Origin of the sequence: Flavobacterium sp. RSP15 (assembly GCF_003968755.1) — a bacterium.
Classification (GTDB): domain Bacteria; phylum Bacteroidota; class Bacteroidia; order Flavobacteriales; family Flavobacteriaceae; genus Flavobacterium.
Window position 1 is genome coordinate 16,949 of sequence record NZ_RYDL01000011.1, and the last position, 57,671, is coordinate 74,619.

The window sequence follows — 57,671 nt, forward strand, 5'->3', positions numbered from 1 at the left end:
AAAAAACAATAAAAAAGAGGAATGACTTGAGTGCGCGACAGCATGACTCCATTAAAAAACAATAAAAAAGAGGAATGACTTGAGTGCGCGACAGCATGACTCCATTAAAAAACAATAAAAAAGAGGAATGAAATACAATCCGAACGAAATAGAAGCCAAATGGCAGAAATATTGGTTAGAAAACCAAACATTTAAAGCCGAAAATAATGCAACAAAACCTAAATATTACGTACTGGATATGTTTCCTTATCCATCTGGAGCAGGATTGCACGTAGGACATCCGCTGGGATACATTGCCTCTGACGTGTATTCCAGATACAAAAGACACCAAGGTTTTAACGTGTTGCACCCTATGGGCTATGACAGTTTTGGTTTGCCTGCTGAGCAATATGCGATTCAAACTGGGCAGCGTCCTGAAGATACTACTTCGGTAAATATTGACGGCGGAACGGATAAAGAAGGAAATAAAATTGCAGGATACAGAAAGCAATTGGACAAAATTGGATTCTCTTTCGATTGGAGTCGAGAAGTGCGTACTTCAAATCCCGATTATTACAAACACACACAATGGATTTTCATTCAATTATTCAATTCATGGTACAATAAAAACAGCGATAAAGCCGAAGATATTTCGACTTTGGTTTCGATTTTCCAAAAAGAAGGAAATGCAAATGTCAATGCGGTTTGCGATGAAAATATTAAAATTTTTTCAGCAAATGAATGGAACGCTTTCGCAAAAGAACAGCAGGAGAAATTGTTGTTGCAATACAGATTGACCTATTTGGCCGAGACTGAAGTAAACTGGTGTCCGGGATTGGGAACGGTTTTAGCAAATGACGAAATCGTAAATGGTGTTTCAGAGCGTGGTGGTTTTACAGTGGTGCGCAAGAAAATGACGCAGTGGAGCATGCGAATTTCGGCTTATGCAGAACGTTTACTGCAAGGATTAAACGATATTGATTGGAGCGAAAGCATTAAGGAAAGTCAGAGAAACTGGATTGGGAAAAGTGTTGGGGCGACAGTTTCTTTTAAAGTCGAAAGTCAAAAGTCAAACGTTGAAAGCGAGCAGCAATTTATCGATGTGTTCACAACGCGTCCTGATACCATTTTTGGAGTAACGTTTATGACCTTGGCGCCAGAACATGAATTGGTAGCTCAAATCACAACGGCAGAACAAAAAGCGGCAGTAAATGCATACATCGAAAAAACATCAAAACGTTCCGAAAGAGAACGTATGGCCGATGTTAAAACTATTTCGGGAGTATTCACCGGAGCGTATGCCGAACATCCGTTCACGAAAGAACCAATTCCGGTTTGGATTGGGGATTATGTTTTGGCAGGTTACGGGACAGGCGCGGTTATGGCGGTTCCTTGTGGCGACGAAAGAGATTATGCTTTTGCTAATTTCTTCAAAGGGCAACAAGGCATGCAAGAAATCAAAAATATTTTTGCCAATGTAGATATTTCTGAAGCTGCATACGTTTCGAAAGACAATGTGATTATCGCCAATTCTGATTTCCTAAACGGACTGACATACAAAGAAGCAACTAAAAAAGCGATAGAAGAATTAGAAAAACTAAACCAAGGAAAAGGAAAAATCAATTACCGTTTGCGTGATGCTGTTTTCTCTCGCCAGCGGTATTGGGGAGAGCCATTTCCAGTATATTATGTGAATGGCTTGCCGCAAATGATTGATGCGCAACATTTGCCAATCATCTTGCCGGAAGTAGAAAAATATTTGCCAACCGAAGACGGTTTGCCACCATTAGGAAACGCTGCGGTTTGGGCCTGGGATAGTGTTCAGTGTTCAGTGGTTAGTACTCAGTTAATAGATAATGTGACTATATTCCCATTAGAATTGAACACCATGCCAGGTTGGGCGGGAAGTTCTTGGTATTGGATGCGGTATATGGATGCGCGCAATGAGAATGAATTTGCAAGCAAAGACGCTTTGGCGTATTGGGAAAGCGTTGATTTATACATTGGCGGAAGCGAACACGCCACCGGACATTTATTGTATTCCCGTTTTTGGAACAAATTCCTAAAAGACAAAGGTTTTGCACCCACCGAAGAACCATTCAAAAAACTGATTAATCAGGGAATGATTTTGGGAATGAGTGCGTTTGTTTATAGATTAGACGGAACAAATACGTATGTTTCTAAAAATAAAATCGGTGGACAAAACGTGCAGCCAATTCATGTTGATGTTTCAATGGTTAATTCTTCTGATGAATTAGATATTGACAGCTTTAAAAGCTGGAGAGAAGATTATGCAGATGCAGAATTTATCACCGAAGAAAACGGTAAATACATTGTTGGTCGCGAAATCGAAAAAATGTCGAAATCCAAATACAATGTGGTAACGCCGGATGATATTTGTAACGAATATGGAGCCGATACATTGCGTTTGTATGAAATGTTCTTAGGACCATTAGAACAAGCAAAACCTTGGAACACCGCAGGGATTTCGGGAGTTTTTGGGTTCTTGAAAAAACTGTGTCGTTTGTATTTTGATGATAATGGTTTGATTGTTACTAATGAAAAACCAACTAAAGACAACTTAAAATCATTGCACAAAACCATCAAGAAAGTGGCAGAAGATATTGAAGGGTTCTCCTTTAATACATCGGTTTCACAATTTATGATTTGTGTGAATGAATTGTCCACGCAGAATTGCCATTCTCGTGCAATTTTAGAACCATTGGCGATTGTGATTTCGCCTTATGCGCCACACATTGCCGAGGAATTATGGTCGTTGCTAGGAAATAAAGGTTCGATTGCAACAGTTGCTTTTCCTGTTTTTGAAGCGAAATATTTAGTAGAAAGTGAAAAGGAATATCCAGTTTCTTTCAATGGAAAAATGCGTTTCACGATGGTGTTGCCTTTGGATTTAACCAAGGAGCAAATCGAGGAAATCGTGATGAAAGATGACAGAACCATCAAACAATTAAAAGGAAGAACGCCAAATAAGGTGATAATTGTTCCGGGAAAAATTATTAATTTAGTGGGGTAAATTTTTAACAAACATACTAATCCGTATAAATCTGCGCATATCCTTTTCATCCACGTAATCTGCGTTCCATTTTTAGGAATGCCAAATTGACGCAATAAAAAAATGGTTCAGATTTTGATAATTCTTTTGTAACTTTAAATAATAAATTAAAAAACAAAATATGGGAATGGGTTATTTGATTCTTGCCGGAGCAATCATGCTTTTCAGCTGGTTAGTTAGTTCAAGACTAAAAAGCAAATTTGAACATTATTCTAAATTGCAATTGCAAAACGGAATGTCCGGTGCTGAAATCGCCGAGAAAATGCTTGCCGATAACGGGATTCGTGATGTACGAGTAATCTCTACACCGGGACGTTTGACGGATCATTATAATCCATCTGACAAAACTGTGAATTTAAGCGAGGCCGTTTACAACCAAAGAAATGCGGCTGCGGCAGCTGTTGCGGCTCACGAATGTGGACATGCGGTGCAACACGCTGTAGGGTATCAGTGGCTGACAATGCGATCTAAATTAGTGCCGGTGGTAAATGTAGCCTCTACGTATATGCAGTGGATCTTGCTAGGAGGAATCTTGATGATGAAGACTTTTCCGCAATTACTACTGGTGGGAATTATCATTTTTGCAGCAACTACTTTATTCTCTATAGTTACTTTGCCGGTCGAATATGATGCGAGTAATCGGGCGTTGGCTTGGTTAGAAAACAAAAGAATGCTGACACAGCAAGAACAAGCGGGAGCCAAAGATTCGCTTAAATGGGCTGCTAGAACGTATGTTGTGGCTGCTTTAGGATCCATCGCGACACTCTTGTATTATGTTTCGATTTATATGGGCGGAAGAAGGAATTAGATGTTTGCTTAAAAAATACAAATCCGTCTTGTGTAAGAACAAGACGGATTTTTTTGCCTCTATTTCATCTTTACGGAGAAGAAATCTCATCAAGTTATTCGGAGTATGTGATTTCTCCTACGCAGAAATAACAAAGTTCATGGAGTCACAAAGGGATAAAAGTGGTGCTACAATTGAATTTGTCTTTCAATTTGTTGGTCCAAAGAAATAAAGGTTTCTGTCCTGGAAACGCCTTCTATCGCTTGGATTTTGGTATTGAGTAATTGCATTAAATGTTCGTTATCCCGACAAATTATTTTAATAAGAATAGACCAGTTTCCTGTCGTATAATGGCATTCTAGTACTTCAGGAATTTTTTTTAGATCACGTACTGCCTCTGGATTTCTAGCCGCTTTGTCCAGATAAATTCCAACAAAAGCCATCGTGTTATAACCCAAAATTTTATTGTTTACCGTAAATTTTGATCCCGAAATAACGCCGGATTGTTCCAGTTTTCGCAAACGTTGATGAATTGCTGCTCCTGAAATTCCAATTTTATTGGCGATTTGAAGAATTGGTTTTCGGGCATCTTCCATCAAGTCACGCAAAATTTCTTTGTCGATACCGTCAATTTCTACTATTTGGGAATTGATTTTCATGAGTTGTTATTTTAAACTAAACTATTAAATTTAGTTTGAATTGAAAATCAAATTTAAAAAAAAAACGATTAAATTCAGTATTTAAGGTGTTTTAGTTGACTGTTTTTTGTCATATCAAGTGCAGTCTGGAAGCTAAAATGATTCTCTATTGCGTTCGATGTGGTAATAGGACTAATTTTTACGTAGTAATACTGCACGATAAAGAACCTAACGTAATTTTAGATTTTGTATCATCAAAAAAGCCATTCGGATCGCGAATGGCTTTTTTGATTTTATTACGAAAAGTAATTTTTTATTTTCCTTTGTTGGCTTCCGTGATATATTTCTCTAAAGCCATTGTCATCGAAGGCGTTTCTGGTGTTGGTGCAAGAATATCGATTCTTAAGCCATGATCTAAAGCTTCTTTTTGGGTGGTACTGCCAAAAACAGCAATTCGAGTATTGTTTTGCTCAAATTCTGGAAAATTCATGAACAATGATTTTATTCCAGTTGGACTAAAGAAGGCCAAAACATCATAATACACATCAGCTAAATCAGACAAATCGCTCATCACTGTTTTGTAAAAAATAGCGGGAGTCCAGTCTACTTTTAAGGCGTCCAACGTTATTGGAGCATCGGCATTGAGTTGATCTGAAGCAGGTAATAAGAATTTTTCGTCTTTGTATTTTTTAATCAGTGGGGATAAATCGGCAAAGTCTTTTGGCCCTACGTAAATTTTCCGTTTTCGATATACCACATATTTCTGCAGATAAAAAGCGACCGCTTCTGATTGACAGAAATATTTTAATCCCTCAGGTACTTTAAATCGCATTTCTTCGGCCACTCTGAAAAAGTGGTCTACTGCATTTCTACTGGTTAAAATAATTGCGGTGTAATGATTAAGATCAATTTTTTGAAGTCGGATCTCTTTTGCATTAACTCCTTCTACATGAATAAAAGGCCTGAAATCAATTTTTACTTTATGCTTTTGTTGAAGTTCAAAGTATGGGGAATTTTCCACTTTAGGCTCTGGCTGTGACACCAAAATTGTTTTCACTTTCATATTTTAACGTTTTCTAAGCACTCCCTTTTGTGAACCAATAATACATGAAATAATAGGGAGCTATTTCGAGAGCGCAAAGATATAAAATAAAATAAAACAACTTACCGATTATTAAATTTTGATAATTTTTTATTGAAATAAAATAAGTTATAATATTGGTTACCAATATAATGCCTATAATTAATAATGGAATATTTCTTGAGATTGTGTCGTTATAAAACAAAATAATATTGAATGGCAGTATGATTAATCCAATATAGGTTCTGTAAGTTACCTTTTGTAGGTTGAACTGCTCCATAAATTCTTCAATATTGAATGAGGTTGCAATTATTTTTTCGATTAAATACTTTGCTAAAACGAAGAAGATCAAGAACGTAAATATTTGAATATAAAGCAACCAGTCCGTTTTTGAAACGGGGCCAAAATAGCTCAATGCAATTTGGATAAAGAACGCAAGGGAGATGATTTGGACCAAAAATAAAGCAACAGTGAATCCGCTTTTGAGATGACTGCTGTCACGGTATACTTTTGTGTATTTATTGGAGAAAATAAGGTTCGCAAAATCACCAAAACGATTTTCGAAAATGGATCTAGTAATAGCAATAATAGCAAATGACAGCACAAAAAGTACGGTCGCCCAGTCTTTGTTCTCTGTTATTCTTGGATGAAGTATGGTTTCTATCATAACGGGGTAAAATTACTAATTTTTATACCATTCTTTTTATTATAATTTTATTAAGGATCAAATGGCATAAAAAGTTTACTTTTGCGGTGAAATTAGCCTAAATATGAATGATTGTATTGTTATAATTCCTACCTATAACGAAATTGAAAATATTGAAAGTATTATCCGATCGGTGCTTTCGCAACACAAACCCTTTCATGTGCTTATTATTGATGATAATTCACCAGATCACACTGCTGATAAGGTTGTTTTGCTTCAGAGAGAATTTGGAGGCAGGTTGTTTTTAGAAAAAAGAAATAAGAAATCAGGTTTAGGTACAGCTTATGTGCATGGATTCAGATGGGCATTGGAGCACCGATATGAATATGTTTTTGAAATGGATGCTGACTTTTCTCACAATCCCAATGATTTAGAAAAATTGTACAGCGCCTGTCATTTTGGTAATGCTGATTTAGCAATTGGATCTAGATATGTAACCGGTGTCAATGTAGTGAACTGGCCTTTAAGCCGGGTGCTAATGTCATATTTTGCCTCTGTTTATGTGCGCATGATTACCGGAATGAAAATTCATGATGCTACCGCTGGGTTTGTCTGTTACAAAAGAAAAGTTTTAGAAGAAATCCAGTTAAATTCTATTAAATTCGTTGGGTATGCCTTTCAAATTGAAATGAAATACAGGGCATATTGTAAGAATTTTCAAATTGTAGAGGTTCCGATTATTTTCACTGATAGAACCAAGGGGCAGTCCAAAATGAGTAATTCAATAATTATTGAAGCCGTTTTTGGAGTTATTTCGCTTAGATTAAAAAGACTTTTCAATACATTATAAGAAAAAAATACGATGAACAGGGTTTTAATAAAGAATGCCAAAATAGTAAATGAAGGAGTCATTTTTGAAGGTGATTTGTTAATTGAGAATGACCTAATTGTTGAAATTGCAGAAAGCATCAGCGCTAAATTCTCTGAATGTAAAATCATTGATGCCGAGGGAAATTATTTGATTCCCGGAGCCATTGATGATCAGGTGCATTTTAGAGAGCCAGGACTCACGCTTAAAGGCGATATCGAATCCGAATCTAAAGCCGCAATTGCGGGGGGAATTACGTCTTTTATTGAACAGCCGAACACGGTTCCAAATGCGGTTACCCAAGAAATATTAGAACAAAAATACGAGTTGGCTGCCCAAAAATCGTACGCAAATTATTCGTTTATGATGGGTGCAACCAATGATAATTTAGAAGAGGTTCTAAAAACAAATCCAAAGAATGTTGCCGGAATCAAAATATTTTTAGGATCCTCAACCGGAAATATGCTGGTAGATAATGAAGCCACATTAGAAAAAATATTTTCCAGTACACCACTGCTTATCGCGGTACATTGCGAGGATGAGACAACTATCCAAAATAATTTAGCAAAATACAAAGCAGAGTATGGAGAAGATGTCCCCATAACCGCACATCACCTGATCCGCAGTGAGGAAGCGTGTTATATTTCGTCTTCCAAAGCGGTTGCGCTGGCGAAGAAAACTGGAGCGCGTTTGCATGTTTTTCACCTTTCAACTGCTAAAGAAATGGATTTGTTTAGCAATAAAATCCCATTGGAAGACAAGAAAATCACAGCTGAGGTTTGTATCCATCATTTGTGGTTTACCAATGATGATTATGCAACCAAGGGCAATCTGATCAAGTGGAATCCCGCGGTAAAAACAGCTAATGACCGGAATGTGCTTTGGGAAGCCTTGCTGGATGGTAGAATTGATGTGATTGCCACAGATCATGCGCCACACACATTAGAAGAAAAAAAACAATCGTATTTGAATGCGCCCTCCGGTGGGCCTCTGGTTCAACACGCTGTTGTGGCTATGTTTGAAGCCTTTCATCAAGGTAAAATTAGCGTGGAGAAAATTGTGGAAAAAATGTGTCATAATCCGGCAAAGATTTTCAAAATAGAAAAACGTGGTTTCATTAAAGAAGGCTATTATGCGGATTTAGTGATCGTAAATTCAGGCTTGCCGTGGAGTGTTAAGAAAGAAAATATTATGGCTAAATGTGGGTGGTCACCATTTGAGGGTTTTACTTTTAAGTCCAGAATTACTCATACTTTTGTAAATGGACAATTAGTATATAACGCATTTAAGGTAAAAGACATTCGTGTGGGCAAACGGTTGTTGTTTGAAAGATAAATTTTTGATAAATGAAAAAAATTATAACATTTTTAGCGATCGGGACTCTCTTATTAGGTTGTAAAGAGGAATTAGTCGAAAAACCTGAACGGCTTATTGATAAAGACGTTATGATAAATGTGATGTATGATTTGTCCGTTTTAGAAGCGATAAAATACCAAAATCCAGCCTCCCTGGATACGTTCAAAATAAATCCGACACAATATATCTATAAAAAATATAAAATTGACAGCCTGCAGTTTGCTAAAAGTAATATTTATTATGCGTCCGATTATGAGGGTTACAAAGTGATGTTTGAGCAAATGACCCAACAATTGGAGGATAACAAAAAACAAGTCGATTCTTTAATTACCATAGATAAAAAGAAAAAGAAACCCCTTCTTTTGAAAAAGAAAAAAACGCCCGAAATTGGTAAGGATACTTCGCAATTAAAACAGATTGAAGCACCCTTTTAATGCGCTGAAATGTATTTTATGTAATCGGTAATATTTGTAAAATCAGTTTTTAATCTGTTTTTAATCTTCTCATTGGAATACCTGTTTTTTGAGTAGGAAGCCTTTGCGGTAGCGTGCGATAATTTTCTCTTTTGTTGAAAAATAGTCGAAACACACCAATCCAATCTCCAGAGAATTTTCATAAAAAGCGGTTTTGCATGAATGGTAGGTCGCCTCACGCCCAATGTATCAGCCATAGTATTCAGGATGTCTCGGAAAATATTATTTTCTGCAATCAATGTAAAGCGTTCATTCTTGATTTCGCTTTGCATCAATTGATGTGCAATTCGGACCACATCAGTAACGGCAACAAATCCTGTTGAGCCCAGCGTGTAAAATTTTAATCCGTTTTTTACTTTCGTAAAAAGTTGTCCGCTTCCTTGCGCTCTAAATCCTGGCCCAAGAATGACACCCGGATTTACAATAATCACATCTAAACCTTCTTGTTGTCCGCGCCAGATTTCCATTTCGGCACCATATTTAGAAATCGCATAATCAGTATGGTACTTTTCCGGATTCCATTCGGTTTCCTCAGTAATGAATTTTTCATGAGGTAGTAAGTCGCCCAGAGTGGCAATGGAACTTATAAAACAAAGTTTTTTTATTTGATAAGCGATACAAAAACTCACAATATTTGCGGTGCCTTCAATATTTGTTTTTCGCAATAGATTTTCATCTTTTGGATCAAAAGAAATCAAAGCGGCACAATGGTAGACGGTATCAATATTCTGGAAGGCGATTTCTAAAGAAGGAATTTCGGTGATATCTGCTTGAATCCATTCGATTTGGTCGTATAATAATTCCTTTTTGTAGAGGGAGAATAGCGATTTGGTTTTATCTATCGAAGCAATACTTCGATAAATAGCGCGCACTTTTTCGCCATGATCAATTAAATGAAGCAATAAATGTGCGCCTACTAAACCAGTTCCTCCTGTGACTAAAATCATTTTGTAAAGATAATTAGATTGTTCGATTTTTAGACCGATAGATTTTCAAATTATGCAATTAAAGCTATCTTTGTGAAAATTGATTTTTATACAATGAAAAATATTATTTCCGAATTACAATGGCGCGGCTTAGTTCACGACATCATGCCTGGAACTGAAGAGCAACTTTTAAAAGAAATGACAACTACATATATAGGATTTGATCCAACATCGGATTCCTTACATATTGGGAGTTTAGTACCTATAATTCTTTTGGTTCACTTGAAAAATTTTGGTCATAAACCGATTGCATTAGTGGGTGGAGCAACAGGAATGATAGGGGACCCATCTGGGAAATCTGATGAAAGAAATCTCCTAGATGAAGCGACTTTGAATCATAATGTAGAAGGAATAAAAAGTGTTTTATCTCGTTTTTTAGATTTTAATTCAAGCGAAATAAATGCGCCAGTTCTGGTAAATAATTACGATTGGATGAAGAATTTGTCGTTCATTAATTTCGCTCGTGACGTAGGCAAACGAATCACTGTGAATTACATGATGGCCAAAGATTCTGTAAAGAAAAGATTGTCAGGTGAGGGCGAAGGAATGTCTTTTACCGAGTTTACCTATCAATTAATTCAAGGATACGATTTTTATCATTTGCATAAAGAATACAATTGTTTGTTGCAAATGGGAGGTTCTGACCAATGGGGAAATATTACAACCGGAACTGAATTAGTGCGTCGTATGAATGTAGGTGAAGAGGCCAAAGCATACGCGATGACTTGTCCGTTAATCACAAAAGCGGACGGTTCTAAATTTGGAAAATCCGAAGGAGGAAATGTTTGGTTGACGGCTGATAAAACGTCTGTTTATAAATTTTACCAGTTTTGGTTGAATACCACAGATTTGGACGCTGAAAAATATATTAAGATTTTTACTTTTTTAGATGCAGCAACAATAGACGCATTAATAGTAGCGCATAAAACGGCACCGCATTTAAGAGTGTTACAGCGAAAATTGGCCGAAGAGCTTACTGTTTTTGTGCATTCCCAAGAAGACTTAGAAAACGCCATAAAAGCGTCGAATATTTTGTTCGGGAATTCTACTTCAGATGATTTGAAACAATTGGACGAAGCTACTTTCTTAGATGTTTTTGATGGTGTTCCTCAAGCAGAAATCAGCAGAGCCGAGATTGAGACTGGAATTAATATTGTTGACGTTCTAAACGAAAAAACAGGATTTCTAAAATCAAATGGCGAAGCAAGACGTGCTTTGACAGCTAATTCTATTTCGGTAAATAAAGAAAAAGTAACGGAAGATTTTGTGCTTTCGACCAAAGATTTAATCAACAATCAATTTATATTATTGCAAAGCGGTAAGAAAAATTATTTTGTGGTGAGAGTGGTTTAACTGTTTATTCAAAACATCGGTTAACCGATGAAATAAATTAACGATTAACCTTTTTACAAGACCATCAAATTACAGCCTCGAATATCAGAATTATCAAAACGTCCCAACACCTCGAAAGAGTTGTTGGGATTTTTTTTGCCCAAATCCTGCGTGGCAATAAAGGAACAGGAATTAATGTTGGCCAAATCAATCACGTTGATTCCGCCTGTTTTTCCGTCTGGAATGTAAGTTAACGCATCTTCAGTATCACGAACTAGGATTTGTATCCAAGAAGGGCATTCAAATACGCCGTTTCCTAACGAATAGGCTTGCGAAAGCAATTCGGTCATGCCGTATTCAGAATGTATGGCTGAAACTCCAAAACCTTGACACAATTGTTCGTGTAATTCTTCCCGAATCATTTCTTTGCGCCTGCCTTTCATGCCGCCGGTTTCCATGATGATGGTATGCTGCAATTGAAACTGATGCCGCTCTATTAAGTCCAATAAAGCAAAAGTAACCCCAATTAGGATTACATTTTGACCGGCTAGATCTAAAGCGATAAGCTTGGCAATCAGTTCGTCGTGATTGTGCAGGTAAAAACCACTCATAGGATGATTGGAAAGTTCAATTAAATCCTTGACCATGTAAATTAAGGAAGATCCTTCCCGTTCCAGATAGGAAGGAAGCAAGGCCAAAATAACATAATCTTCGATATTGCCATAAAACTGGGAAAACCCTTTACGGTAACTTTCTTCATACAAAGTGACGTCCGTAACTAAATGTTTGCTGGTTATGGGAATTACTTTTTTATCCAAATTCCCCCCTTTAGGGGCTACGGGGCTTGTGGTTCCGCTGCTAGTAAAGGTTTCCTGAATGGGATTAGTATTTGAAACTACTTCATGACTCTTAAAAAACTGAATCGGTAAAAAAGGAATCTGATGTAAGGATTTTACTTTATGAGGATCTGTTTTTAAAAAATTACAAAATTCCTGATAGACTAAGTTGTTTTCGTATTGAAAACGAAATACTTTTAAGGCAGTTTTCTCAAACTGTTTTTGACTGGAAATGGCAAATATATCGGAAGATGTGATCAAGAATTTTTTTGCAAAAGTAATCAAAAATTTAAAGGCAAACCAATAACGGAATGGTATAAACAGGAATTTAGGGCTTGATTTGGTTTGATTATTATACAAAAAAAGCCCCAATAGGAATTGGAGCTTTTGTGTTTTGTTTTTGAAGTATTATCGTATAATTAGTTTTCGGGTAGCTGAAGCTTCTCTTTCATTGATCTTGATGATGTAAACACCGGAGGTTAGATTAGAGACATTTAGTTCTTTTGAGCTCAATATGGTTTGAAGCACTTTTTTTCCTAAAACATCAAAGATGATAATTTCTTTATCAAAATCGTTTTTTGTCGAAATGTACACTCTACCATTACTCACAGGGTTTGGATACAGGCTTAATCCTTCAATTGAGGCGTTTTCTTGTGTCTTTGCTTGTTGCTTAGTTTCCTGAGCACTAATGCCAAGAGAAAATAAAAAAACCAATAAAGTAATAGTATAAAAGTAGTTTTTTGCCATTAGATTAATTTGAATAGTAAATATACAAAATATATTTCAAAAAGCATACCAAAAAAAACCTATCCAAATGATTGAATAGGTTTTTAAATAAAAGTCCATAATCGGACCTATATTGGATAACGGAATTTTATTTTTTTAGTAAATCCAATCCGTCAATAATTGACCATGATCCAGAAGTAAGTACAGCACCAGTTGTCGTTGTGCTTAAAGAATAATTTCCGGTTGGAAATGTAACGGAGAATCCCGTTCCTACTCCAGCAAACTGAGAAGTACCATCATTAATTTTTACATTTGATAATTTTATCTTTCCACCTGAAACCTGATTGGTATTTGTAGCTGCATCTTGAATTCTAACAGCAGTTGAACCTGACGTTGTGTAACCAGAAATTAAAACATTAGAAAATTCTCCATTTCCTTCTTTTTTGAATTGAATAGCATCATATTCAGCAGCTGAGGATCCTCCTTCGGTAACAGTTCCAGCAGCTCTTGTTAAAGTAATATTAGTAACTTTAGGTCCAAATGAATTATTTACTGATTTAGCTTCAATCTCCATACCATAATTCCCTGTTCCAACTTGGTAAGCGTACCAATTTGTGTTTTCTTGACCTCTCCAGCCATCTTGCCAGTCAAACGAGTCATCAAAATTACCATAAGAGACAAGGTTTTTGGCACTTACTGTACCTCCGTAAAATTCAAATCCATCGTCAGCACCTTTGTAAGCAACTAAGTTTTCTAAAACAGTTGCAGATCCTACTGAGTAAAATGAAAATCCATTTAATTCACTAGTATTATCAGTAAGCTTTTTTCCAGCATATTCTACACGTACGTATTTTAATGAACCACCATTGTGTGTAGCATTTGTACCACCGTATGGCAAGTTGTTTCCATCTTCAGATGTTGCTGTAGTAACACCATTAGCACCTACTATAGGAGCATCTCCAAACATAATAATTCCACCCCATGAACCTGCAGTTTTAGAAGCTTCTGTAAATACAATTGGTAATGCAGCAGTACCATTTAAGAAAAGTTTCCCTCCGTTTTCCACTAATAAAGCATCAGCTGTTCCATCAGCAAGAGTTGCTGTAATAGTCGAGCCAGCATCTATGGTTAAAGAACCTCCGCTTTTAATTTTTACTGTTCCTTGTATGGTGTAATTTCCTAATGGATACGTTTTTGCTGTTGTTATATCACCTGAAATAGTTCCTGTAGGTGTTGGTTGCGTTGCGATTTCCTCGTTGTCAGAAGAACAACTTCCTAAAGATAAAGCAACCATTGATAAGCTTAAGACTAATTTTTTCATTTTGTTACTGTTTGTTTGTTGTTATTATTTTTGACAAATTTACATTCATAGCTCGTAAAGGATGTTAAGTCAATATTATAAAACCATTGCTAAAATTTGAACTTAAAGTAAATTTTATGTAAAGAGTCTTAGGTTGTTGTGATTAATAAAAAAGGCTGTCATTTTTTGACAGCCTCGTTTATTAAAAAGTATATGATAAATTAAGTGAGAATCCTCGCCCTCTTTTGAAACTCTCCAGTAATAAGGAACTTTCATTTATGATAAATTTATTATCGTTGCCCAATTCCATTTTATATAATGGATTTAAAAGATTATCAACGACAAATTTAATATCAATATTTTTGCTGATTTTACTAGACCATACAAAGTCTAACTTGTGAAATGGTTTTTCATAAATATTGTCCATACCCGCTGATCCTACAGCAAATATTCTAGGACCATATACCCCATATACTAATGAAATGGAGTTTTTCATAATTTCATTAAATTCAAAATCATATTTCAAATCTGAATTGATGATCCATTCAGAAGCTCCTTGTAATTTTCTAGTTGAGTTGTTCTCTAATGAACTACCTCCAAAATTTACTTTCACATCGGTTTTCATTAATGAAGTGTTCATTCCGAAAGAGAAATCTGATAAGACTGGAGATAAACGTTCTAATTGCAATAGCAATTCAATTTCTGCGCCATATAAAAAAGCTTCTTTAGAATTTTGATACGTCATCAATTGACCACTTCCACCTGCACCTGCAATAAAAACTCTTTCAATAGGATTTTGGATTTGTTTTGCAAATAATCCAGCCGCAATAATTTCATTGTTTTTTGGAAACAATTCATACTTCATATCGAAGTTAAAATTATCACTATTTTTTAAGTTTGGATTACCCAATATTGATTTTCCATCTGGACTTACATATTGAATAGGTAATAATTCCATTGTAACAGGTCTGGTAATTGTTTTAGAACCATTAAAACGCAAATTGCTGCTTTCTGTTAAAGCATATTTTGCATTAATCGAGGGTAATACATCTAATTTTTGGTCTTTAATCTTTAGGTATGGTCCATTGATAATTTGACCAATATTTCTGTAATGAATTAATCGGTCTGAATTTTCGACTCTAAGTCCTCCATTGATTTCAAATTTGTCACCAATGTTGTAAAGTAAGCTAACGTAGCCTGCGTTAACTAATTGATTCAATTTTACTTTATAATCAGCATTTGATTCTTCACGAACAGCTATGATTCCATTATTGATATCATCAACAATAAATTGATCAATGGTATTCAAGGGAGCTGTATAGTTTTTGTTGACAGAACGTAATCCCGAGAAAATACGGTAAGTAGATCTTAAGTCATTCTCGAAAACATTATATCCTACAGTTATGCGATTGGATTTTCCGTTTTCTTTCTCATTAAACTTAAAGTTATACTCTAATAAACCTGAGAAGTAGTAATTTCCTTTGATGTCTAAATACTGTCTGTTCAGATGATTTCCTCCATAAGAAGTATTAATTTCAGTTTCAGAAATTTTTTCGCCTATAATAAATTTACGATCCGGTTGCTCATAAGCAGTTTTTACAAAAGAACCACCTACTCTAAGCGAATGTTTTTCGTCCGCAGTTAATTTTACATTTCCTAAAAGTTGGGTGTTCAAATAATCAGATTGATCAAATTGGTTTGTTCTGATTAAAATGTTAGGATTAATAGATTGATTGTTGGTATACCCTAATTGATCCTGAATCTTGCTATCAGTGGAGCGTAGGTAAAAAGAGTTGAACCCAATGTCAAAACGTTTAGCTTTATAATTTATTCCAATTAAAGCGGAAGCTGTCGTTTGGTAACTATAGCTTTCTTTGTTCAAGTTGTTGTCATAATCTCCAGCTCCTAAAATAAAAGTACGGTCTACACCCTTACGGATTATGTATTTATTATCTGCATTCAACGAAAGTGTGTAATTTAACTTTGCATCATTGTTTAAAGTAAATTTTTCGGCATGTATAAAACCAATACTTGTATTTAATGGGCTTGAAGTTTTATCAACATTCCAAGTATTGTTCTTGTAAGCATCATTATATCCAGTAGGAGATAATTTTTTTCCGGTTGGAACATTTCCAAATTCAGGACTTAACTGACGGTCTTGACCATTCAGTCCCAAAGCGCCTCTACTATTGTTTGCATCGCTATGAATTAAAAAATCAGAACCGTTATTTGCAGTAGTAAAACCAGTACCAATGTTGATTTTAGTAATGCTTTTTGATTGTACAGTTTCAATGTTTACAGTAGCTCCGGCAAAATCTCCAGAAATATTAGGATTAAAAGTTTTGTAAACATTTAAAACTCCTACGATATCTGTTGGGAAAAGATCTAGTGGAATTATTTTGGTGAACGGACTATTTGAAGGTGCTTGCAGGTCATTTATTAAAAGATTATTGTACCTGTCCTCAAGTCCCCTTACGAATAAACCCCTAGATTCTACTTTAGAGATTCCGGTAATTTTCGTCAAACCTTCTTCAACATCACTTACTCCTTTACGAGCCATTTCTTGTGCTCCAATACTTTGTTTAAAAACAACTGCGTTTTTTTGGTCTAATAAAAGAGCGGTTTCCTTTTCTCTATTTACAGTAGATCGCACCACTACATCTTCTAGTTTGTAGCTTCCGGAACCTAAAGTTTTGTTTAATGTTACAGTTTGATTAGCAACTACTGTTACAGGAACTTCTACAGATTCATACCCTACAAAACTAAACTGTAAAGTATATTTTCCGGGAAGTATTGTTATGGCATATTTACCATCAATATCAGTATTTGTTCCTATATTAGTTCCTTTAATGAGAACGTTAGCAAATGGTAATGATTGGTTGTTAGTATCCTTATCTGTCAAGACACCTGCTATAGTTCCTTTGCTCTGTGAAAAAGAAACAGCGGTTATAAATAACGTTAAAAATAATAATTTGAATTTCATCTGGTTTAAATTTTTTGCAAAGTAACAGTCGAAATGTAAAATGTAAGTTACTGGTTTGTTATGATTATGTTTTATTTTACATCATAAAGTGGCCTCAATATTAAATTACCGTTAACAGCTTTTCAATAGCTCATTTATGATTACATTTACAATTCAAAATAATTTTTGGTGCTTTATGAAGAAAAAAAATACTAAAATTCTACTAGTAGACGATGAACCGGATATCTTAGAAATTGTAGGGTATAATCTCGCTCAAGAGGGATATCAAATCAGTACTGCCACAAATGGGAAAGAGGCTATAGCAATCGCTAAAAAAGAATTGCCGGACCTAATTATAATGGATGTAATGATGCCGGAAATGGATGGCATGGAAGCTTGCGAGAACATCAGAAAAATACCGGAACTCAGTAATGTAATCATAACTTTTTTAACCGCCAGAAGCGAAGATTACTCTCAAGTTGCGGGCTTTGATGCCGGAGCTGATGATTACATCACTAAACCAATAAAGCCTAAATTATTAGTCAGTAAAGTAAAAGCCTTACTGCGCCGATTAAAAGAAAAAGAACAAAATAGCGAAACTCTGAATGTTGGTGGAATAGAAATCAACAGGGAGGAATACAAAATTGTAAAAGATAATATCGAAATTGCCTTACCCAGAAAAGAATTTGAATTGTTTTATTTATTGGCTTCAAAACCGGGAAAAGTCTTCAAAAGAGATGAAATTTTGGATAAAGTGTGGGGCAATGAAGTAGTTGTTGGTGGTAGAACTATAGATGTTCACATCAGAAAATTACGCGAAAAAATTGGCGAAGAGTTGTTCAAAACAATAAAAGGAGTGGGGTATAAGTTTGAAGTATAAATGACAATAAATTTTAAAAAAACATATCGTTTTGCCGTAAAGTCGGCCTTGTATATTACCCTTTTTTCTACTGCATTGGTAAATTTACTGATTTACCTTTTTTTTACTTTTTCCTACCAGTTTATCCTGATTTTTGCCATTTCAATTGCTACTTTTTCATTTATAGTGATTCAATATCGGGTGGAGCGTTTTATTTATAAAAAGGTAAAAAAAATATACGATGACGTTTCTTTATTAGAATCTAGCACCTTCAGAAACCAGCCCATAACAACGGACATGGCGACTCTTACAAGGGAAGTCAAGAAGTTTGCTACGGACAAAAAGCTGGAAATTGAAACCTTAAAAGTTCGGGAGGAATACCGGAGAGAATTTCTAGGAAACGTCTCTCACGAACTAAAAACACCTCTTTTTACGGTCCAAGGCTATCTGTCAACCTTACTAGATGGAGCCATGAATGACAAAACAATCCGAAAAAAATACCTAGAACGCGCCGAAAAAGGAGTCGAAAGACTGATCTACATTGTACAGGATTTGGACATGATTACCAAACTCGAAATAGGGGATTTGCATCTGGAAATTGTCGAGTTTGACATCGTCAAACTCGTTCAGAATGTATTTGATTTGCTCGAAATGAAAGCATCTAAAAAAGATATTTTGTTGATGTTTGATATGAAATACAACAAACCCGTCATGGTCATTGGAGATCAGGAAAAAATACAACAAGTGGTGATGAACCTAATTGTAAACTCAATTAAATACGGAAAATTAAAGGGTTCTACCGAAGTAAGTATTGAGGATTTGACAGCAGAAAAAGTCATCGTTCGTGTGACCGATAACGGAGAAGGAATTGAGAAAAAAAATATCCCAAGACTTTTTGAACGTTTTTATAGAGTAGATAAAAGTGGAGCAAGAACAGAGGGAGGCTCTGGGCTGGGATTGTCGATAGTAAAACATATTATCGAAGCACATGACGAGAAAATTTATGTAGACAGCACGTATCATGTTGGATCTGAGTTTTCATTTACCCTGGAAAAATCCAAGTCAAGGGAATAAGTACGGCCATCTAAGTTCCTTCAGGTCAAATAGAATTAATAATATCCTATACCTTATAAGCATAATTATTTTAGGATCAGTCACTTGTGTTGTTAGTGCTATTAAGTTGATGTCAAAATAATAATTTAGTAACGACAGTCTTACTTTTGAGGGTCATATTTGCAGTAGACTCCAGAAGTTTGTTGGGGTAAATTTATAATGACGTCCAATTGTAACCGCACCATCACGACGCTTTTTTGAACTGTAAAGCAACACTCAGGCATAAATCATCATGAGGTTGTCGTGCAATGAGACAGTTGTTTCGAAGGCCAACTAATTCCATCAGAGCAAACAAAATTTCACCTTTCACTTTAATACAGATATGGAACAAATATATATAGTAATGCTTGTGGTTTTAGGCATTTTGGCGATAATTGATCTAGTTGTCGGGGTTAGTAATGACGCAGTAAATTTCTTGAATTCGGCAATTGGTTCTAAAGCAGTGTCGTTTCGTACTATTATGATTGTGGCCAGTTTGGGTATTTTAGTAGGAGCGCTATTTTCCAGTGGTATGATGGAAATTGCCCGAAGTGGTATTTTTGTTCCCGCCATGTTTAGTTTTAATGATGTAATGATTATTTTCTTGGCCGTAATGATCTCAGATATTATATTATTAGATGTTTTTAACTCAATAGGATTACCAACTTCGACAACAGTATCCATTATTTTTGAACTTTTAGGGGCAGCGCTCTGCTTGGCAGTCTATAAAATTTATGTTTTGGACGATAGTTTTGATACTTTAAGTGATTATATCAACACTGAAAAAGCATCACAAATTGTTTTCAGTATTCTACTGTCTGTCATTCTTTCTTTCACTCTTGGAAGTTTTGTGCAATATGTTTCTCGATTAATTTTTACTTTTCAATATGAAAAAAGAGTCAAATATATAGGTGCAATTTTTGGAGGATTAGCCATTACTGCGATTACTTTTTTTATCCTGATAAAAGGATTGAAAGGAGTTTCTTTTATCGATCAAGCTACTCATGTCTGGATAAAAAGTAATCAATTACTGATAATAGGAGTAAATTTTGTTTTTTTCACACTGCTTTCTCAAGTGTTGATGACTTTCTTCAAAATAAATATTCTCCGCGTAATCATCATAGTGGGGACTTTTGCTTTGGCTTTAGCTTTTGCCGGGAATGATTTGGTTAACTTTATCGGGGTTCCCATTGCAGCCTATAACTCCTATGAAATTTTCAATGGTAGTGGAATTTCTGGAGATCAATTTATGATGGGTGCTTTGGCTAATGATACTATTGTGGCGCCATTTTATTTTTTAGTTTTTGCAGGAGTGGTTATGGTTATAACACTTTGGACTTCAAAAAAAGCCAAAACTGTCATCGAGACCGGACTTAATTTATCCAGACAAGGTGACGGTGTAGAGCGTTTTTCACCCAATATGTTATCCAGATACATTGTGCGATTTGGCGTTTTTATCGGACTGGGTATTAATTATTTTTTGCCAAAATCAATTCAAATTAAAATTGATAAGCAATTTGAGAAACCGGAAGTCAAAGGAAAAAAACGAAAAGACGAACCTGCTTTTGATATGGTTCGTGCTGCTGTAAATTTAATGGTAGCCAGTATTTTGATATCGATAGGGACTTCTTTAAAGTTGCCACTTTCTACAACTTATGTTACTTTTATGGTGGCCATGGGTACTTCATTTGCAGATCGCGCTTGGGATCGCGAAAGCGCAGTGTATCGTATTGCAGGGGTTTTTAATGTGATTGGAGGATGGTTTGTAACAGCAATTGTCGCATTTGTTTCGGCCTTTATCTTTGCGTATTTCCTCAAAGTAGGTCAAGTATATGCTTTCATCGGATTGCTGGTTGGATTAGGAATTCTTTTGTATCGAAGTTCAAGAAAGCATACTAAAACCATTAAAGCCCAGCAAGAATTATTGCTCTTGAAAAGAGAAGATATTGTTACCATAAATGAAGTTATTAGGGAGTGTACCATTCAGATTTCCAGAGTAATCAGTGGTTCAAACACGATTTATCGAGAGGTTATCGAAAATCTTAGCCTTCAGGATCTAGGGAAGTTAAAGGAGAATAAAAAAGACCTCAAAAAACTCGAAAAAGAAGTCGATGAATTAAAGAGTAATGTATATTATTTTATAAAGAATCTGGATGAAACTTCGGCCGAGGGCAGTATGTTTTATGTCATGATTTTGGGTTATCTCCAAGACATGATTCAGTCTCTTGGATTCATCTCACAAAACAGCTATGCACATATCAATAACAATCACAAACAATTGAAATTCAATCAAATTAGGGATTTGAAAAGCTTAGACAATAAGCTTGAAAAATTATTTGAAGATATTATTGTTATTTTTCAAGAAGGTTCGTTTGACAAAATTGATGTTATTTTAGAAACCAAAATTGAGATTTACGATCAAGTATCTAAATTAATTAAAAAACAAATTGAAAGAATTAGAACGGTAGAAACTAGTCCTAAAAACAGCAAGTTGTATTTCGCGTTACTTTTAGAAACTAATGATTTGATAAAAGCAACGATGCACTTACTCGAATTATTTAAAGAATTCAATAGCCAGGCTAATTTAAAAGGTACAAATCTGTAATTCAGTAGTGCTTCTTTTTTTTATAACCATTCAAAACTAATCTTAAGAAATCCATTTGAGAGAATGGGTTTTTAGGGGTTAAGGATACTTATTTTTGTGTTTTGGAAAATATCAAAAAGCGATTTCCAGTCGATATTGCAATGCAAGGTTTGTAAACCACGGTAGGATGCGACTTCACTAAGATTTTCAATTTTGAAATCGTCTTGATTTGCATAGGGAACTAATCCTTCTTTTTTTAGCTTTCGGGCTAAATATTCCTGTTCGTATTGGCCCGGAGTTGGAATAAAAAAAGCCTTTTTACGGAGTTGGGCTAGATCCATAATTGTGGTGTATCCGGAACGGCACAGCACCATTTCACTTTCGTTAAAAGCCTGCTCTAATTGGGAAGAATTCATGTAATTATAATAGGTAACAGGATTGATTTGAGTTACTATTTGTTCGGTTTCAATCTTTCCTTCAATAAACACGACATTCCCGCGGTACCTTGCGATTTCTTTTTTCAGGTAATCCTCCAGCAAGCCGCGCTGAGGTTCTGGTCCGGAAAGAATAATCATTAAATCATATTTTTTTGGGACCAATTTTTTTTGCAATCGACTCAAAGGACCAATGTATCTAATTTTAAGATTTGGATCGTCAACATGTCCCATTTTTCCGGTTAGATTAATTGATCCGGCAAGATCTGGAACCCAACATTCCGTATATTTTTTTATAATATGTTGGTGGATCTTACTGGTAATCCAAGTGGTATTGCCAGTCATTACATTCAATTGATGGGTAATAAACACCGAAGGAATTTTTTTGCTGAACACACCCAGTCTGTTGTCGGATATAATCCCGTCTATCCTATATTTTGAGATCCATTTTTTAATTATTTTTTTTTCTTCCCAGATTGCTTCAAGCATTTTTGGGCTATTTTTTAATAATTTCCATTTAAAGTGAGCTCCATTTTTTGCATATTCTATCTGGTAGGATGGCAGTTCCAGCGTTTGTAAAGTAGGGAATTCCTTTTTTAGCAAAGCCAATGCAATTCCATCAGAAGCAATTATAGGAATGTAGTTGTTCTCTAATAAGGCCTTAATGATTGGAATACAACGTGTAGCATGGCCTAAGCCCCAGTTTAATGGCGCAATCAAAATAGTTTGTTGGTTGGCATTCAAATCCATGTGGCTCTGTAGTTTAGTGGTTTAAATTTGAAAGATAGACAATGAACGTGTATTTAATATTGCGAGGGCATTACCAAACTATTAAATTGTGGTATTAAAAATAGGCTCTCAATTGAATATTTCCAGTATGTATGGCCTGGGTTGTTTCACTTTTCCGACCCTGATAATTAAAATTAACATCTAAAAACTGGGTGATATTTTTTTGTAAAAGAAGCCTCCAAGTGATGTTTTGTCCGGTTTGTAGCCCTTCCAGCATTTGAAATCCAACCGAAGAGAATTCATTTCCTTCGAATTTATTTTGGTAAAAAGAGACTTCGCCGTTCATCGTGAATTTTTTTGTGCCTGCATACGAAAAGGCAGTTCCAAAACGGTTTTGCAGCAGCGTTTCTGAAACCCCAATTTGGTTTTTTTTATTCTGTAATTCATAAAAGAGGTCCCAGCTCGTGCTTTTAGAAAACAGATAACTGATTTTAGGAGCTAATTGATAACCGTTTATAGCATAGTTTTTCTCCGGGAAATTTTCTGATTCAATGGTTGTTTGTATCGTTTTGGCAAAAAAACCAAGTAGCCAGCTTTTCTGGTACAAATGATTGTACTGCAATTGATGCGAATTGTTGGTAGCCTCTTGAGAGCCTATAGACAACAAGTTTTTAGTTTTATTTTGCAGATATGAATACGTGGCGGAGTGGTTTTGTTTTCCTCTATTGTAAAACAAACTGTTCCTTAAACTCGAGTTTAATCCCAACACATTTTCAGTAGAACTGCTGAACGGATTTAATTCGAAATTATCACCCTCACTTCTAGTTTTTCGGTCGATGATGAAAGCAGTTTGATTGTAGAAATACGAAAGTATTTTCTTAAAACCTTTTTCGTTCTGCCATTGATTGGGATTCAGGGTCACAGATTGCGAGAATTTGTTTTGATGTGTTTTTATGTAAACCCTGTTGGGAAGAAAGATGCGGATGAATTTTGCCTGGTCAATAAACGTGGCGACTTCAAACTCCTGTAATTCCTGAATTCCATTGCCGTTATAGTCGTTCCAGGTGTAAATTCCCTGGCCCGCAGGAACTTCCAGATACGTGAATTCCTGTTGGGGAATGGTCCCGGAATTCGTTTCATAAACCGTTGTGCTTTGTATCAATTGATTGAAAAAACGATCCGTATAAATTATTCTGGAATTTAACGTAGGTTCTCTTTTTCTTGTTGCATCCACAAAATCCAAGATTCTGTAATTAGCATATAGGGATAAATCGCTTTTATTAGTTTGAATCAATTTTGATTTCAAAAGGAAAGTCTGAGACGAATTGACCCTTTGGATCAGTCCATTTTGTAAACTGTCATTGGATCTTCTTAGGTATCCCAATTCTACAAAAACTTTGGTGCTGTCTCCGCGACCGGTAAAAAATCCGTACTCTGTAAATTTTTGACTCAAAGCCGAAAATTCATTTGAAATTTTATTTTTCTCCTGATTGTCCTCTAAGCGCAAGCGAGAGCCAATCCAGTTTTTGTCAAAATGAAAACGGATTTGGGATTGGTTTCTTAAAAATTCAGAGGATGAAATCGTTCCGTCACTTTTTAGGGAACTGCCTTGATTTTGAAAAGTCCAGTTTTTTATTTGAAACAAGCCATTTAAAACATGTCGATTTCCCGAAAAATTTCCCGAAAAATCCAGTTTTTCAAACTGATACATCAATAGTCCTTTGTTTGTTGAGTTGGGTTTAGGGTTTAAATCCAATTGCAGTCCGGAAATTAACAAGCTTTGATTTCCTATAGCCGCAGTTCCTAAGTTCCAATCCCGGTCAAATTCGATGTTGTACAGCCGTTCTACAGCCCTGAAATTTCGCTGAATAAATTGATAATTCGCAAAAGCATCTACGTGCCATTTTTTTGAAAAAAGCCGTTGCTTGGCATTGATTTTTGCAGCCAGGCCCTGATTGTTTGCATCGTCAACGGGCGAAAATAAATTGCTGTCGTTATTGCTGAGACCAATTTCAAAATCGAGAACTGTTTTCTCAGTGGGATTGTATTTTCCTAAAAAGGTAGTCACTTGGATTTTTGTAGGAGCAATCAATTGTATGATGGGTGCATAATTTCCTTGCGGAACGCCGTTAATGGGAGCTATATACTCATAAACCCGGGTGATCGTGGCTGAATTTGTCAAAATATAATTTCCATTATTCAGTCCTACTAAAGTAAATCGTACATTGAATAATTCCTGCTGTGCTTCATTTGAGTACTCAAAAATTTCCACAGCATTGAGGATTGTTTTTCGGTACAGCACCTTGTTTTCAGAATAGGAATCTGCAAATGCTGACGGGGCAACCATTAAATCAGGATTATCTCCCGCATTAACTAATATCTGGGCTTGTTCTTGGGATAAATTTTGTTGTAAAGGTTGGTTTTTGAGGTCGTTTTCCGAATATAAATAGCCTCCAAAACTCCAGTTTTTATTCTCGTGTGTGGCGCCTGCATAGGTTATAAATCGAGTGTAATTTCGATCTGAATATTGGTATTCTATGGCAATTCGCATTTCGGAGGTAATCGTGAAAAGCGGGGTAAACACGATTTCACCCGCATTATAATCAATCGTGTAATCATTGTTTTCGCCTCGTTTTAATAAAACACCATTTACATACACCCGCTCTGAACCTGAAATAACGAGTACATACAACTCTCCATTTTGCCCTTTTAATTTATAGGGACCCTGATTGCCTTCTTGGCCCACGATATCGCTTTTTGCATATTGTCCTCGGACCAGCGCTGCTGAGGCAAATACATTTGTTTTGTTTTCTTCGGTTCCAAAGGTGAAGGTGGTGGCGAGTCCCTGCACTTTTTTATTGAAATTCAGGAATTGGGATTTCTTGTTCTCCAGAAAAATATCACCCGCTCGAATATTCCAATCGGCACTGAATAATTCCATGAATACATTATCGAACTGGTCTAATTTTTGGGAATAACCGCCATCCTGCAGCGGAATGTTACTGTCTTGAATGGAGGCTCTTAAGCTTACTTTTTCAGAGATTTTTCCTGTGATTTGTAAGTCTAAATTGGAATTCAAAACGGCATTTTGATTGTTTCCTATGGTAATGCCACGGGTAATACTTCCGGATGTGTTCAAGCCGTCAAAAGGTACATTTTTATTTGGTTTTTTATTTTTTAGGGTATATAAATCACCTGATCCGGCTTCGTTGCTTACTACTTTGGCAGAATCATAAATGCGGTATTCTTTAGTAAGGATCTCCGGAAATTTCAAATAGTGTACCGTTATTGAATCGTTGTATTGGGCGCTGTTTTCTTTTAAAAGTAAAGTCCCTTCGCTGAAATTTACCGTATAAAAAGTGATTTCGATGGGTTTGCCATTGGCGTCAAGCAATTTGAAAAAACTGGAATTAATGCTTTCTTTTTCAAGATGAATGGTGTCGCGGGAAAAAGGGATTTTTTTGGTTTTGTACAACGAATTTATTTCCTGTGCGTGGAGCCCAGAAATACAGCTTATTACAGTCCAAAAAAGTAATTTTTTCAACATAAATACTATAACTCGAAAGTGTCAAAAGTAGTATTTATAATTTGATAATTATAAAAGGTTTCGAATTTAGCGTTTGGGTTTTAAAGTATTAAAGGAATGGAGATCAGAATTTGATTCTGATCTCCATTTATACTTTGGGTTGCGCATGTTTTTTAGGGTTACACTTCCTTTGTGATCACTTGTATGGTTTCCCGACTGACTTGTTTCAACAATACAACTTTGTTTTTTTCAACGGTTTCGGCTGCTGTTTCGTTAAAATGTCGGATGGTGTATAAGGTGACATTTTCATTAAACTCTACTTTAAACTTTTTAGACAAGATAGCATTCAGGGCTTTGAAATTTTCAAATTTATCTTCTACACATACGGAGAAACTAATTGCTGAATTCTGAATCAAGTTCACTTTTATTTTGAATTGATGGAATAATGCAAAAATTTCGCTGATGTTTTCTTCCATGATAAAAGAGAAATCGATAGAGGAAAGCGAAATCAAAAGCTGGTTTCTTTTGACGATGAAACACGGTAAATAAGGTTCTAAGTCGACTCCTTTGGAAACGCTCGTTCCTTTTAGTAACGGATTTATAAAGGATTTTACATACAACGGAATTTCCTTTTTTTGCAAGGGTTGTAGTGTTTTTGGGTGAATAACCGTTGCTCCATAAAAAGCGAGTTCTATGGCTTCACGGTACGAAATCTGATTCAATAAACTCGCGTTTTCAAAATATCGTGGATCGGCATTCATTACTCCGGGAACATCTTTCCAGATGGTCACGCTTTCGGCATTTAAGCAATACGCAAAAATTGCAGCCGTATAATCAGATCCTTCTCGGCCTAAAGTGGTGGTAAAGTTATTTTCGTCAGAACCTAAGAATCCTTGTGTAATGTTTAGTGTTTTACGTTTTACGTTTTTGGCAATGTTCTTCTGTGTCAATTCCCAATCTACTTCCGCATCCCTGTATGTAGCATCAGTTTTTATGAAATTCCGAACATCCAGCCATTGTGTTTTTATGCCCATGAAATTCATGAAATGACTTAGGATTGTGGTCGAAATTAATTCGCCATAACTGACAATTTGATCATAGACAAAATTATAGTTGGGCGATTTATTGTGAGTCAGGAAATATTCTAAATCTGAAAATTGAGTGTTGACAGCTTTGAAAACTTCGTTTTTCTCGTCCTCAAATAAATCTATCAAAATTTGATTGTGGTATTTTTTTACTTCTTGAACAGATGAATTTAATTCAGCGGATTTATCGAAATAATTTTTTATGACAACCTCGAGCGCGTTTGTGGTTTTTCCCATTGCAGAAACAACCAACAATACGTCTTCATAACCCACTTTTTGTAAAACGTCGTACACGTTTTTAATTCCTGCAGCATCTTTTACAGAAGCTCCTCCAAATTTGAATACTCTCATATTTTAAACAAAAATTGTTCTTTATTTTATTTCAATTTATTCTCCACAAAATTGGTGATTCCCAATTCGTCCATTTGTACTACATACCAGTCACGAAGCACTTTTGCGCCTGATTTTTCATAAAATTCTATTGCCGGAGTATTCCAGTCCAATACATTCCATTCTACTCTTCGAACCTGATCTTTTTTACCCTGTTTTATAATTTCAGAATATAAAGCATATCCTAATCCGGTTCCACGCATTGTCTCTTTTACCACTAAATCTTCTAGGTGAATTGTTTTTCCTTTCCAAGTAGAAAATCGGTAGTAGTACAAGGCGATACCTACAATTTGCTTTGCCTGTTCACTATTGCTCGGGTCCGCTTGAACCTCGGCAACAAAAACATGAAATAGTGGCACTGGGCCAAAACCATCTCGAATTAAATCGGCGACAGTTACAAGGACGGCATCGGGTTCTTTCTCAAATGTTGCTAATTCTTTGATGAGCCCTAAAACAGCTTCCATATCTTCAGGATTTCCTTTTCTGATCGTCATGTGCGGGATGTATTTGTGTTTTTTTGTTTGAATAAGAAATGTACATTTTTCATTGGCGATTGGATCAATCTCCAAATTGGCTCATTTCATAATTTTTTATTTTAATGCTTCAAAATCGCAATAAAATTAGATTTTTACGTATTAATTTTATGTTTTAATCAGCAAATATACAATACGGTTAAACTAAGTAACTATTTTTCAAATCAATTTCACAAAAAAAACGATATTTGTGACTTCAAAACAACTACAACGATTTCTTAATGGAAGCACGCAACAAAACACTTGGAGAATTTATCATTGAAAACCAGAATGCTTTTCAATATTCGTCCGGCGAATTATCTCGAATTATCAATTCTATCCGATTGGCTGCCAAGGTAGTCAATTATAAAGTAAACAAAGCTGGACTGGTGGATATTGTGGGTGCTGCCGGAGAGCAAAACATACAGGGGGAAGACCAGCAAAAATTGGATGTATATGCAAATGAAGTTTTTATTCAAACATTAATTAATCGCGAGATCGTATGCGGAATCGCTTCTGAAGAAAATGATGATTTCATTACTGTGGAAGGAAGTGACAACAGCCACAATAATAAATATGTAGTATTGATGGATCCCCTTGACGGCTCGTCTAATATTGATGTTAATGTTTCTGTAGGGACAATATTTTCGGTTTACAGGAGAATTACCCCGATAGGGACTCCAGTTACGTTGGAAGATTTTTTACAGCCGGGAATCAATCAGGTTGCTGCAGGCTATGTAATTTACGGGACTTCGACAATGTTAGTTTATACAACTGGACATGGTGTGAATGGATTTACGTTGAATCCTGCTATAGGTACTTTTTACTTGTCTCATCCAAAAATGAAATTCCCAACCGATGGTCATATTTATTCCATCAATGAAGGTAATTATGTCCATTTTCCGCAAGGAGTAAAGGATTATATCAAATATTGTCAGCTGGAAGAAGGAGACAGGCCTTACACTTCTCGATACATCGGAAGTTTAGTTTCTGATTTTCATCGCAATATGATTAAAGGAGGGATTTATTTATATCCTACAAGTTCAAAAGCATCCAAAGGGAAATTACGATTGTTGTATGAATGCAACCCATTAGCTTTTATCGCAGAACAGGCGGGAGGAAAAGCATCGGATGGATTTGATCGTGTGATGGAAATTGAACCAACTGAACTGCATCAGCGCGTTCCTTTTTTCTGTGGAAGTTACAATATGGTTGAAAAATCGGAAGAATTTATGCTTAAAGCAAAACTAAGCAAGTACTAAAAACAAAAAAGCTTCCGTCTTGGCGGAAGCTTTTTTATAGGTATAATCTACGTATTGATGTTTTGTATTTCAGTAATAAACGCATCCAAATCTACTTCTCTCTCTACAAGCAGAAGAGCATTTTCTACAATTTGATTTATTTTTTCAGGGTCAAATCCTAATCCAATGCCAATTTTTCGTAACATCAGCTCTTGTTTGTCTCCTAAATGGTGGTCAACATGAACGATTCTAGCTAGATCATATAGTCGCTCTATCCTTTGTTCATATAAATAAGGAGGATTGATAGGGTATTTTAGCGGATCCTGTAAAATTTCTTCATATTCTGCTGGAGAAATTTCTAATCGAACGGCTAATTTATCGACAAATGCTTTTTCTTCTGGAGAAATCTTCTCGTCAGTTAGTGCTACACGGACAATAGATGAAAAATGACCTCTATTTCTTTGTTTGAATTCGCTATCAAATAAATCTGAAAATGACATAATTATGGTTTTTGTATCGTACAAAGATATATCTATTTTTAAATTATTAATTTTTATTTTTTCTATATTTTTTCTTTGAACATACCCGCTTTTGATTTGTATTTATTTGAATATTCAATTGGATCATTTTCAAAATTAATCGTAAGTTTACAGCCCCTTTATCAACTTAATACTTTGCTGATGTCAGAATTTTGGGTTTACTTTCAAATAGGATTAAAACACGTTTTAGATATCCATGCGTATGATCATGTTTTATTTTTAATCACCTTAGCTGTACCATTCTCTTTTAAGGATTGGAAACGAGTTGTGCTTCTGGCGACCCTTTTTACCATAGGGCACACCATGGCTTTACTGCTTTCCGTTTTTGGAATAGTTGCGATTAAAGTGAATGTGGTCGAATTATTAATTCCAATAACAATTTTGGTAACCGCATTGTTTAATCTTTTTGCAGCAGGAAAATCGAGCAAGAAAGAAAGCCTCAATTCGGTGTTTTTTATCACGCTTTTCTTTGGGATAATTCATGGGTTGGGTTTTTCAAATTATTTCAAATCGATTCTTGGAGGAAATGCTATGTCTAAAGTCTTGCCACTGTCAGAATTTGCACTAGGTATAGAAGCCGCCCAGATTGTAGTGGTTTTTATGGTTTTGATTTTAGCCTACATTGTTCAGACTGTTTTTAGATTTTCAAAACGCGACTGGACATTAGTAATGTCAGCGTTTATAATAGGAGTAGTGATACCAATGATTGTGGAAAGTGAAATCTGGATAAGATAAAATGAACGAAAAAAAATTAAATAAATACGACAAAGCATACCTCAGAATTGCCAAAGAATGGAGCTTGCTGTCCTATTGTAAACGAAAACAAGTTGGTGCAATTATTGTGCGTGACAGAATGATAATCTCAGATGGGTATAACGGAACGCCCTCGGGTTTTGAAAACTGTTGTGAAGATGAGCAAGGATTAACCCGCTGGGATGTTTTACATGCTGAGGCAAATGCGATCCTCAAGGTAGCACGATCAACACAATCCTGCGAAGGAGCCACCCTGTATATCACACTTTCACCTTGTAAAGAGTGCAGTAAATTGATTCACCAGTCGGGAATAAAAAGAGTGGTCTATCACAATGGCTATCGGGATGATTCCGGCATTCAGTTTTTGATAAAAGCCGGAGTAGAGGTGGAGCATATTCCAGTTTTGGAGGAATAAAAGAACGCGCAATAAATTCAAAACGATGATGCACGTCAGGTTATATTAATTTTTTAATGATAACTTTATATGAAATTTAATACAAAATATTTACCACTACTCCTTTTCTCAACACTTGTTTTTGGAGTTGTGTTGGGGGGAATGTTGCATTTTCCCGGTAGAGCTGATTTCACAGCTAAAAATAATTCTAAAACCAAGCTGAATACACTCATTGATTTTATTGATGCTGAATACGTTGATGCGGTTGATACGGATTCTATTGTAAATCTCACCGTTGATAATATTCTTGCGCAACTTGATCCGCATTCCGTATATATTCCCGCTAGTGAGCAGCAACAAGTAATGGAAAGCATGAAGGGTAATTTTGTGGGAATAGGAGTGAGTTTTTATATGTATAAAGATTCTGTAGCGGTCATAAAACCTGTAGAGAACGGCCCTTCGGCAAAGGCAGGAATAAAAGCAGGCGACCGGATCCTATATGCTGATAAAACTAAATTGTTTGGGCGTAAGTTGCCCACAGACAGTTTGTTTTCTAAATTAAAAGGGGCAGTAGGTTCTAATATTGAGCTTACAATATACAGAAAATCAGAACGTAAAAAACTCAAGCTAAAACTAAAACGCGATGTTATTCCCTTAAAAAGTGTTGATGCCGCTTTGCTCCTGAGTAATACGACAGGATACATAAAAATAAATCGTTTTGCCGAAACTACTTACAAGGAGTTTATGCAAAATTTGTCTGCACTTAAGCAACGAGGTGCAAAGTCACTTATTATTGATGTTCGAGATAACGGTGGCGGTTATATGGAAGAAGCAATTGCTATCGCGGATGAATTGTTGCCAAACAAACAACTGATTGTTTTTACCAAAAACAAAAAAGGTACTATAGACAAGACATTTGCAACCCAAAAAGGCAGTTTTGAAAAAGGAAATGTTTTTATTCTAATTAATGAAAACAGCGCTTCAGCAAGTGAAATTCTTGCAGGAGCCGTTCAGGATAATGATAGGGGGACTATTGTAGGCCGCCGTTCTTTTGGAAAGGGATTGGTGCAACGAGAAATGGATTTTGCTGACGGTTCAGCAGTTCGCTTGACTGTTGCCAGATATTATACGCCAACAGGCCGGTCGATTCAAAAACCCTATTCAAAAGGGAATGAAGCGTATTTTAAAGAATCAGAAACGCGTTTTGAAAATGGGGAACTATATCAAAAAGACAGTATAAAAGTTTCAGACACCTTGCAATTCAAAACTAAAAAAGGTAAAATTGTATATGGCGGTGGCGGTATTGTTCCTGATGTTTTTGTACCGCTTGAGGTGGAACATGGAAATGAAAGTACCGCTTATTTATTGCAATCGGGAATCGTAGGGAATTTTGTTTTCGAACAATTGGATAAAAATCGGAGCGCCTTTAAAGGACTCACTTTTGCTCAGTTCCAATCTAAAATGAATCAAACAGAGGCATATTTCAATTCATTTCAGAAATTTATTTTTGGCAACAGATTGGATTTGAAATTTGGAAAAAGCAAATCATTGGTAAAACGATACCTGGCTGCTGAATTTGCTCGGCAATTGTATGGGGAACGGTCTTATTATGAGATTATATTGAAAGAGGATGCCATGATTAAGGCAATTTTGAAAAAATAATAATCACTATATTTCACAGTATGGAAAGTAAGTTTTCTGGAATGACAGTTAATGAGCGTTTGTATGTTGGAGGTCTTATAAATGACTTTGATAATGCTCTGGAACAAAAAAATGTAGAAGGAATTAAAACTGTTTTAAAGAAAGTGGCACTAAATGAAGCTATTGTTGAGATGCTTATCAGCTTAGGAATTGATGCTTAATTAGAAAATTTCACTCTTGATTTTGTTTGTCCTTAAAAGGAAAATTAATTTTGATTGTCCCAATCTTTTCTATATCGAATGAGTTCGTTATCTATCATTTTCTTTGACGTACTTAATAAACAGGCTGCATCTTCAGAATAAATAGGCGGAAAATAAGTTATTTTAATTTCAGTGGTCCGTTTTCCAAAGCATTTTAAAAAATGAGGAATGAAAGTGTCGTCACCAATAAAAGCGTCTGTTTTTTCTTTATAATCTATTGCAATAGGAATTACGGCGGCTTTAATCTTAGTAGCCATTACAAAAGAGCCGTAATTGAAATCAAGAGTTGTTGGCAAATCCGCTGTTGTTCCCTCTGGAAAATTAATGATCGAATATCCTTTGGCAAGAACTTCTCGGATATTTTCGGCGGTTTCTTGTCGGCTTTTTGGACACTTTCTATCTACAAATAAAACGCCGGATATTTTGCAGATGTAGCCAATCATAGGCCATGAGGCAACTTCTTTTTTCCCTACCGGAAAAGCATGTATTTGATTTACGATAACAATTGGGTCAAAATAAGAACGGTGATTGGCTACGATTAGTCCTTGAACTTTCGGCTTGTCGCCATAGATGATAGTGCGTATGCCTAAAAGAGTGTTTGAGGTGCGAATTATAAAATCCCGCAGTACAAGAGCTTTTTTGGCGTTAATTTCGTTGCTTCTAAAAAAAGACGAAAGATAAAACACAATCGAAAAAAAAGAAACAAATCCGATAAAAATCAGGAGTCTTGCTAGTCCCAAAAAAAATGATCCCATAAAACAGTGAATTGAAGGTGTAAACCTAACACTATTTTTTGAGAGATTTTCCAGAATGAAATTCTATTTATCTAATGCTATCGTGAGCATGAGTCTGAATTCCGCCATTCCATAAAGTTAGAATATCTGTTGCTACAGAGGCGCCGCTGCCTGCAGCAATAGCCAGTTGGCTTCTCCATCCGGCTAAAGTGCCAATCACGTAAATGCCTTCCTTCACTTTGTGATCACTGCTTTTGAGTTGGATTCGTTGTTTTTCGGGAAGGGATTTTTGATGTGGTTCGACAAATTGCATTAAACCTTCAATAGCAAAAGTATTTGCAGATCCGACACCTACAACAACTATGCGGGCCTTGTACGTTTTTTTATTTGTAGTGACAGCAAACTCAGGAGCGGCGTCCTCAATTTTTAGTACTTTTTCGTTGGGAATTTGTGTAATGTGCGGATATTTTTCTAAAAGATGTCCTGTACTTTCTTTCAATAAATCAGTGCCTAATGTGCCTGCAGGGATTCCGTAGACATTATTGAATAGCGCTTCCTTAAGGGCTGAGGTTTTTTGATGGGTAAATACCCCGATTTTTTTATTAGACACAAAGGGTTTATTGTTTGCAGAACCCAAAATTAGAGCGCATGACATGCTAGATACGCCACCGCCAAGGATAAGTACATCAAAGATCAAGGCTATTTTTCGTTTGTTTTTTCTTCTATTTTCTTTGACATTCTGAATATTAGAAGAATCAATACAGCACAAAAAGAGGCTGCCATTCCGATAAATGCAACTACGCTATCTCCTTGAAATGGATTTTTGAAATCCAGTAAAGTAACATTAAATAGGATTAGCGCTATTGCTAAAAATACCAAGATGTTAGTGAAAATTTTCATAAAATGTTTTTGTTTTTGGTAAAAAATGCAGATGTTAGGGGGTGTTTTTTATTTAGAATAAAATGTTCCAAAAAAATCAAATTTTTTATTTTACTATAAATTTATAGCAAATTTAAGAAATTATATTTTAGAGAAACAAACCTTTAACATTCGCAGCGAATAATTTAACAGCAATAGCCAAAAGTACTACGCCAAAAGTCTTTCTGATTACACCAAGTCCGTTTTCGCCTAATAATTTTTCTATTTTTGAGGATGATTTTAAAACGATATAGACCAAAATAATATTTAATAAAATGGCAATTACAATATTTATGGTATAAAATTGGGAGCGTAAAGAAAGTAAGGTGGTCATTGTTCCGGCGCCGGCAATCAAAGGGAAGGCAAGGGGAACAATAGAGGCAGAACTGGCTTCTTCGTCTCGGTAAATCCGAATTCCTAAAATCATCTCTAATGCCAAGAAAAACAATACAAAAGATCCTGCAACAGCAAAAGAATTGACATCAATTCCAATTAGTTTTAAGAGTTCTTCTCCGGCAAAAAGAAAAACAATCATGATGACGGCCGCTACAATGGATGCTTTTTCGGATTCAATATGTCCGTGTTTTGCTCTTAAATCAATGATAATCGGGATGGATCCCACGATGTCAATTACGGCAAAAAGTACCATTCCTACGGTGATTATTTCTCGAATATCGAATTCCATAACAGACTTTTTTTATTTATGGTAAAAGTAGATAATTTCCTTGATTATTTCAGGAATAGCTTTTTAATTTTATTTGGTTTTGTTTTCGAATTTATGAGTTGCTGAGGTGCTTTTTTCAAATTTCTTGAATATCTTTGCGAAATGTTTCAACTAGGAAAAACCATAGTCTCAGAAGACTTGCTCGAAAAAGATTTTGTTTGTAATTTGACTGCTTGTAAAGGCGCTTGTTGCGTTGATGGTGATGCTGGCGCACCATTGAGTTTTGAGGAGACTCAAATCCTCGAATCTATTTATCCAAAGATCAAGCCTTTTTTACGCAAACAAGGAATTGCTGCAATTGAAGCGCAAGGAACTTGGGTAAAAGGTACCGATGGTGATCTTGAAACGCCATTGATTGACGACAAAGATTGTGCCTACACAATCTTTGATGGTAAGACCGCTCTATGTGGTATTGAGCAAGCCTATAATCAAGGAGCAATTAGTTGGAAAAAACCAGTTTCTTGTCATCTGTATCCAGTTCGGGTGAAAGATTTTACGGAGTTTGCCGCTGTTAATTATGACAAATGGGATATTTGTGATCCGGCCTGCTCTTTAGGTCAGGAACTTGAAGTTCCGGTATACAAATTTGTCAAAGAAGCCCTGATTCGTAAATTTGGCGAAGACTGGTATGCTGAACTTGAAAAGGTGGCGCAAGACATGAAAAAATAAGTAAATAAGAATTCTGTTTTTCTTGTTTAATTATTTAAAAAAACTATATTTTACGGTGCACCATCCCTTTAATTATTGTTTAAAATACTGAATTTAAGTGTTTTAAAATTTGTATGAAAAATGTCTTAATTTTTCTATTTGTTAAAAACTATAGGCGATTGTGAATAAGTTTGGCTTTTATTAACCGCAATATTTTACAACCTTTGTATCTCTCAAAAAGCTTAAAAATTTGTTAAAACCTCAAAAAAACAAACAATTATAATGACGCAAATTGAACCAATTTTACAAGAAAATAAAAATCGTTTCGTAATTTTTCCGATAAAACACCATGATATTTGGGAATGGTATAAGAAAATGGAAGCCAGTTTCTGGACGGCTGAAGAAATCGATTTGTCACAAGATTTAAATGACTGGAATAATAAACTTTCTGATGATGAACGTTATTTTGTCAAGCATATTTTAGCATTTTTTGCAGCTTCAGATGGTATTGTAAATGAAAATCTGGCTGAAAATTTTGTAAACGAAGTGCAATATGCGGAAGCGAAATTCTTTTATGGGTTTCAAATCATGATGGAAAACATTCACAGCGAAACCTATTCGTTATTGATTGATACCTATGTAAAAGATGAAGTGGAGAAAGATGAATTATTCAATGCTTTAGAAGTTTTTCCTGCAATTAAGAAAAAAGCGGACTGGGCTTTAAAATGGATTGAATCGGATTCATTTGCTGAAAGGTTAATCGCTTTTGCAGCAGTGGAAGGAATTTTCTTTTCGGGAGCATTTTGTTCTATTTATTGGTTGAAAAAACGTGGATTAATGCCAGGATTGACGTTTTCTAACGAATTGATTTCTCGTGACGAAGGAGTTCACTGTGATTTTGCCGTGCATTTGCACAACCATCACTTGGTGAATAAAGTGCCAAAAGAAAGAATCAGAAGCATTATTGTAGATGCTTTAAATATAGAGAGAGAATTTATCACGGAATCACTTCCGGTGAGTTTAATAGGAATGAATGCAGTGTTAATGACACAGTATTTAGAATTTGTTGCCGACAGATTGTTAGTCGAATTAGGTTGCGACAGAGAATATAACACTACAAACCCATTTGATTTTATGGATATGATTTCGCTTCAAGGAAAAACAAATTTCTTTGAAAAGAAAGTGGCTGAATATCAAAAAGCAGGTGTAATGAACACAGATGGTGATGCTCAAAAAATATCTTTTGACGCCGATTTTTAGATTTTTATCAAACCATGAAGGAATTAAGATCGATTAAGTTTTGTCTTAATTTTTCTAAATATTTTAATGTTAAAGAAATATTTTGATTTTTTAAATCTTAAATGATTTACTGATTTCTTTTTGTTTCTAATACTGATTAGCCCAGATAGTAATGGAAATCCTTTCTAGTCCTGAACTTTTTTCAGGACTAGAAAGATTGCAATGGATAGCTGGATATGGCTCCAAAAAAAATTGAGCAAATGAAACAATAATTGAGATTGTTTCGTTCCTCGCAATGACTAACAAATAACGAAAAACAGCAAAGGGATTTTCTGTTTTAAAAACCAACAAAAGTATGTACGTAGTAAAAAGAGACGGGCACAAAGAGCCTGTAATGTTCGACAAAATCACAGATAGAATTAAAAAACTATGTTATGGTTTGAATGATTTGGTTGATGCCGTAAAAGTCGCAATGCGAGTAATTGAAGGGCTTTATGATGGAGTTTCTACGTCAGAGTTAGATAATTTAGCAGCCGAAACTGCGGCGTCAATGACTATTGCGCATCCTGATTATGCACAGTTGGCAGCGAGAATTGCAATTTCGAATTTGCATTCCAATACAAAAAAATCATTTTCGGAAACAATGAACGATATGTTTCATTATGTAAACCCTAGAAATGGACAAAATGCACCTTTGTTATCAGAGGAAGTGCATCAAGTGATTATGAAAAATGCGGAGTTTTTAGATTCCCATATTATATACAATAGAGATTTTAACTACGATTATTTTGGTTTTAAAACCTTGGAAAGATCATATTTGCTTAAAATAAATGGCAAAATAGTGGAGCGTCCGCAACACATGTTAATGCGTGTTTCGGTTGGGATCCACTTAGATGATTTAGATTCGGTGATTGAGACATACGACTTAATGTCGAAAAAATTCTTTACGCATGCAACGCCTACATTATTCAATGCGGGTACTCCAAAACCTCAGATGTCTTCTTGTTTCCTTCTGGCGATGCAAGACGATAGTATTGACGGGATCTACGATACGTTGAAACAAACGGCAAAAATCTCGCAATCAGCTGGCGGTGTTGGACTTTCTATTCACAATGTAAGAGCAACAGGTTCTTACATTCGAGGCACAAACGGTACGTCAAACGGAATTGTTCCGATGTTGCGTGTTTTTAATGATACGGCACGTTATGTAGATCAAGGTGGTGGAAAACGTAAAGGAAGTTTTGCAATATACATCGAAACGTGGCATGCAGATATTTTCGATTTCCTAGACTTAAAAAAGAATACCGGAAAAGAAGAAATGCGCGCCAGAGATTTGTTCTTTGCCATGTGGACGTCTGATTTATTTATGAAACGAGTTCAAGAAGATAGTTACTGGACGTTGATGTGTCCTAATGAATGTCCGGGATTGTATGATGTGTATGGTGAAGAATTTGAAGCCATGTACATTGATTACGAGAAACGTGGAAAAGGTAGAAAAACCATTAAAGCGCATGAACTTTGGGAGAAAATTCTAGAATCGCAAATCGAAACCGGAACGCCTTACATGTTGTATAAAGATGCCGTCAATAGAAAATCAAACCAGAAAAATTTGGGGACGATTCGTTCTTCGAATTTGTGTACCGAGATTATGGAATTTACATCCAAAGATGAAATTGCAGTTTGTAATCTAGCTTCTCTTTCCTTGCCGATGTTTGTTTCTAATGGAAAGTTTGACCATGAATTGATGTATACCGTTACAAAACGGGTAACTAGAAACTTAAATAAAGTAATCGATAGGAATTATTATCCGGTAATAGAAGGGGAAAATTCTAATAAACGCCACAGGCCAATTGGTCTTGGAGTGCAAGGATTAGCCGATGCTTTCATTATGTTGCGTATGCCGTTTACGAGCGATGAGGCTAAAAAACTGAATCAGGAAATTTTTGAAACATTATACTTTGCTGCGGTAACCGCATCGATGGAAATGGCCAAAGAAGAAGGGCCTTATTCGACATTTAAAGGCTCTCCAATTTCTCAAGGAGAATTCCAATACAATTTGTGGGGAATGAAAGATGAGGAATTATCTGGTCGTTGGGACTGGGCTTCCTTGCGAAAAGAAGTGATGGAACACGGAGTGAGAAACTCGTTGTTAGTGGCGCCAATGCCAACGGCTTCTACATCACAAATTTTGGGTAACAACGAAGCATTCGAACCCTATACTTCTAATATTTACACCAGAAGAGTCCTTTCGGGAGAATTTATTGTGGTAAACAAACACTTGTTGCACGATTTAGTGGAGCGTGGTTTGTGGAACGAAACATTGAAACAAGAATTAATGCGAAATAACGGTTCGGTTCAAGACCTGAATATTCCGCAAGACTTGAAAGAATTGTACAAAACAGTTTGGGAAATGTCGATGAAAGACATTATCGATATGTCCCGTCAGCGTGGATATTTTGTGGATCAATCCCAATCATTGAACTTGTTTATGCAAAATGCCAATTATTCTAAATTGACATCAATGCATTTCTATGCATGGCAATCCGGATTGAAAACGGGAATGTACTATTTAAGAACAAAAGCTGCGGTGGATGCGATTAAATTTACATTAAACAATGATAAAAAAGCAGAGCCAATCGAAATCAAAGAGCAATCAATCGCTGTTCCTGCAGTCGCTGAAGCAGTAGAAATGACTTCGGATGAATACAGAGCCATGCTCGAATTGTCTAAAAATGCAGGTCCGGATGAGTGTGAAATGTGTGGTTCTTAAGTCATTGCGAGGAACGAAGCAATCTCCTAATCAGACCATATTGTTGATGTCAACAAAGAAGTTTTAAAACAAAAAGGCAGTTATTGTAATGATAACTGCTTTTTTTGGAGCTATCTACTTCGTCAGTTCGCTTCGCTCGTGTCCCGCTTTCCGTTGCAATCTTTTTATTCACCAAAAAAAGGTGAATAAAAAGGATTTTCACTTTAATCGGGGCTAAAACACCAAGATTTAACAGTAATATTTGTAAATAATTCACTATATTTGAGATAGTTATTAGCCTTGAAGACTTTTTTATAATAATCAAAACGATAAAAAATGGAAAATAAAAAATTTACTGTTACAGATGATTTATTAGCTTCCAAAAGCCAGCGTCTCCTGAATCTACTTATCGATATATTGATTATTTATATTATAGCAATAAGTATTGTCGCTACCATTAATATAATTGGAGATACAACAAACAGTTATGGGGCATCGAATTGGGTTTCATCATTAAGTTTGATTGAAAATTTATTCTTTGGACTTATTATTTTGTTTTTTTACTATGTATTTACGGAGATGTACTTTTTCAGAACCTTCGCTAAGTATTTTACCAAAACGATTGTAGTACGAGTTGATGGTTCCAAACCTAATACCAAAAACTTTATGATACGAGCAGTATCCCGTCTAAATCCGATGGACCCTTTTTCATTTCTTGGTAAGACAGAAAGGGGTTTGCACGATACTTTATCAGCAACTTATGTGGTAAAAAAACACGAGTTTGCCGCGAAAATTAAAATGTTTGTTCCATCGGATCAAATTGGAGTATAATTCTAGTTCTGAAAGTAATGATTCATTAGTTTTGTAGAATCTGGACGAGACAGTATGAGTAAAAAATTAAATATCCATTGCTTACAGCACGTTCCTTTTGAAGGTCTGGGTTGTATAGAGAATTGGATTCATGAGCACGGGCATTCCCTTTCATATTCCACATTATACCATAATCCGAAATTTCCAAATCTTGATACGATAGACGCCTTGATTATCTTAGGCGGACCCATGAGTATTCATGACGAAGCCAAATTCCCTTGGCTAAAAGACGAAAAAGTATTCATCAAATCCGCAATTGACCGGCGAAAAAAAATAATTGGAATCTGTTTGGGAGCACAATTAATTTCAAATGTGTTGGGAGGAAATATTACGGACAATGAGCAAAAAGAAATTGGCTGGTTTCCGGTTTCAATTTTAGATTCAAATGTTGCAATACTTAATGGTTATCCAAAATCATTTTCTGTTTTTCACTGGCATGGAGAAACGTTTTCAATTCCTGAAAATGCTATTCGCTTAATGGAATCAGAAGCCTGCGCAAATCAAGCTTTTTTATATAATGATCAAGTAGTGGGACTTCAATTCCATTTAGAAGTAACGGATGCCGCTATGAAAAAAATGGCTTTTCATGAGCAATCAGAATTAGTAAAAGACACTTATGTTCAAACCTATGATGAGATCGTAAGTAATACTACATTTATAAAAGAAAATAATCAACTTATGTTTTCGCTTTTAGATAATTTGTTTAAATAGAAGCAGATTCTTTTTTAAAACAAAACCTAGTAAATTGCGGATCTACTAGGTTTTTATTTTAGTGCTAACCTGAATTCAGGTTGTTAAACGATTGCAATGTTTGCTACAGCAATTCTCATCTTTTGAGCTGCGGCTACCATTTCGATTAAAGCCTTTTTAGTTTCGTCCCAATGACGGGTTTTTAAACCACAATCTGGATTGACCCAAAGTTGGTCAACAGGAATCACTGCTGAAGCTTTTTCTAATAGCTTCACCATTTCGGAACTGGCAGGAACACGAGGCGAGTGAATGTCATACACGCCAGGTCCTATTTCGTTTGGATAATTGAAATCGGCGAAAGCATCCAGTAATTCCATTTGCGAACGCGAGCATTCTATAGTGATCACATCGGCATCCATATCGGCAATATTCTGTATGATGTCATTGAATTCGCTGTAGCACATGTGGGTATGGATTTGGGTATCATCTTGTACACCACTTGCGGCAATTCTAAACGCTTTTACAGCCCAATCCAAATAGGTTGCCCATTCTTCTTTACGTAAAGGCAATCCTTCTCGAATGGCCGGTTCGTCAATTTGAATAATCTTTATTCCTGCCTTTTCTAAGTCGACTACTTCATCTCTAATCGCCAATGCAATTTGGGTACAGGTTTCCGCGCGCGACTGATCGTTACGGACAAAGGACCACTGCAAAATAGTCACGGGACCGGTTAGCATTCCTTTTACCCATTTTGGCGTAAGCGATTGTGCAAAGGCTGACCATTTCACAGTCATTGGGTTTGGACGTGAGACATCGCCATAAATAACTGGAGGTTTCACACAACGGCTGCCGTAACTTTGTACCCAGCCGTTTTTGGTAAACGTAAATCCGTCTAATTGCTCTCCAAAATATTCCACCATGTCATTGCGTTCAAATTCTCCGTGAACCAATACGTCAATGCCAGTTTCTTCTTGAAAGCGAATCGTTTCTTCGGTTTCTTTTTGGAGTAAATCATCATATTGTTGTGGGCTTAATTCGCCTTTTTTGAACTTTGCTCTCCAGCTGCGGACTTCGGTAGTTTGTGGAAAAGAACCAATAGTAGTAGTTGGGAATAACGGAAGATTCAACACGTCTATTTGTTTTTTTCTTCTAATTTGAAACGGATTTTCTCTTTGATCATCACCAATTGCAATGCTGGCAACCCGATTTTTCACCGCATTATTATGGATTAATTTTGATGTTTTTCTGTTTTCGTTGGCAATAGTATTTTCTTCAAAACGGATAGAATTATTGATGTCTATTTCATTCAAAGCAAAATATTTTAGTAAAACGATCTCTTCTGTTTTTTGTTTGGCAAAAGCCAGCCATTGCTTGACCTCAGGAGTTAGTGTTGCGTTGTTCGTTTCTAAATCTAAATCACATGGCGAGTGAATCAGGGAGCACGATGGTGCAATTAAGATTCTGTTTTCGCCAAGTGCGTCAGTTGCTTTCTGAATAAGGGCTAACGATTTTTTGAAATCATTTTTCCAAATATTTCTACCATCTACAACACCAAGGGAAAGACTGACAGTATTAGACAATTGTCCCGATTCTAAGATGTCATCCAATTGCGAGTGACAACGGACTAAATCCAAATGTAAAGTATGAACAGGTAGCGCAAGAACGGTTTCAAGATTTTCGCCAAAGCAATCGAAATAGTTTGCCAGAATTAATTTGATTTTAGGGAAACGTTTGTTTATTTCGGAGTAAACATAAGTTATAGCATTTCTTTCTTTGTCAGTTAGATTCAAAGCCAAAAACGGTTCGTCAAATTGGATCCATTCCACATTTTCATTTTCCAGTTTTTGAAGGATTTCAAAATATACCGGTAGCAATTTATCGATAAGTTCTATTCTATGAAAACCTTCTTCTTTTTCTTTTCCAAGAAGTAAATAAGTAACAGGCCCTATAAGTACCGGTTTTGTTGTAATTCCTAAAGCATTAGCTTCTTTGAATTCATCTATTATTTTTTCGGAGAATAATTTGAATTCTTGATCTTTTGTGAATTCTGGTACGATGTAATGGTAGTTGGTGTCAAACCATTTTGTCATTTCCATGGCGACCACATCTTGTCCTTCTTTCTGCGAACCTCTAGCCATGGCAAAATACAAATCGATATTGGAGTTTGTTTTGGCTAATTCTTGATAGCGCTTAGGAATAACACCCAAGGTAAGTGATAAGTCCAGTACTTGATCGTAAAACGAAAAGTCATTTGAAGGGATTAAATCGATTCCGAACTCCGCTTGTAATTGCCAGTTTTCTTTTCGGATAGTAGTACCTACAGCCAAAAGTTCGTCTACTGAAATTTTTCCTGCCCAATACGATTCACAGGCTTTTTTTAATTCTCTGTTGCTACCAATTCGCGGGTAGCCAAGATTGTTTGTTAGCATTTTGTTGCTTTTTAAATGATGAATAAATCAATTAAAAGCTCTTGATGCATTTCAGAATGCTTGTTAGAGATGAAAAGTAGAAAGGAAAATACGTTGCAAAAGAGAAATGCACAATAAAGCATAAAGAGTCATGCTTATTGTGTTCAGAACGCACCATACCTGACTGTTGCTTCAAATCGCGAAAGCATTGTCAATTCGATAAAAGGCAGGTCTCCTGACTTGTAACATTTTTATCATCCTTCCCATTTGCCATTGGCATACAGTGGATCGTATTTCAGATAAAAACTTTTTGTGTTACTTACAGTTGCGCGACAGTTCGTGATTTACACACGATTCCCTATTAATCTACAGTTAAGTAAAACCCTTATCGGTTGATGAAGAAATAAATTAAGAACTTAAATTAGATGCAAAAGTAACACTAATCCTTTAAATATTTTTTCGATAGGTTTATTAATTTGTTATATTTAGGATATTGCACTAATAGGATCCGACACTTTAGATTTTTTATATAAACTAAATCATACCTGACTTTATTTCACTTGTTAATAATTCTATTTCTGCTATCTTTGGAAATAAATTTTAAAAAGGAATGATGCACTGGGAACAACTTTTATCACTAAAACGACAAGGAGACAAAGGCAAAAGATTACGGATAGAACAAGATGACACCCGATTGGGTTTTGAGGTGGATTACGACCGTATTATCTTCTCGGCTGCTTTCAGGAGTTTACAAGATAAAACACAAGTTATTCCGTTGTCAAAAACTGATTTTGTACACACCAGATTGACGCACAGTTTAGAAGTTTCTGTAGTGGGACGTTCATTAGGGCGATTGGTGGGTAAGAAAATCATCGAGAAATATCCGCATTTACAAGAAGTGCATGGCTATCACATGAATGATTTTGGGGCTATAGTTGCCGCTGCATCATTGGCTCATGATATTGGGAATCCGCCTTTTGGGCATTCCGGTGAGAAAGCAATTGGAGAATATTTTTCCATTGGAAAAGGACAACAATACAAAGACCAGCTCACTGCAAAAGAATGGCAGGATTTAATTGATTTTGAAGGGAATGCGAATGGTTTTTCGGTGCTGACGGCTAGTCGTCCTGGTATTGAAGGCGGACTTCGAATATCCTACGCAACTCTTGGGGCTTTTATGAAGTATCCTAAAGAAAGTTTACCCAAAAAACCAACCAAAGACATTGCCGACAAAAAATATGGTTTCTTTCAAACGGATAAAGCTTTTTTTCAAGATGTGGCTTTAGATATGGGATTGATTCCAAATAAAATAGGAAGCGATATTGGTTTTGAAAGACATCCCTTGGCGTATTTAGTCGAAGCGGCAGATGACATTTGTTATACCATTATTGATTTTGAAGACGGAATCAATTTAGGATTAGTTTCCGAAGATTTTGCCTTGGAATATTTAATAAAATTGGTGAAAGACAGCATTGATACTTCAAAATACAAGACTTTAGAAACCAAAGAAGATAGAATAAGTTATTTGCGCGCTCTGGCAATTGGAAGTTTAATCAATGATGCCGTAAAAGTATTTGTCGAAAATGAAGTGCTGATCCTGAATGGCAAATTCCCGTATGCCATAATGGATAAAAGCAAATACAAAGCGCAGATGGGCGATATTATCAAAATAAGTGTGGATAATATTTACCAAAGTCGGGAAGTCATTGAGAAAGAAATCGTAGGCTACCAGATTATTCAAACCTTGTTGGATAAATTTATAACGGCTTTCAATAATAAATTTGATGGAAATGCATCTAATTACGACTCTTTAATTCTGAAAATGTTGCCTGAAAAGCATCATTTGGAAAAAGAAAATTTATACGGAAGATTATTACATATTTGTCATTTTATTTCTTTACTGACAGATGGAAATGCGTTATTGTTTTATAAAACAATTACTGCTGTTAAAGATTAACAATTGTCTACTAATCATTAATTTGTTATTGTAGATTAAAAAAATTAGATTTGTTTTCAGATTTTATCATTGATGAATTAATAGATTTTTATGAAAAAAATTATATTTTTTTTAGTTTTTTTAACGAATTTTTTTGCTTTAGCGCAATCGAATCCTTTAATTATTCAACGTTATTTAAATACTCCGAATGCTAAAATTAATGTTTCGAAAAGCGATTTTCAGGATTGGGTAATACAAAGCGATGGTGGAGCGACCAGCTCCGGAATACAAAATTGTTATGTAGTGCAACGTTATAAAGGTATTGAAATCTTTAGGGCAGTTTCTAATTTTTCAATACAGAATAGTGAAGTTATTGATGTTCAAAAACGAATAGTTGATGGTGTTTCTAAAAAAGTAAATACAACCAAGCCTTCATTATCGGCAGTAAATGCTCTGACTAAAGCGTATTCGCTCTTAGGCATGAAAGCCGATGAAATTTTCACTGTTATAGAAAATAAAGAAGCTCATAAATTTAAAATAAGCAATGGGTTAGGCATTCATGAGCCAGTCACTGCTAATTTAGTTTTTCATCAATCCAGTAATGGTAAGTTAATTTTGGCGTGGGATTTTACCATTTATACACGCACTCATGACCATATTTGGAGCGTGAGAATTGACGCCACCGATGGGGGACTGTTAGAAAAAAATGATTTTGTTATTTCTTGCAGCTTTGATCATAATAAAGCAATCACTCATTCCCATGAGTCTTGGGCAAATTCATTTGACTCCAGTTACAAACAAATTTTTTCGGCCTCTCCAATGCAGACAGCAAGTGGTTCCTACCGAGTGATACCATTCAATTTTGAAAGTCCCAGCCATTCTGCTTTTCAACTTGTTTCGAATCCAGCGAACAGCAATGCATCTCCATTTGGCTGGCATGATGTTGATGGTGTGGCGGGACATGAATTTACGATAACCAGAGGAAATAATGTATGGGCTAAAGAGGATTTTGGCAGCACTAATTCAACTTCAGGTTATAGCCCTTCAGGTGGAGCATCGCTACTTTTTGATTTTCCCTATGGCGGTACAAATGTACAGGCATCAACCTATATAGACGCGGCAATTACGAACCTTTTTTATATGAATAATGTCATGCATGATGTTTGGTATCAATATGGTTTTGATGAAGCAAATGGAAATTTTCAAGCGAATAATTACAGTCGTGGCGGAAAAGAGACGGATCAAGTTAATGCTGATGCACAAGATGGCTCATTAGTGGTACCCATGAGTTTAAATAATGCTAATTTTTCAACTCCGGTGGATGGGAATAGCGGAAGAATGCAGATGTTTCTATGGGACCGAGGTCCAGAAATTAAGCCAATTATTGTAAATTCACCATCAAGTATTGCTGGAAGTTATGTAGCAAGACAAAACTCCTTTAACCCAGGACGTGTTGATTTGCCTGTCGCTCCCAATTTCCTGCAATCTGATGTAGTGCTCTACTTAGATAGTACGGGCGGCACCTCCCAAGGGTGTGTAGCACCTTCTAATGCTGCGGCAATGAGTGGGAAAATTGTCATTTTAAGAAGAGGAAATTGTACGTTTGCAGTAAAAGTAAAAGCGGCCCAAAATGCAGGGGCTGTTGCTGTAATTGTTGTTAATAATGTTACTGGAGATTTAATTATGTCAGGAGCTGATGAATCAATTACCATACCTGCCATAAGTGTTACTCAGTTCATTGGGGAGAATATTATAACCCAGATGCAGACTCAAACCGTGAATATAAAAATTCAATTAGAGGCTTCTTCTTTCATAAATTCAGATGGTGATTTCGATAATGGGATTATTGCACACGAATATGGTCATGGAATTTCTACTCGTCTGGCCGGTGGGAGCAATAACTCCAGTTGTTTGAATAATACGGATCAAATGGGAGAAGGCTGGTCTGATTGGTTTGCATTAATGATGCAAATTAAACCGGGTGATGTTAGTGGAGCAAGAAGAGGAATAGGGACTTTTGTTTCTTCACAAGCCACAGACGGCAGGGGAATACGAGATTTTCAGTATTCTACGGACAGAACGATTAATCCAATGACATACGCCAGTACCAATAATTATCAGTTTATTGACGCAGATAATGTATCAAAAACCTCCGTACACGGGGTAGGTTCCGTTTGGGCTACGATGCTGTGGGATTTAACGTGGGCTTATGTCAGTAAATATGGTTTTGATAATAATAAATATACAGGATCAGGCGGGAATAATAGAATTATGCGAATTGTATTAGATGGAATCAAATTACAAGCTTGCAGTCCTACTTTTGTGGATGCAAGAAATGCTATTATAGCCGCAGATCAGGCAATAACAGGCGGTAAGGATTACTGCTTAATTTGGGAAGTTTTTGCTGCCAGAGGTCTTGGGGTTAATGCATCTGCCGGAGATAGAAATATAGGCAATGATCAATCGGAGGATTTTACAAGACCCGCATCAGGACCAAATTGCGCCTTAGCGGTAGACAACTTTGAGAGTGATGTGATGCGTGTATTTCCAAACCCATCCAAAGGGCCAATAACAATTAAAATTGATCAATACTCAGGGAGGGTAAATATCCAAGTAATAGATCTTAACGGACGAGTGGTTTATGATGTTAAAAACCAAGAATTCAGTAGAGCAAAATCAATTGATTTAAGTGCATTGGCAACCGGGATTTATATATTGGATATAAAAGGGGAAAATTTACATTACGTTGAAAAAATAATTAAAAAATGATCGTACAAATTTTAAAGCCCTGAAAAAATTTTTCAGAATTTTTTTAGAACAAATATTGTATTCCAACACCTATAGCTTGCCGTACTTGTACTTTTGGGCCTTCAGTGACTTGAATTCCCGCTATTTCTCTTTTTGATTTAATGTCATCATCATAAATAATATGTGCGCCAATATTCGCTTTTACGTACTGGTTTACCACTAATTCAAATTGGAGGTCGTAATCGATATCTATGTTGCCAAAATGATTCACATAATCAGAATATAAACTGAGGCGATTTTCTAAATGAATATTTTTAAAAATTTCTTTTTTCAGATGCCCCGTAAATAAAAATCCGAGCTCTGTTCTGGATTTTTCTCCTTTTTCGATCAAATTTCCGTTCAGATCGTAAATGGCTTTAGTGACACCAAAAGCACCTTGATTCGCTAATCTTTGATCTAAAACCAAGGTTGTTTTAAATGTAAATGGGGAAATATAAAACGTTCTTTTTTTCTCTTTATTTATATTCTCAGCTCCTATTCCCATGAAGGCATAAGCGGGTGCAAAGGGCTTTGATATTGCAGTTTGAGTATTTGGATAAGAATAACCATTAGTGAACTGCGTATTGAAATTTAATTTTGCGGAATGGTACCAATTCGAAAGGGTGTCTTTTCGATAACCAAATGTTGAGTTTAATAAAAAGGCATCATCCGTTTTTCTTACTTCGATGCGGTCTTGTTTGTTTAAACCATATCGGATTAAAAGTTCATTAGTCCAATTGTAATTGCTTCGGTTGTACGTTCTCAGAAATTTTCCGTTGAACAACCCGGAAACGGAGCTTGTTCCTCCGGGACTCCAGTTGATAAAAGCGACTTCGGATATGTCAAATCCTAAACTATTTTTTTTTGTCCAATAGGATAAAGGAACATATGGTTTCTTAGTTCGTATATTGACTACTACGGTCAGCGGTCTCTTTACTTTTGTGAGTGTTGTTACAGGTTCAAGTGCAGTTTTCATACTACTGACTGTTGCTTCTTGGGAAAAACTATTTATAGAAATCAAAAATAAAAAAAGTAAAAATGCAGTAGGGAGTAATTTCATTACGGGGGAGATTAAATTTAAACGTGCAAAATAATTATTTTAATAGCTTGAAAAAAGGATTTCAAGACTTTTAACGTCAATTTTGCAATATTGTTGTAATTCAGCCACTGTTCCCTGTTCAATAAATTCGTCAGGAATGCCTAATATTTTTATTTTTGAAGTGTAATTATTTTGGGAAGCAAATTCAAGTATAGCACTCCCAAAACCGCCATTTACAACGCCGTCTTCTAGCGTGATTATAGTTGAAAATTCAGTAAAAATGGTATGTAGTGCTTTTTCGTCTAATGGTTTGACAAATGAAAAATCATAATGGGCAATGGTTTCCTGATGGTCTGTCTTGGCTATAGCCAAAGTGACATTGTGACCAATAGTTCCATTTGATAATACTGCGATATGTGTTCCTTTTTTAATACAAATGCTTTCTCCAATTGCTATTTTTTTATACTTTCCCAGATGTTGATCTTGCCAATTCTGAATCACACCGCGACCTCTTGGATAACGGATAGCGATGGGCTGATTCAATCCCAGTTGTGCAGTATAGAGAATGTTTTGAAGCGCTATTTCGTTCATGGGGGAATAGATAATCATATTAGGAATACAGCGCAAATAAGCAAGATCAAAAACACCGTGATGCGTTGCGCCGTCTTCTCCCACTAATCCCGCTCTGTCCAAACAGAAAATTACCGGTAAGTTTTGCAGTGCTACGTCATGAATGACTTGGTCGTATGCTCTTTGCAAAAAAGTAGAATAAATATTGCAAAATACGATCATTCCTTGTGCCGCCATTCCGGCCGCTAAGGTAACGGCATGTTGCTCGGCGATTCCTACATCAAAGGCGCGTTTTGGGAAAGCTTCCATCATGAATTTGAGGGAACTTCCCGAAGGCATTGCAGGTGTAATTCCTATTATTTTTTCGTTTTTTCGGGCCAAATCCAATACGGTCAAGCCAAAAACATCCTGGTATTTCGGCGGTAAATTCTCTTCTGATTTGATGTGAATTTCCCCAGTTGTAGCGTCAAATTTCCCCGGCGCATGGTATTTAACCTGATTTTCTTCGGCTTGTTGCAGTCCTTTACCTTTGGTGGTGATGATATGGAGAAATTTTGGTCCTTTTACTTTTTGCAAGCGTTTGAGTTCCTTGATAACCGCAAAAAGATTATGCCCGTCAATAGGACCCGAATAATCAAAATTCAATGATTTAATCATGTTGTTCTGCCTCGGATTTTTCCCTTCTTTTACGGCAGTAAGATACTTTTTTAACGCACCAACGCTCGGGTCAATGCCGATGGCATTATCATTAAGGATCACCAGTAAATTAGCATCAGTAACTCCGGCGTGATTTAATCCTTCAAAAGCCATTCCTGATGCGATGGAGGCATCTCCAATCACTGCAATATGTTGTTTATCGTATTCGCCTTTCAAATTAGAAGCGATCGCCATTCCTAATGCTGCTGAAATGGAAGTCGAAGAATGTCCTACGCCAAAAGCATCGTAAATACTTTCACTTCTTTTTGGGAAACCGGAAATACCGCCGAGTTGCCTGTTGGTATGAAAATTTTCTCTTCGGCCGGTGAGTATTTTATGTCCGTATGCCTGATGGCCTACATCCCAAACTAACAAATCATTTGGTGTGTCAAACACATAATGCAAAGCGATGGTGAGTTCAACAACACCCAAACTGGCCCCAAGATGGCCTTCTTTTGCGGCTACAATATCAATTATGAAATTGCGTAATTCTTGAGCGACCTGAGGAAGTTGAGCTTCGTCGAGCTGGCGTAAATCGGTTGGATTGTTTATGTTTGAAAGTAAATTATCTGACATAAAGCAAAGGTACGATTTGAAATTGTATTTTTACATTTGATAAAAAACTTGTTTTATAAAGAATCACAAAATAAAGCGAAGATTTGCAAAGAACTTAAATATGCGAATTCGCGGACTTATACTATGATAAATCCTTTCACCGATGAATATTTCATGAAAAAAGCGTTGCAGGAAGCCGAAATGGCTTTTGACAAAGACGAAATTCCTGTTGGCGCTCTAATTGTAATTGATAATAAAGTCATTGCTCGAGGTCATAATTTAACCGAATTACTCCATGATGTTACGGCTCATGCCGAAATGCAATCCATAACTGCCGCAGCTAATTATCTTGGCGGAAAATATTTAATAGGATGCACACTTTATGTTACACTGGAACCTTGCCAGATGTGCGCCGGCGCTTTGTACTGGAGTCAGATTTCGAGAATTGTGTATGGAGCCACTGATGAAAATAGGGGTTTTGTGAAAATGGGAACACAATTGCATCCTAAAACAACTGTTGTAAAAGGAGTTTTGGCAAATGAAGCTTCGGAGTTGATGAAGCGGTTTTTTGTGGAGAGAAGAAAATAATTCTATTTACACAAATCTCTAGCCCAGATAGCAGTGGAAATCCTTTTCTTTTTTTCTTTAAAAAAGAAAAGATTGTAACGTATAGCTGGATTAGCTCCAGATTGCTTCGTCCCTCGCAATGACCGCTTGCTTCGAAAAATCTCGCAATGACCCACAAAAAAACCGCCAATCTTACGAAAGGCGGTTTATAATTTATTCTATGACAGCATTTTCTTTTTTGTCGTAGAAATGATATTCTAAATACGTGTAAGCATCACGAGGTATGATTTTCACCCACTTTTTATGTTCAAGAAACCATTTTGAACGTAATGATGGAAAACCTTTGGTAAGGTATGCGGCCACAAACGGATGTACATTAAGCACAACATCTTTGTGGTTTTTTAATACTCTTTCCAGATCAAAAGCGATTTTATCAATGATTTGAATCGGCGCTTCAATTTCGCCACTTTCATTGTTTGGATCTTCTTCTCTGGTCTTAATATTTACTTCTGGTCGTACTCTTTGTCTTGTAATTTGAACTAGTCCAAATTTGCTAGGGGGTAAGATCTTATGTTTTGCTTTATCATCGCTCATTTCTTCCCTGAGGAAGTCGAACAACACTTTGCGATTTTCAGGATTCGACATGTCGATAAAATCAACCACAATGATTCCGCCCATATCACGAAGACGCAGTTGTCTCGCAATTTCGGCTGCTGCTATCATGTTGACTTCCATGGCTGTATCTTCCTGGTTGGTAGCTTTATTAGAACGGTTTCCGCTGTTTACGTCTATAACGTGCAAGGCTTCAGTATGTTCGATAATAAGATACGCCCCTTTACTCATGGATACTGTTTTTCCAAAAGAAGTTTTGATTTGTCTCTCTATGTTGTATTTCTCAAAAATAGGTGTGTCATTTGATTGATAAAACTTCACTATTGATTGTTTCGAAGGGGCAATTTCTTGCAAATAATCCTTCGTTTGGTTGTACAACTCTTCATCATCAATTTGAATACCACTAAAGGTATCATTAAATACATCTCTTAATATCGAAGAGGCTCTATTGAGTTCTCCTAATACTTTTGAAGGATGATGAGCAGTTGGTAATTTTTTACACATTGCAGTCCATCTGCTGAGCAGGTTCTGCAAATCTTTTTCTAATTCGGCTGTATTTTTGCCTTCGGCTACTGTGCGAACAATAACACCAAATCCTTTTGGTTTGATGGATTGTACTAATCGTTTCAAGCGTTCTTTTTCTTTTTTGTCTTCTATTTTTTGAGAAATAGAAACACGATCAGAAAACGGAACCAAAACTATAAATCTTCCGGCAAGAGAAAGCTCAGCGCTAATCCTTGGTCCTTTGGTAGATATAGGTTCTTTAACAACTTGTACTAAAACAGATTGATTGGCGCTCAAAACATCAGTAATGGTACCATCTTTGTCTATTTCTTTTTCAAACTGAAAGTTTTTTAGGGAGAAATCTTTTAATTTACCTGCGCTTACAAGTTTTATGAATTTCAGTTGGGAAGCTAAATTGGGTCCTAAATCATGATAATGTAAAAAGGCATCTTTTTCAAAGCCAACATTTACAAAAGCAGCATTTAGTCCGGCAACGGGTTTCCTGATTTTGGCAATAAAAATATCGCCAACTTGGAAGTTGCTTTTTTCTTCTTCTTTGTGTAATTCAATTAGTTTTCCATCTTTTAATAAGGCAAAATCTACGGCTTCGGAACTAGATCGGATGATTAATTCTTTATTCACGCTGTACATTTTTATCTATTCGCTGTGGCGAACAAATGGATTAAACAATATTTTTAACAGGTATTGAACCCGGGGAAAATTAGCTGGCAGTTTGCAGTGTTAAGTTCGCAGTTGACTGACTACTAAAAACTGAATACTGATTACTAACTTTCAATTTCAATGAACATTTAAAAAGAAAAAAGTAGTTTAAAACTACTTTTTCTTTTTGTGACGATTAGCTCTCGCTCTTTTTTTACGTTTGTGAGTTGCTACCTTATGTCTCTTTCTTTTTTTACCACTTGGCATATCTTATGATTTTATGATTAATTAATATTATTATTTTGCTTCGTTATTTATTTTCACCCCTTCAACAAAAACTTTTGCAGGTTTGAATGCAGGAATGTTGTGTGCAGGAATTTTTATTGTAGTATTTTTAGAAATGTTTCTTCCAGTTTTCTCTGCTCTGGTTTTCACTATAAAGCTTCCAAAACCTCTTAAATAAACATTGTCTCCAGTTTCTAATGAATTTTTTACTTCATTCATAAAAGTCTCTACAGTTGCCTGTACATCTCCCTTTTCAAGACCTAATTTTTCTGAAATTTTTGCTACGATATCTGCTTTCGTCATTTTCTTTCCTATTTATAATGTTGTACTATTTTTTTGAGTTTGCAAATATAGGAATTTAAAAAACAATTATTCAAGCTAATTCATTAAATTTTAATCACATAAACTTTTACTTTTGTAGTCTAATATTTAAAAATGAATTTTTATAACCTGCTGATAAAATGGTATTTACAAAATAAACGGGATTTGCCATGGCGAAACACTACGGATCCGTATCCTATTTGGCTCTCCGAAATCATGTTGCAGCAGACACGCGTTGCCCAAGGAATGCCTTATTTTATGTCTTTTACTACCGCTTTTCCTACTGTTTTTGATTTAGCAAAAGCTAATGAAGAGCATGTTTTGAAACTTTGGCAGGGATTAGGATATTATTCCAGAGCGCGAAATTTGCATAAAACGGCTCAATATGTGGCCTCAGATTTAGGGGGAAGTTTTCCGGATAACTATGCGGATTTACTAAAATTAAAAGGTATTGGGGAATATACCGCTGCGGCCATCGCTTCTTTTTCTTATAACGAAGCCGTTCCGGTTGTTGATGGAAATGTATTCCGAGTTTTATCGCGTTATTTCGATATAGATACAGATATTGCTCAGGCTTCTGCCAAAAAAAAATTCGCCGCTTTGGCATTTGAACTGATGCCAAAAGATAACCCGGCAACCTTCAATCAAGCCATTATGGAATTTGGGGCTTTGCAATGTGTTCCTAAAAGTCCAAATTGCGGTATTTGTGTTTTTAACGAAAGTTGCGCTGCTTTGCAAAAAAACAAAGTTAATCAGTTGCCTGTTAAGACTAAAAAACTAAAAGTGAGAAGCCGTTACTTTAATTATCTGGTTGTTGCAGATGAAAATGACAACACCATAATTCAAAAACGAACAGACAAAGGAATTTGGCACAATCTCTATGAATTTCCTTTGATAGAAACCGAAAAAGAGGAAGATTTTGATTGTGTTAGCGAAGCTATTCAAGCGGATTATTTTAAAGAAAATACTGTCGTAAGTATGTTAGAATACAACGAAAAAAGTATCCTTCATAAATTGTCACACCAGCATTTACATATTAAGTTTTGGAAAGTGAAAATTGAAGGAACAATTGAAAACGGAATTGACGTTGAAACTTTGAGAACTTTTCCTTTTCCAATTGTGATTCATAATTTTATTGAAAAGGATTTATAGAGTTTCTAAAAAACTGTATCTTTGATTAAACACTAGATTCTAAAATGAACGGAACATTAAATAAGGTTATGCTAATTGGTTTTCTTGGCGACGACATCAAAATGCATTATTTTGATGGAGGCAATTGTATTGGAAGATTTCAGTTGGCCACAAACGAGGTGTATATCAACAAAACCACTAATGAAAAAATCACTTCTACGGAGTGGCACAATTTAGTTGTTCGCAACAAAGCGGCAGAACTTTGTGAAAAATACCTTTCTAAAGGCGATAAAATTTACGTGGAAGGACGCATTAAATCCCGTCAATGGCAGTCAGAGGATGGGAGTACTAAACACACCACTGAAATTCAGGTAACCGAATTTACTTTTCTTTCAACTAAGAAAGACACTGGAAGTAATAAACAAATTCCTGTACCTGATGTCCCGAAAAACACTAATTTTGACACCGATAAGAATGTCTTGCCTATAAACGACTTGCCATTTTGAGTGTTTAACTAATCCTTACCAATTTGGACTCAGAGCCCAGTTTGCTTTTTGCTTACGCAATAGATACTAATTTAGCATTTGGTTTTACAGTAATAATCATATTGCTGTTTTGTTCCGCATTAATTTCAGGTGCCGAAGTTGCCTTGTTTTCGTTGTCACAAAAAGAGATTGATGAAACCATTCAGGAGAATGATGCTAAAGGAAAAATCATTGCCGCGCTTTTAGAAAAACCCAAAAAACTGCTGGCCACGCTTCTGGTTGCTAATAATTTTGTCAACATAGCGATAGTAATATTGTTTTCATACGCTGGAAAAAGCATGTTTGCAGCGATAACCCAACCGGTATTGAAATTCATCTTGGAAGTATTGGTAGTTACTTTTTTGATTTTGCTCTTTGGAGAAGTCTTGCCTAAAGTATATGCCAGTCGAAATAATACCAAGTTTGCCAAACTTATTGCTTACCCTATTTTCTTTTTAGATAAGCTTTTGACGCCTATTAGTTTACCAATGCGTGCAGCAACGATTTATTTGCATAACAAATTAGGAAAACAAAAAACAAATTTTTCTGTTGATCAATTATCACAGGCTTTAGAGCTTACGGCTTCGGATGAAACATCTTCCGAAGAGCAAAAAATATTAGAAGGAATTGTGAGTTTTGGAAATACGGATACCAGACAAGTAATGAGTCCGCGAATCGATATTTTTGCTTTAGAAATAGAAGAATCTTTTGCTGCTATTTGTCCCAAAATTATAGAAAAAGGATATTCCAGAATTCCGGTATATCGAGACAATATAGACCAGATAGAAGGCGTTTTGTTTGTCAAAGACTTGCTTCCGCATATTAATACAAATGAATTTGACTGGAAAACATTGGTGCGAGAACCTTTTTTTGTCCCTGAAAACAAAAAGCTGGATAATTTGCTGAAAGATTTTCAGAACAAGAAAAGTCATTTAGCGATCGTGGTAGATGAATATGGAGGAACCTCAGGGTTAGTTTCTCTTGAGGATGTTATTGAAGAAATTGTTGGGGATATCAGCGATGAATTTGATGATGAACAGATTGTATTTTCTCAAATTGATGAAAAAAATTACCTTTTTGAAGGAAAAATAAACCTGAGAGATTTTTATCGGATTATTGATGTTGACGAAGAATTATTCGAAATTAAAAAAGGAGAAGCCGAAACATTAGCCGGATTTATTCTGGAAATTTTAGGCAATTTCCCTAAAAAAGATCAAAAAATTGTATTCGAAAACTGTCTGTTTACTATAGAAGCAGTGGATAAAAAACGAGTTAAACAGATAAAAGTAACGATTGAATAATCCTTCCATGGTCCTCTGCGAAGGAAAGAGAGCCATTGGAATACGTTTTCTTAAAATTTGTAAGATTAAAAAAAATAGAAATGTTTAAAAAAACAATCCCTTTTCTGGTAATAGCACTAAC

48 protein-coding genes and 1 riboswitch (1 of these 49 cut by a window edge) are annotated in these 57,671 nt (G+C 35.8%); of the genes, 26 read left to right on the forward strand and 22 right to left on the reverse strand.

Annotated features, from left to right (window positions below; translation table 11 throughout):
- Nucleotides 1-127: 127 nt before the first annotated feature.
- Nucleotides 128-3,013, forward strand: coding sequence for a leucine--tRNA ligase (gene leuS, locus EKM00_RS11405; RefSeq protein ID WP_126516267.1), 2,886 nt, complete (start codon nucleotides 128-130; stop codon nucleotides 3,011-3,013).
- Between the two features lie 160 nt (nucleotides 3,014-3,173).
- Nucleotides 3,174-3,860, forward strand: coding sequence for a zinc metallopeptidase (locus tag EKM00_RS11410; RefSeq protein ID WP_185964876.1), 687 nt, complete (start codon nucleotides 3,174-3,176; stop codon nucleotides 3,858-3,860).
- Between the two features lie 167 nt (nucleotides 3,861-4,027).
- On the opposite strand, the gene EKM00_RS11415 is transcribed toward EKM00_RS11410, so the two are convergent.
- The 3 genes from EKM00_RS11415 to EKM00_RS11425 all read right to left on the reverse strand — a co-directional run bounded on the left by EKM00_RS11415 (nucleotide 4,028) and on the right by EKM00_RS11425 (nucleotide 6,225).
- Entirely contained in the window at nucleotides 4,028-4,498 is a 471-nt protein-coding gene (locus EKM00_RS11415; RefSeq protein WP_126455485.1) for an Lrp/AsnC ligand binding domain-containing protein, read from the reverse strand.
- Nucleotides 4,499-4,790: 292 nt separating this feature from the next.
- Entirely contained in the window at nucleotides 4,791-5,540 is a 750-nt protein-coding gene (locus EKM00_RS11420) for a uroporphyrinogen-III synthase (protein ID WP_126455487.1), read from the reverse strand.
- A 13-nt stretch (nucleotides 5,541-5,553) separates the two neighbouring features.
- Nucleotides 5,554-6,225, reverse strand: coding sequence for a DUF4271 domain-containing protein (locus EKM00_RS11425; RefSeq protein WP_126516268.1), 672 nt, complete (start codon nucleotides 6,223-6,225; stop codon nucleotides 5,554-5,556).
- A 103-nt stretch (nucleotides 6,226-6,328) separates the two neighbouring features.
- Here EKM00_RS11425 and EKM00_RS11430 point away from each other — a divergent pair, with 103 nt between their 5' ends.
- Genes EKM00_RS11430 through EKM00_RS11440 form a run of 3 tightly spaced genes read left to right on the forward strand, consistent with a single transcriptional unit; the run spans nucleotide 6,329 to nucleotide 8,862 of the window.
- Complete coding sequence (locus tag EKM00_RS11430; RefSeq protein ID WP_126455491.1) at nucleotides 6,329-7,054, forward strand: polyprenol monophosphomannose synthase; 726 nt, start codon at nucleotides 6,329-6,331, stop codon at nucleotides 7,052-7,054.
- Between the two features lie 12 nt (nucleotides 7,055-7,066).
- Nucleotides 7,067-8,407 carry a dihydroorotase gene (locus EKM00_RS11435; RefSeq protein WP_126516269.1) on the forward strand — a complete coding sequence of 447 codons (1,341 nt, stop codon included), beginning with the start codon at nucleotides 7,067-7,069 and terminating at the stop codon, nucleotides 8,405-8,407.
- A gap of 11 nt (nucleotides 8,408-8,418) precedes the next feature.
- Complete coding sequence (locus EKM00_RS11440) at nucleotides 8,419-8,862, forward strand: DUF4296 domain-containing protein (RefSeq protein WP_126516270.1); 444 nt, start codon at nucleotides 8,419-8,421, stop codon at nucleotides 8,860-8,862.
- On the opposite strand, the gene EKM00_RS11445 is transcribed toward EKM00_RS11440, so the two are convergent.
- Nucleotides 8,859-9,848, reverse strand: a complete 990-nt coding sequence (locus tag EKM00_RS11445; RefSeq protein ID WP_126455497.1) for an NAD-dependent epimerase/dehydratase family protein — start codon at nucleotides 9,846-9,848, stop codon at nucleotides 8,859-8,861. The two genes, EKM00_RS11440 and EKM00_RS11445, sit on opposite strands and share 4 nt — an antisense overlap.
- 93 nt (nucleotides 9,849-9,941) lie before the next feature.
- Between EKM00_RS11445 and tyrS the strand changes: the two genes are divergently transcribed.
- On the forward strand, nucleotides 9,942-11,240 hold the full coding sequence (tyrS, locus tag EKM00_RS11450) for a tyrosine--tRNA ligase (protein WP_126516271.1): 1,299 nt from the start codon (nucleotides 9,942-9,944) through the stop codon (nucleotides 11,238-11,240).
- A gap of 53 nt (nucleotides 11,241-11,293) precedes the next feature.
- Here the strand turns inward: tyrS and EKM00_RS11455 are convergent, their stop codons facing one another.
- The 4 genes from EKM00_RS11455 to EKM00_RS11470 all read right to left on the reverse strand — a co-directional run bounded on the left by EKM00_RS11455 (nucleotide 11,294) and on the right by EKM00_RS11470 (nucleotide 17,064).
- The gene (locus tag EKM00_RS11455) at nucleotides 11,294-12,316 is read right to left on the reverse strand and encodes a LuxE/PaaK family acyltransferase (RefSeq protein ID WP_199734678.1); all 1,023 of its coding nucleotides are present in this window, start codon (nucleotides 12,314-12,316) and stop codon (nucleotides 11,294-11,296) included.
- Between the two features lie 147 nt (nucleotides 12,317-12,463).
- On the reverse strand, nucleotides 12,464-12,802 hold the full coding sequence (locus EKM00_RS11460) for a T9SS type A sorting domain-containing protein (protein ID WP_126455499.1): 339 nt from the start codon (nucleotides 12,800-12,802) through the stop codon (nucleotides 12,464-12,466).
- Between the two features lie 127 nt (nucleotides 12,803-12,929).
- Nucleotides 12,930-14,102, reverse strand: a complete 1,173-nt coding sequence (locus EKM00_RS11465) for a hypothetical protein (RefSeq protein ID WP_126516272.1) — start codon at nucleotides 14,100-14,102, stop codon at nucleotides 12,930-12,932.
- Nucleotides 14,103-14,283: 181 nt separating this feature from the next.
- A complete protein-coding gene (locus EKM00_RS11470; RefSeq protein ID WP_126516273.1) occupies nucleotides 14,284-17,064 on the reverse strand; it encodes a TonB-dependent receptor in 2,781 nt (926 codons plus the stop codon).
- Nucleotides 17,065-17,239: 175 nt separating this feature from the next.
- Between EKM00_RS11470 and EKM00_RS11475 the strand changes: the two genes are divergently transcribed.
- From EKM00_RS11475 to EKM00_RS11485, 3 genes are all read left to right on the forward strand, one after another.
- Nucleotides 17,240-17,923, forward strand: a complete 684-nt coding sequence (locus tag EKM00_RS11475; RefSeq protein ID WP_126455532.1) for a response regulator transcription factor — start codon at nucleotides 17,240-17,242, stop codon at nucleotides 17,921-17,923.
- Entirely contained in the window at nucleotides 17,924-18,976 is a 1,053-nt protein-coding gene (locus EKM00_RS11480; protein WP_126516274.1) for a sensor histidine kinase, read from the forward strand.
- Nucleotides 18,977-19,337: 361 nt separating this feature from the next.
- The gene (locus tag EKM00_RS11485; RefSeq protein WP_126516275.1) at nucleotides 19,338-21,599 is read left to right on the forward strand and encodes an inorganic phosphate transporter; all 2,262 of its coding nucleotides are present in this window, start codon (nucleotides 19,338-19,340) and stop codon (nucleotides 21,597-21,599) included.
- Nucleotides 21,600-21,670: 71 nt separating this feature from the next.
- Here EKM00_RS11485 and EKM00_RS11490 read toward each other — a convergent pair whose 3' ends face one another.
- The 4 genes from EKM00_RS11490 to EKM00_RS11505 form a co-directional block, all read right to left on the reverse strand.
- Entirely contained in the window at nucleotides 21,671-22,762 is a 1,092-nt protein-coding gene (locus EKM00_RS11490; protein WP_126516276.1) for a glycosyltransferase, read from the reverse strand.
- Between the two features lie 94 nt (nucleotides 22,763-22,856).
- Nucleotides 22,857-26,288 carry a hypothetical protein gene (locus EKM00_RS11495; protein ID WP_126516277.1) on the reverse strand — a complete coding sequence of 1,144 codons (3,432 nt, stop codon included), beginning with the start codon at nucleotides 26,286-26,288 and terminating at the stop codon, nucleotides 22,857-22,859.
- A 158-nt stretch (nucleotides 26,289-26,446) separates the two neighbouring features.
- Complete coding sequence (locus tag EKM00_RS11500) at nucleotides 26,447-27,703, reverse strand: aspartate kinase (RefSeq protein WP_126455513.1); 1,257 nt, start codon at nucleotides 27,701-27,703, stop codon at nucleotides 26,447-26,449.
- A gap of 26 nt (nucleotides 27,704-27,729) precedes the next feature.
- Nucleotides 27,730-28,236 carry a GNAT family N-acetyltransferase gene (locus EKM00_RS11505; protein WP_126455514.1) on the reverse strand — a complete coding sequence of 169 codons (507 nt, stop codon included), beginning with the start codon at nucleotides 28,234-28,236 and terminating at the stop codon, nucleotides 27,730-27,732.
- Nucleotides 28,237-28,496: 260 nt separating this feature from the next.
- Between EKM00_RS11505 and fbp the strand changes: the two genes are divergently transcribed.
- Nucleotides 28,497-29,516 carry a class 1 fructose-bisphosphatase gene (gene fbp, locus EKM00_RS11510; protein WP_126455516.1) on the forward strand — a complete coding sequence of 340 codons (1,020 nt, stop codon included), beginning with the start codon at nucleotides 28,497-28,499 and terminating at the stop codon, nucleotides 29,514-29,516.
- A 47-nt stretch (nucleotides 29,517-29,563) separates the two neighbouring features.
- Here fbp and EKM00_RS11515 read toward each other — a convergent pair whose 3' ends face one another.
- Nucleotides 29,564-29,995 (reverse strand): TerB family tellurite resistance protein, encoded by a 432-nt coding sequence (locus tag EKM00_RS11515; protein ID WP_126455518.1) that lies wholly within the window; start codon nucleotides 29,993-29,995, stop codon nucleotides 29,564-29,566.
- Between the two features lie 180 nt (nucleotides 29,996-30,175).
- Between EKM00_RS11515 and EKM00_RS11520 the strand changes: the two genes are divergently transcribed.
- The 4 genes from EKM00_RS11520 (at nucleotide 30,176) to EKM00_RS11535 (ending at nucleotide 33,043) form a co-directional block, all read left to right on the forward strand.
- Nucleotides 30,176-30,769 (forward strand): HupE/UreJ family protein, encoded by a 594-nt coding sequence (locus EKM00_RS11520; RefSeq protein WP_126516278.1) that lies wholly within the window; start codon nucleotides 30,176-30,178, stop codon nucleotides 30,767-30,769.
- A 1-nt stretch (nucleotide 30,770) separates the two neighbouring features.
- A complete protein-coding gene (locus tag EKM00_RS11525; protein ID WP_126457584.1) occupies nucleotides 30,771-31,202 on the forward strand; it encodes a deoxycytidylate deaminase in 432 nt (143 codons plus the stop codon).
- 69 nt (nucleotides 31,203-31,271) lie between these two features.
- Complete coding sequence (locus EKM00_RS11530) at nucleotides 31,272-32,843, forward strand: S41 family peptidase (protein WP_126516279.1); 1,572 nt, start codon at nucleotides 31,272-31,274, stop codon at nucleotides 32,841-32,843.
- 20 nt (nucleotides 32,844-32,863) lie between these two features.
- Nucleotides 32,864-33,043 (forward strand): hypothetical protein, encoded by a 180-nt coding sequence (locus tag EKM00_RS11535; RefSeq protein WP_126516280.1) that lies wholly within the window; start codon nucleotides 32,864-32,866, stop codon nucleotides 33,041-33,043.
- A gap of 44 nt (nucleotides 33,044-33,087) precedes the next feature.
- On the opposite strand, the gene EKM00_RS11540 is transcribed toward EKM00_RS11535, so the two are convergent.
- The 4 genes from EKM00_RS11540 to EKM00_RS11555 all read right to left on the reverse strand — a co-directional run bounded on the left by EKM00_RS11540 (nucleotide 33,088) and on the right by EKM00_RS11555 (nucleotide 35,419).
- Nucleotides 33,088-33,837, reverse strand: coding sequence for a lysophospholipid acyltransferase family protein (locus EKM00_RS11540; protein ID WP_126516281.1), 750 nt, complete (start codon nucleotides 33,835-33,837; stop codon nucleotides 33,088-33,090).
- A gap of 67 nt (nucleotides 33,838-33,904) precedes the next feature.
- On the reverse strand, nucleotides 33,905-34,510 hold the full coding sequence (locus EKM00_RS11545) for an FAD-dependent oxidoreductase (RefSeq protein WP_126516317.1): 606 nt from the start codon (nucleotides 34,508-34,510) through the stop codon (nucleotides 33,905-33,907).
- A 5-nt stretch (nucleotides 34,511-34,515) separates the two neighbouring features.
- Complete coding sequence (locus tag EKM00_RS11550; RefSeq protein ID WP_126456406.1) at nucleotides 34,516-34,716, reverse strand: hypothetical protein; 201 nt, start codon at nucleotides 34,714-34,716, stop codon at nucleotides 34,516-34,518.
- A 127-nt stretch (nucleotides 34,717-34,843) separates the two neighbouring features.
- Nucleotides 34,844-35,419: a MarC family protein gene (locus tag EKM00_RS11555; RefSeq protein ID WP_126456404.1), complete on the reverse strand. Its 576-nt coding sequence runs from the start codon at nucleotides 35,417-35,419 to the stop codon at nucleotides 34,844-34,846.
- Between the two features lie 141 nt (nucleotides 35,420-35,560).
- On the opposite strand from EKM00_RS11555, the gene EKM00_RS11560 reads away from it, so the two are divergent.
- The 5 genes from EKM00_RS11560 (at nucleotide 35,561) to EKM00_RS11580 (ending at nucleotide 41,675) form a co-directional block, all read left to right on the forward strand.
- Nucleotides 35,561-36,127, forward strand: coding sequence for a DUF3109 family protein (locus tag EKM00_RS11560; RefSeq protein ID WP_126516282.1), 567 nt, complete (start codon nucleotides 35,561-35,563; stop codon nucleotides 36,125-36,127).
- A gap of 261 nt (nucleotides 36,128-36,388) precedes the next feature.
- Nucleotides 36,389-37,366 (forward strand): ribonucleotide-diphosphate reductase subunit beta, encoded by a 978-nt coding sequence (locus tag EKM00_RS11565; RefSeq protein WP_126516283.1) that lies wholly within the window; start codon nucleotides 36,389-36,391, stop codon nucleotides 37,364-37,366.
- 334 nt (nucleotides 37,367-37,700) lie between these two features.
- On the forward strand, nucleotides 37,701-40,115 hold the full coding sequence (locus tag EKM00_RS11570; protein ID WP_126516284.1) for a ribonucleoside-diphosphate reductase subunit alpha: 2,415 nt from the start codon (nucleotides 37,701-37,703) through the stop codon (nucleotides 40,113-40,115).
- A gap of 315 nt (nucleotides 40,116-40,430) precedes the next feature.
- On the forward strand, nucleotides 40,431-40,925 hold the full coding sequence (locus EKM00_RS11575; protein ID WP_126516285.1) for an RDD family protein: 495 nt from the start codon (nucleotides 40,431-40,433) through the stop codon (nucleotides 40,923-40,925).
- Nucleotides 40,926-40,979: 54 nt separating this feature from the next.
- A complete protein-coding gene (locus EKM00_RS11580) occupies nucleotides 40,980-41,675 on the forward strand; it encodes a type 1 glutamine amidotransferase (protein ID WP_126516286.1) in 696 nt (231 codons plus the stop codon).
- An 83-nt stretch (nucleotides 41,676-41,758) separates the two neighbouring features.
- Here the strand turns inward: EKM00_RS11580 and metE are convergent, their stop codons facing one another.
- The gene (gene metE, locus EKM00_RS11585; RefSeq protein ID WP_126516287.1) at nucleotides 41,759-44,083 is read right to left on the reverse strand and encodes a 5-methyltetrahydropteroyltriglutamate--homocysteine S-methyltransferase; all 2,325 of its coding nucleotides are present in this window, start codon (nucleotides 44,081-44,083) and stop codon (nucleotides 41,759-41,761) included.
- 187 nt (nucleotides 44,084-44,270) lie between these two features.
- Nucleotides 44,271-44,464, reverse strand: a riboswitch (cobalamin riboswitch).
- Nucleotides 44,465-44,675: 211 nt separating this feature from the next.
- On the opposite strand from metE, the gene dgt reads away from it, so the two are divergent.
- Both dgt and EKM00_RS11595 read left to right on the forward strand, forming a co-directional pair.
- Entirely contained in the window at nucleotides 44,676-46,019 is a 1,344-nt protein-coding gene (gene dgt / locus EKM00_RS11590) for a dGTP triphosphohydrolase (protein ID WP_126516318.1), read from the forward strand.
- Nucleotides 46,020-46,109: 90 nt separating this feature from the next.
- Complete coding sequence (locus tag EKM00_RS11595) at nucleotides 46,110-48,767, forward strand: T9SS-dependent M36 family metallopeptidase (protein WP_126516288.1); 2,658 nt, start codon at nucleotides 46,110-46,112, stop codon at nucleotides 48,765-48,767.
- A gap of 43 nt (nucleotides 48,768-48,810) precedes the next feature.
- Here the strand turns inward: EKM00_RS11595 and EKM00_RS11600 are convergent, their stop codons facing one another.
- Complete coding sequence (locus EKM00_RS11600; protein WP_370453936.1) at nucleotides 48,811-49,761, reverse strand: DUF3078 domain-containing protein; 951 nt, start codon at nucleotides 49,759-49,761, stop codon at nucleotides 48,811-48,813.
- 123 nt (nucleotides 49,762-49,884) lie between these two features.
- Nucleotides 49,885-51,666 (reverse strand): 1-deoxy-D-xylulose-5-phosphate synthase, encoded by a 1,782-nt coding sequence (locus tag EKM00_RS11605; RefSeq protein ID WP_126516289.1) that lies wholly within the window; start codon nucleotides 51,664-51,666, stop codon nucleotides 49,885-49,887.
- A gap of 123 nt (nucleotides 51,667-51,789) precedes the next feature.
- On the opposite strand from EKM00_RS11605, the gene EKM00_RS11610 reads away from it, so the two are divergent.
- Nucleotides 51,790-52,233 (forward strand): nucleoside deaminase, encoded by a 444-nt coding sequence (locus EKM00_RS11610; protein ID WP_126516290.1) that lies wholly within the window; start codon nucleotides 51,790-51,792, stop codon nucleotides 52,231-52,233.
- Nucleotides 52,234-52,425: 192 nt separating this feature from the next.
- Here the strand turns inward: EKM00_RS11610 and EKM00_RS11615 are convergent, their stop codons facing one another.
- Nucleotides 52,426-53,970 (reverse strand): Rne/Rng family ribonuclease, encoded by a 1,545-nt coding sequence (locus EKM00_RS11615; protein ID WP_126457572.1) that lies wholly within the window; start codon nucleotides 53,968-53,970, stop codon nucleotides 52,426-52,428.
- Nucleotides 53,971-54,285: 315 nt separating this feature from the next.
- Entirely contained in the window at nucleotides 54,286-54,576 is a 291-nt protein-coding gene (locus EKM00_RS11620; RefSeq protein ID WP_016989051.1) for an HU family DNA-binding protein, read from the reverse strand.
- Between the two features lie 132 nt (nucleotides 54,577-54,708).
- Here EKM00_RS11620 and mutY point away from each other — a divergent pair, with 132 nt between their 5' ends.
- From mutY to gldD, 4 genes are all read left to right on the forward strand, one after another.
- Entirely contained in the window at nucleotides 54,709-55,746 is a 1,038-nt protein-coding gene (gene mutY, locus EKM00_RS11625) for an A/G-specific adenine glycosylase (RefSeq protein WP_126516291.1), read from the forward strand.
- Nucleotides 55,747-55,790: 44 nt separating this feature from the next.
- Nucleotides 55,791-56,231, forward strand: a complete 441-nt coding sequence (locus EKM00_RS11630) for a single-stranded DNA-binding protein (protein ID WP_126516292.1) — start codon at nucleotides 55,791-55,793, stop codon at nucleotides 56,229-56,231.
- 23 nt (nucleotides 56,232-56,254) lie between these two features.
- Nucleotides 56,255-57,550, forward strand: a complete 1,296-nt coding sequence (locus tag EKM00_RS11635; RefSeq protein ID WP_126516293.1) for a gliding motility-associated protein GldE — start codon at nucleotides 56,255-56,257, stop codon at nucleotides 57,548-57,550.
- Nucleotides 57,551-57,630: 80 nt separating this feature from the next.
- Nucleotides 57,631-57,671, forward strand: the 5' portion of a protein-coding gene (gene gldD, locus EKM00_RS11640) for a gliding motility lipoprotein GldD (RefSeq protein WP_126516294.1). It continues 523 nt past the right edge of the window; only the first 41 of its 564 coding nucleotides appear in the window; it begins with the start codon at nucleotides 57,631-57,633; its stop codon lies beyond the right edge, outside the window.

Excerpts from the sequence above, each read along its gene's own strand:
- leuS (WP_126516267.1), top strand. The coding sequence starts at position 128 with ATGAAATACAATCCGAACGAAATAGAAGCCAAATGGCAGAAATATTGG.
- EKM00_RS11410 (WP_185964876.1), top strand. The coding sequence starts at position 3,174 with ATGGGAATGGGTTATTTGATTCTTGCCGGAGCAATCATGCTTTTCAGC.
- EKM00_RS11415 (WP_126455485.1), bottom strand. The coding sequence starts at position 4,498 with ATGAAAATCAATTCCCAAATAGTAGAAATTGACGGTATCGACAAAGAA.
- EKM00_RS11420 (WP_126455487.1), bottom strand. The coding sequence starts at position 5,540 with ATGAAAGTGAAAACAATTTTGGTGTCACAGCCAGAGCCTAAAGTGGAA.
- EKM00_RS11425 (WP_126516268.1), bottom strand. The coding sequence starts at position 6,225 with ATGATAGAAACCATACTTCATCCAAGAATAACAGAGAACAAAGACTGG.
- EKM00_RS11430 (WP_126455491.1), top strand. The coding sequence starts at position 6,329 with ATGAATGATTGTATTGTTATAATTCCTACCTATAACGAAATTGAAAAT.
- EKM00_RS11435 (WP_126516269.1), top strand. The coding sequence starts at position 7,067 with ATGAACAGGGTTTTAATAAAGAATGCCAAAATAGTAAATGAAGGAGTC.
- EKM00_RS11440 (WP_126516270.1), top strand. The coding sequence starts at position 8,419 with ATGAAAAAAATTATAACATTTTTAGCGATCGGGACTCTCTTATTAGGT.
- EKM00_RS11445 (WP_126455497.1), bottom strand. The coding sequence starts at position 9,848 with ATGATTTTAGTCACAGGAGGAACTGGTTTAGTAGGCGCACATTTATTG.
- tyrS (WP_126516271.1), top strand. The coding sequence starts at position 9,942 with ATGAAAAATATTATTTCCGAATTACAATGGCGCGGCTTAGTTCACGAC.
- EKM00_RS11460 (WP_126455499.1), bottom strand. The coding sequence starts at position 12,802 with ATGGCAAAAAACTACTTTTATACTATTACTTTATTGGTTTTTTTATTT.
- EKM00_RS11465 (WP_126516272.1), bottom strand. The coding sequence starts at position 14,102 with ATGAAAAAATTAGTCTTAAGCTTATCAATGGTTGCTTTATCTTTAGGA.
- EKM00_RS11470 (WP_126516273.1), bottom strand. The coding sequence starts at position 17,064 with ATGAAATTCAAATTATTATTTTTAACGTTATTTATAACCGCTGTTTCT.
- EKM00_RS11475 (WP_126455532.1), top strand. The coding sequence starts at position 17,240 with ATGAAGAAAAAAAATACTAAAATTCTACTAGTAGACGATGAACCGGAT.
- EKM00_RS11480 (WP_126516274.1), top strand. The coding sequence starts at position 17,924 with ATGACAATAAATTTTAAAAAAACATATCGTTTTGCCGTAAAGTCGGCC.
- EKM00_RS11485 (WP_126516275.1), top strand. The coding sequence starts at position 19,338 with ATGGAACAAATATATATAGTAATGCTTGTGGTTTTAGGCATTTTGGCG.
- EKM00_RS11490 (WP_126516276.1), bottom strand. The coding sequence starts at position 22,762 with ATGGATTTGAATGCCAACCAACAAACTATTTTGATTGCGCCATTAAAC.
- EKM00_RS11495 (WP_126516277.1), bottom strand. The coding sequence starts at position 26,288 with ATGTTGAAAAAATTACTTTTTTGGACTGTAATAAGCTGTATTTCTGGG.
- EKM00_RS11500 (WP_126455513.1), bottom strand. The coding sequence starts at position 27,703 with ATGAGAGTATTCAAATTTGGAGGAGCTTCTGTAAAAGATGCTGCAGGA.
- EKM00_RS11505 (WP_126455514.1), bottom strand. The coding sequence starts at position 28,236 with ATGACGATCAGAAAAGGAAATCCTGAAGATATGGAAGCTGTTTTAGGG.
- fbp (WP_126455516.1), top strand. The coding sequence starts at position 28,497 with ATGGAAGCACGCAACAAAACACTTGGAGAATTTATCATTGAAAACCAG.
- EKM00_RS11515 (WP_126455518.1), bottom strand. The coding sequence starts at position 29,995 with ATGTCATTTTCAGATTTATTTGATAGCGAATTCAAACAAAGAAATAGA.
- EKM00_RS11520 (WP_126516278.1), top strand. The coding sequence starts at position 30,176 with ATGTCAGAATTTTGGGTTTACTTTCAAATAGGATTAAAACACGTTTTA.
- EKM00_RS11525 (WP_126457584.1), top strand. The coding sequence starts at position 30,771 with ATGAACGAAAAAAAATTAAATAAATACGACAAAGCATACCTCAGAATT.
- EKM00_RS11530 (WP_126516279.1), top strand. The coding sequence starts at position 31,272 with ATGAAATTTAATACAAAATATTTACCACTACTCCTTTTCTCAACACTT.
- EKM00_RS11535 (WP_126516280.1), top strand. The coding sequence starts at position 32,864 with ATGGAAAGTAAGTTTTCTGGAATGACAGTTAATGAGCGTTTGTATGTT.
- EKM00_RS11540 (WP_126516281.1), bottom strand. The coding sequence starts at position 33,837 with ATGGGATCATTTTTTTTGGGACTAGCAAGACTCCTGATTTTTATCGGA.
- EKM00_RS11550 (WP_126456406.1), bottom strand. The coding sequence starts at position 34,716 with ATGAAAATTTTCACTAACATCTTGGTATTTTTAGCAATAGCGCTAATC.
- EKM00_RS11555 (WP_126456404.1), bottom strand. The coding sequence starts at position 35,419 with ATGGAATTCGATATTCGAGAAATAATCACCGTAGGAATGGTACTTTTT.
- EKM00_RS11560 (WP_126516282.1), top strand. The coding sequence starts at position 35,561 with ATGTTTCAACTAGGAAAAACCATAGTCTCAGAAGACTTGCTCGAAAAA.
- EKM00_RS11565 (WP_126516283.1), top strand. The coding sequence starts at position 36,389 with ATGACGCAAATTGAACCAATTTTACAAGAAAATAAAAATCGTTTCGTA.
- EKM00_RS11570 (WP_126516284.1), top strand. The coding sequence starts at position 37,701 with ATGTACGTAGTAAAAAGAGACGGGCACAAAGAGCCTGTAATGTTCGAC.
- EKM00_RS11575 (WP_126516285.1), top strand. The coding sequence starts at position 40,431 with ATGGAAAATAAAAAATTTACTGTTACAGATGATTTATTAGCTTCCAAA.
- EKM00_RS11580 (WP_126516286.1), top strand. The coding sequence starts at position 40,980 with ATGAGTAAAAAATTAAATATCCATTGCTTACAGCACGTTCCTTTTGAA.
- metE (WP_126516287.1), bottom strand. The coding sequence starts at position 44,083 with ATGCTAACAAACAATCTTGGCTACCCGCGAATTGGTAGCAACAGAGAA.
- dgt (WP_126516318.1), top strand. The coding sequence starts at position 44,676 with ATGCACTGGGAACAACTTTTATCACTAAAACGACAAGGAGACAAAGGC.
- EKM00_RS11595 (WP_126516288.1), top strand. The coding sequence starts at position 46,110 with ATGAAAAAAATTATATTTTTTTTAGTTTTTTTAACGAATTTTTTTGCT.
- EKM00_RS11600 (WP_370453936.1), bottom strand. The coding sequence starts at position 49,761 with ATGAAAACTGCACTTGAACCTGTAACAACACTCACAAAAGTAAAGAGA.
- EKM00_RS11605 (WP_126516289.1), bottom strand. The coding sequence starts at position 51,666 with ATGTCAGATAATTTACTTTCAAACATAAACAATCCAACCGATTTACGC.
- EKM00_RS11610 (WP_126516290.1), top strand. The coding sequence starts at position 51,790 with ATGATAAATCCTTTCACCGATGAATATTTCATGAAAAAAGCGTTGCAG.
- EKM00_RS11620 (WP_016989051.1), bottom strand. The coding sequence starts at position 54,576 with ATGACGAAAGCAGATATCGTAGCAAAAATTTCAGAAAAATTAGGTCTT.
- mutY (WP_126516291.1), top strand. The coding sequence starts at position 54,709 with ATGAATTTTTATAACCTGCTGATAAAATGGTATTTACAAAATAAACGG.
- EKM00_RS11630 (WP_126516292.1), top strand. The coding sequence starts at position 55,791 with ATGAACGGAACATTAAATAAGGTTATGCTAATTGGTTTTCTTGGCGAC.